At 59.9% G+C, this 56,787-nt stretch carries 51 protein-coding genes and 2 pseudogenes (2 of these 53 only partly in view); 14 read left to right on the top strand and 39 right to left on the bottom strand.

Annotation, left to right across the window (positions count from 1 at the left end; translation table 11 throughout):
* The 4 genes from FHL16_RS00830 to FHL16_RS00815 all read right to left on the bottom strand — a co-directional run.
* Positions 1–98: the 5' portion of an SdiA-regulated domain-containing protein gene (locus FHL16_RS00830; protein WP_010466724.1), read on the bottom strand. The gene continues 820 nt to the left of window position 1, outside the view; 98 of the gene's 918 nt are visible here — the first part of the coding sequence; its start codon is at positions 96–98; the stop codon falls past the left edge of the window.
* Positions 99–203: 105 nt separating this feature from the next.
* The gene (locus FHL16_RS00825) at positions 204–1,133 is read right to left on the bottom strand and encodes an SdiA-regulated domain-containing protein (protein WP_077747194.1); all 930 of its coding nucleotides are present in this window, start codon (positions 1,131–1,133) and stop codon (positions 204–206) included.
* Between the two features lie 254 nt (positions 1,134–1,387).
* Positions 1,388–2,053, bottom strand: coding sequence for a fumarylacetoacetate hydrolase family protein (locus tag FHL16_RS00820; protein WP_010466720.1), 666 nt, complete (start codon positions 2,051–2,053; stop codon positions 1,388–1,390).
* A 22-nt stretch (positions 2,054–2,075) separates the two neighbouring features.
* Positions 2,076–3,470: an FAD-binding oxidoreductase gene (locus tag FHL16_RS00815; RefSeq protein WP_010466719.1), complete on the bottom strand. Its 1,395-nt coding sequence runs from the start codon at positions 3,468–3,470 to the stop codon at positions 2,076–2,078.
* 363 nt (positions 3,471–3,833) lie between these two features.
* Here FHL16_RS00815 and serA point away from each other — a divergent pair, with 363 nt between their 5' ends.
* Complete coding sequence (serA, locus tag FHL16_RS00805) at positions 3,834–5,063, top strand: phosphoglycerate dehydrogenase (protein WP_010466716.1); 1,230 nt, start codon at positions 3,834–3,836, stop codon at positions 5,061–5,063.
* A 62-nt stretch (positions 5,064–5,125) separates the two neighbouring features.
* On the opposite strand, the gene FHL16_RS00800 is transcribed toward serA, so the two are convergent.
* Entirely contained in the window at positions 5,126–5,551 is a 426-nt protein-coding gene (locus FHL16_RS00800) for a DUF4399 domain-containing protein (protein WP_077747193.1), read from the bottom strand.
* A gap of 136 nt (positions 5,552–5,687) precedes the next feature.
* Here FHL16_RS00800 and FHL16_RS00795 point away from each other — a divergent pair, with 136 nt between their 5' ends.
* On the top strand, positions 5,688–6,272 hold the full coding sequence (locus FHL16_RS00795; RefSeq protein WP_010466713.1) for a transporter substrate-binding domain-containing protein: 585 nt from the start codon (positions 5,688–5,690) through the stop codon (positions 6,270–6,272).
* 53 nt (positions 6,273–6,325) lie between these two features.
* On the opposite strand, the gene FHL16_RS00790 is transcribed toward FHL16_RS00795, so the two are convergent.
* Together FHL16_RS00790 and FHL16_RS00785 are read right to left on the bottom strand one after the other, a co-directional pair.
* Positions 6,326–6,811: a DUF523 domain-containing protein gene (locus tag FHL16_RS00790; protein ID WP_077747192.1), complete on the bottom strand. Its 486-nt coding sequence runs from the start codon at positions 6,809–6,811 to the stop codon at positions 6,326–6,328.
* A gap of 2 nt (positions 6,812–6,813) precedes the next feature.
* Positions 6,814–7,446: a 2OG-Fe(II) oxygenase gene (locus FHL16_RS00785; protein WP_077747191.1), complete on the bottom strand. Its 633-nt coding sequence runs from the start codon at positions 7,444–7,446 to the stop codon at positions 6,814–6,816.
* A gap of 123 nt (positions 7,447–7,569) precedes the next feature.
* Here FHL16_RS00785 and FHL16_RS00780 point away from each other — a divergent pair, with 123 nt between their 5' ends.
* Positions 7,570–8,322: a DUF2059 domain-containing protein gene (locus tag FHL16_RS00780; protein WP_010466707.1), complete on the top strand. Its 753-nt coding sequence runs from the start codon at positions 7,570–7,572 to the stop codon at positions 8,320–8,322.
* Positions 8,323–8,372: 50 nt separating this feature from the next.
* On the opposite strand, the gene FHL16_RS00775 is transcribed toward FHL16_RS00780, so the two are convergent.
* A complete protein-coding gene (locus FHL16_RS00775) occupies positions 8,373–9,320 on the bottom strand; it encodes an alpha/beta hydrolase (protein WP_077747190.1) in 948 nt (315 codons plus the stop codon).
* A gap of 98 nt (positions 9,321–9,418) precedes the next feature.
* Here FHL16_RS00775 and FHL16_RS00770 point away from each other — a divergent pair, with 98 nt between their 5' ends.
* Complete coding sequence (locus FHL16_RS00770; protein ID WP_077747189.1) at positions 9,419–9,997, top strand: DUF6436 domain-containing protein; 579 nt, start codon at positions 9,419–9,421, stop codon at positions 9,995–9,997.
* 102 nt (positions 9,998–10,099) lie between these two features.
* Positions 10,100–12,511, top strand: a complete 2,412-nt coding sequence (locus FHL16_RS00765) for a penicillin acylase family protein (RefSeq protein ID WP_077747188.1) — start codon at positions 10,100–10,102, stop codon at positions 12,509–12,511.
* Between the two features lie 127 nt (positions 12,512–12,638).
* Here FHL16_RS00765 and FHL16_RS00760 read toward each other — a convergent pair whose 3' ends face one another.
* Positions 12,639–13,604: a GlxA family transcriptional regulator gene (locus FHL16_RS00760; RefSeq protein ID WP_010466698.1), complete on the bottom strand. Its 966-nt coding sequence runs from the start codon at positions 13,602–13,604 to the stop codon at positions 12,639–12,641.
* A 335-nt stretch (positions 13,605–13,939) separates the two neighbouring features.
* Between FHL16_RS00760 and FHL16_RS00750 the strand changes: the two genes are divergently transcribed.
* Positions 13,940–14,581, top strand: coding sequence for an HD domain-containing protein (locus tag FHL16_RS00750; RefSeq protein WP_077747187.1), 642 nt, complete (start codon positions 13,940–13,942; stop codon positions 14,579–14,581).
* Positions 14,582–14,713: 132 nt separating this feature from the next.
* On the opposite strand, the gene FHL16_RS00745 is transcribed toward FHL16_RS00750, so the two are convergent.
* The 8 genes from FHL16_RS00745 to FHL16_RS00710 form a co-directional block, all read right to left on the bottom strand.
* Positions 14,714–15,607 carry an ABC transporter permease subunit gene (locus FHL16_RS00745; protein ID WP_010466694.1) on the bottom strand — a complete coding sequence of 298 codons (894 nt, stop codon included), beginning with the start codon at positions 15,605–15,607 and terminating at the stop codon, positions 14,714–14,716.
* The gene (locus FHL16_RS00740) at positions 15,604–16,485 is read right to left on the bottom strand and encodes an ABC transporter permease subunit (protein ID WP_169857238.1); all 882 of its coding nucleotides are present in this window, start codon (positions 16,483–16,485) and stop codon (positions 15,604–15,606) included. Before FHL16_RS00740 ends, FHL16_RS00745 begins: the two co-directional genes overlap by 4 nt.
* A gap of 35 nt (positions 16,486–16,520) precedes the next feature.
* A complete protein-coding gene (locus FHL16_RS00735; protein ID WP_010466690.1) occupies positions 16,521–17,663 on the bottom strand; it encodes an ABC transporter ATP-binding protein in 1,143 nt (380 codons plus the stop codon).
* Between the two features lie 73 nt (positions 17,664–17,736).
* Complete coding sequence (locus FHL16_RS00730; RefSeq protein ID WP_077747186.1) at positions 17,737–18,834, bottom strand: polyamine ABC transporter substrate-binding protein; 1,098 nt, start codon at positions 18,832–18,834, stop codon at positions 17,737–17,739.
* 188 nt (positions 18,835–19,022) lie between these two features.
* Entirely contained in the window at positions 19,023–20,135 is a 1,113-nt protein-coding gene (locus FHL16_RS00725) for a polyamine ABC transporter substrate-binding protein (protein WP_010466686.1), read from the bottom strand.
* Positions 20,136–20,304: 169 nt separating this feature from the next.
* Entirely contained in the window at positions 20,305–21,669 is a 1,365-nt protein-coding gene (locus FHL16_RS00720) for an aspartate aminotransferase family protein (RefSeq protein WP_010466685.1), read from the bottom strand.
* 59 nt (positions 21,670–21,728) lie between these two features.
* Positions 21,729–23,087: a glutamine synthetase family protein gene (locus FHL16_RS00715; RefSeq protein WP_010466683.1), complete on the bottom strand. Its 1,359-nt coding sequence runs from the start codon at positions 23,085–23,087 to the stop codon at positions 21,729–21,731.
* Between the two features lie 37 nt (positions 23,088–23,124).
* A complete protein-coding gene (locus tag FHL16_RS00710; RefSeq protein ID WP_077747185.1) occupies positions 23,125–23,505 on the bottom strand; it encodes a glutamine amidotransferase in 381 nt (126 codons plus the stop codon).
* A 278-nt stretch (positions 23,506–23,783) separates the two neighbouring features.
* Here FHL16_RS00710 and FHL16_RS00705 point away from each other — a divergent pair, with 278 nt between their 5' ends.
* Positions 23,784–25,160, top strand: coding sequence for a glutamine synthetase family protein (locus FHL16_RS00705; RefSeq protein ID WP_010466681.1), 1,377 nt, complete (start codon positions 23,784–23,786; stop codon positions 25,158–25,160).
* Positions 25,161–25,423: 263 nt separating this feature from the next.
* Complete coding sequence (locus FHL16_RS00700; RefSeq protein ID WP_077747184.1) at positions 25,424–26,062, top strand: TetR/AcrR family transcriptional regulator; 639 nt, start codon at positions 25,424–25,426, stop codon at positions 26,060–26,062.
* Between the two features lie 202 nt (positions 26,063–26,264).
* On the opposite strand, the gene FHL16_RS00695 is transcribed toward FHL16_RS00700, so the two are convergent.
* The 9 genes from FHL16_RS00695 to FHL16_RS00655 form a co-directional block, all read right to left on the bottom strand.
* On the bottom strand, positions 26,265–26,480 hold the full coding sequence (locus FHL16_RS00695) for a TOBE domain-containing protein (RefSeq protein ID WP_003229256.1): 216 nt from the start codon (positions 26,478–26,480) through the stop codon (positions 26,265–26,267).
* A 107-nt stretch (positions 26,481–26,587) separates the two neighbouring features.
* On the bottom strand, positions 26,588–27,394 hold the full coding sequence (gene ssuB / locus FHL16_RS00690) for an aliphatic sulfonates ABC transporter ATP-binding protein (protein WP_077747183.1): 807 nt from the start codon (positions 27,392–27,394) through the stop codon (positions 26,588–26,590).
* A complete protein-coding gene (gene ssuC / locus FHL16_RS00685; protein ID WP_077747182.1) occupies positions 27,391–28,173 on the bottom strand; it encodes an aliphatic sulfonate ABC transporter permease SsuC in 783 nt (260 codons plus the stop codon). The genes ssuB and ssuC overlap by 4 nt, the downstream gene beginning before the upstream one ends.
* Positions 28,174–28,180: 7 nt before the next feature.
* A complete protein-coding gene (gene ssuD, locus FHL16_RS00680; protein WP_077747181.1) occupies positions 28,181–29,329 on the bottom strand; it encodes an FMNH2-dependent alkanesulfonate monooxygenase in 1,149 nt (382 codons plus the stop codon).
* Positions 29,330–29,354: 25 nt separating this feature from the next.
* The gene (locus tag FHL16_RS00675; protein ID WP_010466667.1) at positions 29,355–30,320 is read right to left on the bottom strand and encodes a sulfonate ABC transporter substrate-binding protein; all 966 of its coding nucleotides are present in this window, start codon (positions 30,318–30,320) and stop codon (positions 29,355–29,357) included.
* A 101-nt stretch (positions 30,321–30,421) separates the two neighbouring features.
* Positions 30,422–31,015: an NADPH-dependent FMN reductase gene (gene ssuE, locus FHL16_RS00670; RefSeq protein ID WP_077747180.1), complete on the bottom strand. Its 594-nt coding sequence runs from the start codon at positions 31,013–31,015 to the stop codon at positions 30,422–30,424.
* A gap of 316 nt (positions 31,016–31,331) precedes the next feature.
* Entirely contained in the window at positions 31,332–31,970 is a 639-nt protein-coding gene (locus FHL16_RS00665; protein ID WP_077747179.1) for a peroxiredoxin, read from the bottom strand.
* Positions 31,971–32,263: 293 nt separating this feature from the next.
* Positions 32,264–33,607 (bottom strand): OprD family porin, encoded by a 1,344-nt coding sequence (locus FHL16_RS00660; RefSeq protein ID WP_010466661.1) that lies wholly within the window; start codon positions 33,605–33,607, stop codon positions 32,264–32,266.
* Between the two features lie 373 nt (positions 33,608–33,980).
* Positions 33,981–35,309 carry an OprD family porin gene (locus FHL16_RS00655; RefSeq protein ID WP_010466659.1) on the bottom strand — a complete coding sequence of 443 codons (1,329 nt, stop codon included), beginning with the start codon at positions 35,307–35,309 and terminating at the stop codon, positions 33,981–33,983.
* A 363-nt stretch (positions 35,310–35,672) separates the two neighbouring features.
* On the opposite strand from FHL16_RS00655, the pseudogene tauA (FHL16_RS34865) reads away from it, so the two are divergent.
* Both tauA (FHL16_RS34865) and tauA (FHL16_RS34860) read left to right on the top strand, forming a co-directional pair.
* Positions 35,673–35,864: pseudogene (gene tauA, locus FHL16_RS34865) on the top strand (taurine ABC transporter substrate-binding protein); the annotation flags it as partial.
* A 65-nt stretch (positions 35,865–35,929) separates the two neighbouring features.
* A pseudogene (gene tauA / locus FHL16_RS34860) lies at positions 35,930–36,059 on the top strand (taurine ABC transporter substrate-binding protein); the annotation flags it as partial.
* 152 nt (positions 36,060–36,211) lie between these two features.
* On the opposite strand, the gene argA reads toward tauA (FHL16_RS34860), so the two are convergent.
* Positions 36,212–37,510 carry an amino-acid N-acetyltransferase gene (gene argA / locus FHL16_RS00645; RefSeq protein ID WP_010466657.1) on the bottom strand — a complete coding sequence of 433 codons (1,299 nt, stop codon included), beginning with the start codon at positions 37,508–37,510 and terminating at the stop codon, positions 36,212–36,214.
* A gap of 233 nt (positions 37,511–37,743) precedes the next feature.
* Positions 37,744–38,913 carry an acetylornithine deacetylase gene (gene argE / locus FHL16_RS00640; protein ID WP_077747178.1) on the bottom strand — a complete coding sequence of 390 codons (1,170 nt, stop codon included), beginning with the start codon at positions 38,911–38,913 and terminating at the stop codon, positions 37,744–37,746.
* Between the two features lie 157 nt (positions 38,914–39,070).
* On the opposite strand from argE, the gene FHL16_RS00635 reads away from it, so the two are divergent.
* Complete coding sequence (locus tag FHL16_RS00635) at positions 39,071–40,438, top strand: CYTH domain-containing protein (protein ID WP_077747177.1); 1,368 nt, start codon at positions 39,071–39,073, stop codon at positions 40,436–40,438.
* A gap of 122 nt (positions 40,439–40,560) precedes the next feature.
* Here the strand turns inward: FHL16_RS00635 and FHL16_RS00630 are convergent, their stop codons facing one another.
* On the bottom strand, positions 40,561–41,025 hold the full coding sequence (locus FHL16_RS00630; RefSeq protein ID WP_046045137.1) for an Lrp/AsnC family transcriptional regulator: 465 nt from the start codon (positions 41,023–41,025) through the stop codon (positions 40,561–40,563).
* A 125-nt stretch (positions 41,026–41,150) separates the two neighbouring features.
* Between FHL16_RS00630 and FHL16_RS00625 the strand changes: the two genes are divergently transcribed.
* On the top strand, positions 41,151–41,489 hold the full coding sequence (locus FHL16_RS00625) for a hypothetical protein (protein WP_010466649.1): 339 nt from the start codon (positions 41,151–41,153) through the stop codon (positions 41,487–41,489).
* 90 nt (positions 41,490–41,579) lie between these two features.
* Positions 41,580–43,364: a GspE/PulE family protein gene (locus FHL16_RS00620; protein ID WP_077747176.1), complete on the top strand. Its 1,785-nt coding sequence runs from the start codon at positions 41,580–41,582 to the stop codon at positions 43,362–43,364.
* A 5-nt stretch (positions 43,365–43,369) separates the two neighbouring features.
* Here the strand turns inward: FHL16_RS00620 and FHL16_RS00615 are convergent, their stop codons facing one another.
* A complete protein-coding gene (locus FHL16_RS00615; protein ID WP_077747175.1) occupies positions 43,370–44,350 on the bottom strand; it encodes a hypothetical protein in 981 nt (326 codons plus the stop codon).
* Between the two features lie 166 nt (positions 44,351–44,516).
* On the opposite strand from FHL16_RS00615, the gene FHL16_RS00610 reads away from it, so the two are divergent.
* The gene (locus FHL16_RS00610; RefSeq protein WP_177346219.1) at positions 44,517–44,837 is read left to right on the top strand and encodes a DUF2388 domain-containing protein; all 321 of its coding nucleotides are present in this window, start codon (positions 44,517–44,519) and stop codon (positions 44,835–44,837) included.
* A gap of 114 nt (positions 44,838–44,951) precedes the next feature.
* Here FHL16_RS00610 and gcvP read toward each other — a convergent pair whose 3' ends face one another.
* The 9 genes from gcvP to pepP form a co-directional block, all read right to left on the bottom strand.
* Complete coding sequence (gene gcvP / locus FHL16_RS00605; protein ID WP_010464977.1) at positions 44,952–47,825, bottom strand: aminomethyl-transferring glycine dehydrogenase; 2,874 nt, start codon at positions 47,823–47,825, stop codon at positions 44,952–44,954.
* A 173-nt stretch (positions 47,826–47,998) separates the two neighbouring features.
* Positions 47,999–48,382 carry a glycine cleavage system protein GcvH gene (gene gcvH, locus FHL16_RS00600; protein WP_010464979.1) on the bottom strand — a complete coding sequence of 128 codons (384 nt, stop codon included), beginning with the start codon at positions 48,380–48,382 and terminating at the stop codon, positions 47,999–48,001.
* Positions 48,383–48,431: 49 nt separating this feature from the next.
* Positions 48,432–49,514 carry a glycine cleavage system aminomethyltransferase GcvT gene (gene gcvT / locus FHL16_RS00595; RefSeq protein WP_077747173.1) on the bottom strand — a complete coding sequence of 361 codons (1,083 nt, stop codon included), beginning with the start codon at positions 49,512–49,514 and terminating at the stop codon, positions 48,432–48,434.
* A gap of 155 nt (positions 49,515–49,669) precedes the next feature.
* Positions 49,670–51,286 (bottom strand): ABC transporter permease, encoded by a 1,617-nt coding sequence (locus FHL16_RS00590; RefSeq protein ID WP_010464983.1) that lies wholly within the window; start codon positions 51,284–51,286, stop codon positions 49,670–49,672.
* A 211-nt stretch (positions 51,287–51,497) separates the two neighbouring features.
* Positions 51,498–52,502 (bottom strand): extracellular solute-binding protein, encoded by a 1,005-nt coding sequence (locus tag FHL16_RS00585; RefSeq protein WP_077747172.1) that lies wholly within the window; start codon positions 52,500–52,502, stop codon positions 51,498–51,500.
* A gap of 220 nt (positions 52,503–52,722) precedes the next feature.
* Complete coding sequence (locus FHL16_RS00580) at positions 52,723–53,940, bottom strand: 2-octaprenyl-3-methyl-6-methoxy-1,4-benzoquinol hydroxylase (protein WP_177346218.1); 1,218 nt, start codon at positions 53,938–53,940, stop codon at positions 52,723–52,725.
* Between the two features lie 9 nt (positions 53,941–53,949).
* Positions 53,950–54,435 (bottom strand): DUF4442 domain-containing protein, encoded by a 486-nt coding sequence (locus tag FHL16_RS00575; RefSeq protein ID WP_010464988.1) that lies wholly within the window; start codon positions 54,433–54,435, stop codon positions 53,950–53,952.
* Entirely contained in the window at positions 54,428–55,615 is a 1,188-nt protein-coding gene (gene ubiH / locus FHL16_RS00570) for a 2-octaprenyl-6-methoxyphenyl hydroxylase (protein ID WP_010464989.1), read from the bottom strand. Before ubiH ends, FHL16_RS00575 begins: the two co-directional genes overlap by 8 nt.
* Positions 55,612–56,787, bottom strand: partial view of a Xaa-Pro aminopeptidase gene (pepP, locus tag FHL16_RS00565; protein WP_077747170.1) — the 3' portion only. It continues 159 nt past the right edge of the window; the window shows 1,176 of its 1,335 coding nt (coding positions 160–1,335); the start codon falls outside the window, past its right edge; its stop codon occupies positions 55,612–55,614. Before pepP ends, ubiH begins: the two co-directional genes overlap by 4 nt.

The raw sequence follows: 56,787 nt of genomic DNA, 5'->3' as shown, positions 1-56,787 counted from the left end.
TCGAACAGACGCATGTATTGGCCAACCGCAATCAGCGCGACCAGTGCAATGACTGTCAGGATCAAAATAAGGGGTTTGGGACGGGCAAGTCGACGCATTCAGGCGGGCTCGGAAACAGAAACAGGCGGATGAAATATCACGCCTGTATGAATTCAAGCTTAATGGCCAGTTGCCTTTGACCACAACGCCTGGATTCTGAGCGCCTATTTCTGCTTTTCGAAACGGTAGAACAGGTTCGGCTCACTCACCATGTACAGCGTGCCCGCCTCGTCCATGGTCACTCCTTCGGCACGGGGAATGGTCTTCTTCAAGCCGTTGAAGCCGCCCAGCAAGGTCATGAAGCTGACCTGCTCGCCCTTCTCGTCCAGTTCCAGCAACAAGTGGGAATCGGCGGACAGCACCAGGGTGTGGCCTGTGCGCGGGTCGATGGCCAGTCCCGAGAGGTTGCGGATGTCCAGTTCGTCATTGGCGAGTTTCTGCTTGTCGCCCTTGAGGGTCTGGCTGCCGTCGCTTTTCCAGTTGAACAGCGCCGGCGGGCGTTCCTCACCCAGGAGGATTTGCTGATTGCGCGTGTCATAGACGATGGCTTCGAAGGCCTTGTTCTGGTCTTTCGAAGGGCCGAGGTCGTATTTAGGGAAGTTGGCGATGTTCAGTTCACGCGTGTCGGCATCGACCTTGACGATGGAGAGCATTTGCTCACGCTCATCGACGATGGCCAGCAGACCATTGCCCATCATGGTCAGGCCTTCAGGGTTGCTCCAGCCCACCAGCGGCATCTTGCGCAGGACATCGCCTTGCAGGGTCAGCTCAACGAGGAACGGGTTTTTGCCCATGACCGAAAACAGGGTTTTGGTGTGCGGGTTGTAGGCCAGGTCCGACGCTTCGTCCTTCTCCATGCCCGGCAGCAGCTTGGCGTCGATCACTGCGCGGTAATCCGGTAGCCAGATACTTTCCTGACGCTCGGCCGGGCTTTCAAAACGCTCATGCAGCCAGAGCACACCGCGATCGTCCCAATGCATCGCAAAGGCGAGGCCATAAACGGCGACGGCCACCAGCAAAAGCCAGGAATACCAACGCATGACAAAGCGCGAGCGGCGGGCAGTTTTGACAGTGGGCAGCGGTCGGGTGGCCATTCAGGATGCGTTCCAGAAATTCAGGCTACGGGTAATAGCACAATTGGGACCGGCTCAGACGCCGGAATCCGCGGAATTATCCAGACAAGATGTGAAAAAAACGGGAAATGGCGGGATTGCCCTTCTGCGGGCCACCACAAACCGATGTCGGAGCGAGCCTGCTCGCGATGAGGGCGTGTCAGTCAACAGAGATGTCGAATGACAGGCCGGTATCGCGAGCAGGCTCACGCCTACAGGGTTTTGCGGTGTTTGGGTTAACGGACGCTGCTGGTGAAACTGCTCGCGCCGGACAGTTCGATCACCAGTTCATCACCGACATTCAGCGGGCCAACGCCCACTGGCGTGCCGGTCAGGATCACGTCCCCGGCCTGCAGCGAGAAGCAACCGGCCATGTGCTGGATCATCGGCACGATCGGGTTGAGCATGGCGCTGCTGTTGCCATCCTGGCGCACTTCGCCATTGATGGTCAGGCGAATGCCGATGTCAGTCAGGTCGGCAAAGGTGCTGCCGGACACGAACGGCGCAATCACCGCCGCGCCGTCGAAGGACTTGGCGATTTCCCACGGCAGGCCCTTGGATTTCAGCTCGGCCTGCTTGTCGCGCAACGTCAGGTCCAGGGCCGGGGCGAAACCGGAAATCGCATCCAGCACTTCTTCACGGCTTGGCTTGGTCGACAACGGCTTGCCGATCAACACCGCGATTTCCGCTTCGTAATGCACCGAACCGCGCTCGGTCGGAATGCTGAAACCGCCTTCCAGCGGCACCACGCAACTGCCTGGCTTGATGAACAGCAGCGGCTCGGTAGGCACCGGATTGTCCAGTTCCTTGGCGTGTTCGGCGTAGTTACGGCCGATGCACACCACTTTCCCCAGCGGGAAGTGAATACGCGTACCGTCGACATACTGGTGCTGATAGCTCATTACCGACTCCTGTTCCGTTGATTCAAACAGCGAAGATTTTGCCCGGGTTCATGATGCCGTTCGGGTCGAACACCGCCTTGACGGCTTTCATGTACTCGATCTCGACCGGCGAGCGGCTGTAGGTCAAGTAATCACGCTTGGTCATGCCCACGCCGTGTTCGGCGGAAATCGAGCCGTTGTACTTCTCGACCGTTTCGAACACCCACTTGTTGACGGTGGCACACTTGGCGAAGAACTCGTCCTTGCTCAGGTTTTCCGGCTTGAGGATGTTCAAGTGCAGGTTGCCGTCGCCGATGTGGCCGAACCAGACGATTTCGAAATCCGGGTAGTGTTCGCCGACAATCGCGTCGATTTCCTTCAGGAATGCCGGGACTTTCGACACGGTGACCGAAATGTCGTTCTTGTATGGCGTCCAGTGGGAAATGGTTTCGGAAATGTATTCGCGTAGTTTCCACAGGTTCTGCAGCTGGGTTTCGCTCTGGCTCATGACGCCGTCCAGCACCCAGCCCTGCTCGACGCAGTGCTCAAAGGTTTCCAGGGCGTGGTTGGCCACTTCTTCGGTGGTCGCTTCGAATTCCAGCAGCGCGTAGAACGGGCAATCGGTTTCAAACGCCGCCGGCACGTCGCCGCGGGCCATGACCTTGGCCAGGGCCTTGTCGGAGAAGAACTCGAAGGCGGTCAGGTCGAGTTTGCTCTGGAACGCGTGCAGCACCGGCATGATCGAGTCGAAATCGGCGGTGCCGAGGACCATCGCGGTGAGGTTTTTCGGCGCGCGGTCCAGGCGCATGGTCGCTTCGACGACAAAACCGAGGGTGCCTTCGGCGCCGATGAACAGCTGACGCAGGTCGTAGCCGGTGGCGTTCTTGATCAGGTCGCGGTTCAGTTCCAGCAGATCGCCCTTGCCGGTGACGACTTTCATGCCGGCTACCCAGTTGCGGGTCATGCCGTAGCGAATCACCTTGATTCCGCCGGCATTGGTGCCGATATTGCCGCCAATCTGGCTCGAACCCGCCGACGCAAAATCCACCGGGTAATACAGGCCTTTTTCTTCAGCCACGTTCTGCAGATGCTCGGTGACCACGCCTGGCTGGCACACCGCCGTGCGGTCGGTCAGGTTCACGTCGAGAATCTGGTTCATGTAGTCGAACGACACGACCACTTCACCATTGGCCGCCACCGCAGCGGCGGAAAGACCGGTACGACCGCCGGACGGCACCAGCGCCACCTTGTGCGTGTTGGCCCAACGGACAATGGCCTGGACCTGCTCGGTGGTCTTGGGGAACACGATGGCGGTCGGGGCCGGGGCGAAATGCTTGGTCCAATCCTTGCCATAAGTATTCAGGGAGTCGGCGTCGGTCAACACCTTGCCAGGCTCAACCAGGGTCTTCAGCTCATCAATCAGGGCAGGATTGGTCATCGACAGAACTCTCGAACAATTCATGGTCATCCTGAGAACGCTTCACGTCGCAGGAATGAGTGTTTAGCGGGGTGCGTATGCTAGCATACCGACCCCGCAGGGTAGTGCCCAACGGCTATTCTGCGGTGACGGCTTTCCTGCCGTCCGGGTCAGCGTTATGTGCCCTGTTTTATACGTACGATCCTCTTTTGACGAGTGGCTGTTGTCGTCAGGTAAGGCGCCGCGACGAGTCATAGCCCGCTATGGCGAGGAGCGGCAACGCAGCATGACGGCAACAGACGCCGTCAAAAAGGATCAGTACGTATAAGACAGGGCACCCTGACTATTTCCTGCCATTTTTCTCCGGGATACAGGTTTACGCAGATGAGCAAGACTTCTCTCGATAAGAGCAAGATCAAGTTCCTTCTTCTCGAAGGCGTCCACCAATCGGCTGTCGACGTCCTCAAGTCGGCGGGCTACACCAGCATCGAGTACCTCACTGGTTCTCTGCCGGAAGCCCAGCTGAAGGAAAAGATCGCTGATGCGCACTTCATCGGCATTCGCTCTCGCACTCAACTGACCGAAGAGATCTTCGATCACGCGAAGAAGCTCGTGGCTGTGGGGTGTTTCTGCATCGGCACCAACCAGGTCGACCTGAACGCGGCGCGCGAACGCGGCATCGCGGTGTTCAACGCCCCGTACTCCAACACTCGCTCCGTTGCCGAGCTGGTGCTGGCCGAAGCGATCCTGTTGCTGCGCGGCATTCCTGAGAAAAACGCATCCTGCCACCGTGGCGGCTGGATCAAGAGCGCGGCCAACTCCTTCGAGATCCGCGGCAAGAAGCTGGGCATCGTCGGTTACGGCTCGATCGGCACGCAATTGTCGGTCCTGGCGGAAGGCCTGGGCATGCAGGTGTACTTCTACGACACCGTGACCAAGCTGCCATTGGGCAATGCAACCCAGGTCGGTAACCTGACCGAGCTGCTGGGCATGTCCGACATCGTTACCCTGCACGTTCCGGAAACCGCGGCGACCCAGTGGATGATCGGCGAGAAGGAAATCCGCGCCATCAAGAAGGGCGGCATTCTGATCAACGCCGCACGCGGCACCGTGGTCGAACTGGACGCCCTGGCGGACGCGATCAAGGACAAGCACCTGATCGGCGCGGCCATCGACGTGTTCCCGGTGGAGCCACGCTCCAACGACGAAGAGTTCGAAAGCCCGCTGCGTGGCCTGGACAACGTGATCCTGACCCCGCACATCGGTGGTTCCACCGCCGAGGCGCAGGCCAACATCGGTCTGGAAGTGGCAGAAAAACTGGTCAAGTACAGCGACAACGGCACCTCGGTGTCGTCCGTGAACTTCCCGGAAGTGGCCCTGCCGGCTCACCCTGGCAAGCACCGCCTGCTGCACATCCACCAGAACATTCCGGGTGTGATGAGCGAGATCAACAAGGTCTTCGCCGAAAACGGCATCAACATCTCCGGTCAGTTCCTGCAGACCAACGAGAAAGTCGGCTACGTGGTCATCGACGTAGACGCCGATTACTCGGAAATCGCCCAGGAGAAACTGCAGCACATCAACGGCACTATTCGTTGCCGCGTGTTGTTCTGATAGCGACTTGAGTGACAAAAAAAGGAGCCCTTCGGGGCTCCTTTTTCATGCGCGCTACTGTGTCATTTGACGTTGACGGTGATCTTCTTCGACACGATGGGCGGATCGAACGGCATGTGTCCGCTGTCGCCCAGCTCAAGCTGCAAGGTGTGTTTGCCCGGGGCCAGTTTGATTTCGGCCTGGGTCTGCGCCTTGCCGAAGTGCATGTGGTTGGCATCCAGCGGAATCGGTGCGCCGGCGGCCGGCAGTTTGTCGACATCGATCAGCAAGTGGTGGTGACCGGTGTTCTTGGTGACATCCCCGGCCGGTGCCAGGGCGATGTCCTTGACGCCGAATTTGACGGTGAAGGTTTCCGGGACAGTGGCGCCGTCTGCGGGAGATACGATAAACACTTCTGCACCCTTGGGCGCCGGAGTCGCAGCCGTTGCCAGCATCGAAGCACTCAGCAGCAGCCCAGCCAATGCTGCTCGTGACATAAACGTTTTCATTCTCTTCTCCAGTTTTTCCGTAAAATCCGCGTGGCCGAGACAACTTCACGGCCATTTGTTGTCGAAGGACCTCGACAACCATAGCAAAGCGAGCCTGAATCAGAGCATCGCGATAAATGTATTCAAAGGAGTGACCATGCGCTTTTTGCCTGGCCTGATCTGCCTGCTACCCCTTTTGAGCCCTTTGGCCCATGCCGAACTGATTGACGATGTAAACGATCGGGGCGAACTGCGTATTGCCCTTGAGGCTAATACACCCCCCTTCAATTTCAAGGACGAGGGCAAACTCACCGGCTTCGAAGTGGAATTGGGCCAACAGCTGGCCAACGAACTGGACGTGCGGGCCGACTTCGTCGTGACCGATTCCAGCGACCTGTTGTCCGGCGTTGAAACCGGCAAGTACGACATCGCCATCAACCACATAGCAATGACCCCGGATCTCAAGGATCGTTTCGACTTCACCGAGCCTTACATTCAAACCAATGCGCAATTGATCGCGCAGAAAGAAGAGCCGCGTTCGATCCTGTTGGTGCAGTCGCTGACGGAAGAAAAGCCGAAAACCGCCCCGGCTGTGGATTTGGCGATTCCGTTTCAGAAGGGTAACCCGGCGTTTCACGCCAGCCTGGAAGCTGCGTTGAAGCGGATCAAGGCGGATGGTCGACTGGAGGCGCTGGAGCAGAAGTGGTTTGGGGCGGATGCGAGTGTGGCGCCCAAACCCTGATCCCGGACTGACGACCAACCCTGTAGGAGTGAGCCTGCAGGGTGTGAAGGTGGTTAGTCTTGCGCGGTCAATGCAGCGGACGCTTCGGCCAGCTCCAACTCACTGAAGACTTGCACACCATGGCGCTTGAGCAACGCCGCCGTCACCCCCTCGCCGCTGACCTTCACACCGCTGAAGCTCCCGTCATACGTCAGCAAGTTCCCGCACGACGGGCTGTTGGCCTTGAGCACGGCGATGCGGATGCCGTGCTTTCGCACCAACTCCAGCGCCTGATAAGCCCCCGAGAGAAACTCGGCGCTGACGTCCTCACCCTCGGTAGTGATGACGGAGGCGTGGCCATCCAGCACTTCACCGCCCTGCCCGCCCGGAATTTCCGCTGCGGCCCTGGGTATTGGCAAACCACCGGCAACCTCCGGGCACAACGGCACCACGCGACCTTCATCGAGCCACTGTTGAAGCTGATCGAACGGCCCGCTCGCCCCGCCGTCGTAACGCACGCGATGGCCCAGCAGGCAGCGGCTTACCAGAATCTTCTGCATGATCAGAACGGCTCGTTACCGCGGCGCCGGAACCAGCCTGTCAATGACAGGCGATCCCGGGTCGCGGGCAGGACTTCGTGAGGCACCTCGCCTGACAGAAACACCACCAGGCATCCGCCAGTGGGCACCACGTCGTGTTCGACGCCGTCCTCCAGGTACATGCGCAACTGGCCTCCGTGCTCGGGCAGCCAGCCGTCATTGAGGTAGATCACCGCCGAAACCATGCGCCGGTCGTCATCCCGAAAACGATCGACATGCTTGAGGTAAAACGCATCGGGCGGGTACAGGGCGAAATGGCTTTCGAAATCTTCCAGGCCCAGGTACAACCCGCGATTCATCGCCTCGCGCAGGCTGTCCATCAAGCTCAGGTAACTGTCGCACGCCAACGCCTGGCCGGGCTCGATCCACTGGATGTGGTCGCCGCGGATCCCCTCGCGAATCTCCGACGTCGGCCCTCGCCCCACGGCCGCCGGGGCCAATTCGCCCTCGGCTGCACGTTTACGGCACTCAGCCGCCAGTTCCCGGGTCAGACCCAGAGGCAGGAAAATATTCTGCTGCGACCAGCCGCGCTCGGCCAGGTCGTCGACGATACGTAACAGCAGCGGGTGATCAGAGGATATTTGCATGGCGCGCATAGTATTCCTGTGCCTGCAAATCCGACAGAGCCGCGCGGCGGAGGATTTGTCGGATTACTGATACGAATTCTCGACAAGTACGAAAGCCGCACGGAGAATAGTCGCCTGCTGACAGGAGTCCCTATGCGCCGTTTGTTTTTTTCATTGCTGATGCTCTGTGTGTTGCCCGCTTGGGCAGACGGCCACGACCAGTTGTACAAGGTCGCCGGTTGGCCAGATCAGCGCGCGCATTTTAACGACGCCCTCTCTGCCGCTCAGCAGCGCTACCAGAACAGCCTGCCACCGGCGGTGTTTCAAGCCTTGGTGAACAACAGCAATCAACGTTTCGCCTCCCAGGCCGTGGACCAGCGCGCCGAAGCTCAATTGCGCAAAAGCCTCGCCGATCCGCAACCGGCGCTGACCTTCTTTCAATCGCCCCTGGGCAAGAAAATCGTCGCCGCCGAATTGCTGGCGACCCGTCGCGATCAACTGGCGAAAAACGCCAAGGGTTTGCCGAAGATTCAGGCCAGTGACAGCCGTCTGCTGATCATCGGCCACCTGGCCCAGGCCCTGCCCGCTCGCGAGGCTGGTGCGGAAGTCAGCCTGGCGATCGCCGGTGTCGCGGCTGACAGCCTGAGTTCGATGATCCCGGGGTTGCTCGGTGGCGGTCAGGCGCAAGGGGTGTTGAACGGACAGCGCCAGCGTTTGATGGAACAGATTGGTGCTGATCTGAACAACACGCTGTTGTATGTGTATCGCGATCTGTCGGATGAAGAACTGGAAGAGTTCGCCACGTTTGCCGAGTCCACCGAGGGCAAGGCGTATTACCAGGCAGCGCTGGCAGCCATTCGGGCGGGGTTGGCGGTGGGGCAGGATCCGGCGAATCTCAGTCAGTAATCTTTAGCGCCTGATACACCGACTTGCCCGCGATGAGGCCCTCACTTGCGCTAAAGATTCCGACCCTTGATCCGCTTGGTCAAAAACCCGAAATACTCCCGCCGCAACCCAACCGTCTCATTCGCCAGATGATGCCGCGCCTCCGGCAGCATCAATACCTGCGGCCGATCAAACTTGGCCTTCAACACCTCAAGGTTATGCTCCCAATCCACCGTCATGTCCGACTGCCCCTGCACAATCAGCGGTCGCCGTGCACTGTTCGGTGCCGCCTCGATTCGCTTGATCCACCGCGCCAACGCACCGACCCACGCCGTTGGCAGTCGCAGCGCTTGCAACGGATCGGCTTGCAGGAACGACAGGAACTCAGGGTCGTTGGAATTCTCGCTGAAGCGCCGGGCAATGCCGTTCACGAAAGGCTTGAGCAGGTAATAACTGAGCTGCGACCAGCCCCAGGCGCGCGGCCGAACCAGCGGTGACAGCAGTATCACCTGACCCTGGGCCGGACTGTCTGCACCGTGGTTAAGTACATGATCAATCACGATCGCCCCGCCAGTACTTTGCCCGCACAGGTGCCATGGCTGTGGGAGGTCGAGCGACTGCGCCTCGGCAAGCAACCCTTCCAGGGTGTGCTGATACTCGGCGAAATCCTTGATGCTCGCCCGCTCGCCACTGGACAGGCCATGCCCCGGCAAGTCGCAGGCAATCACTGCGAAGCCCTGATCCAGCGCCCACTCGATCACATGCCGGTAGAGCCCGGTGTGGTCGTAGAAGCCATGGAACATAAACAGCGTCGCCTTCGCCTGGTCAGGCCACCAGACCTGGCTGACCACTTCATAGCCATCGACCTCGAAACGCCCCAATCCGCGGCGCAGCATTCGCCCCGGAAAATCCAGCCCGTAAAACCGCTGATAGGCCAGCGCCTCCACCGAAAGCGGCTGCCATTCGGCCAATGGCCGCAGGCTGGCGCGCAAATGATCGGGGTCGAAAGTGGCAGACATGAGCTATTTCCAGAGCGTTAAACAGACTTTATGGGCCTGCGATATTCATCTGTCGCGGCAAGCATGGCAAGCTAGCCGACCTTCGAGGATTGAAACCCATGCGCCCGGCCTACCGCACCACACTGCTTGCCAGCCTGCTCGCCCTCGTGTGTGCCGGCGTCTTGTGGGCGGCCTATGACTGGTTTCAGGGGCGCTACCTGCGCGCCTTCAGTTCACACACCGCGTTATTTTCCGGTGATCCGCTGCGCCTGCCCGCCGACCTCGCCGGCCCCGGCGCCATACGCCTGGTGCACTTCTGGGACCCGGCCTGCCCGTGCAATGTCGGCAACCAGCAACACCTGACTGAACTGGTCGATCAATACGTACCGCAGGGCGTGGAGTTTTACGCGGTCCAAAAACCCGGCAGCCACGGTCAGTTGCCCAGCACCTTGAGCCGCCTGAAAACCATCGCCGTTCTCCCGGGTTCCGAACAGATCCCCGCCAGCCCGGCGGTGGCGATCTGGGACCGCAGCGGCAAACTGGCCTACTTCGGCCCTTATAGCGAAGGCCTGACCTGCAATTCGAACAACAGCTTTATCGAGCCCATCCTGCAAGCACTCAGCGAAGGTCGTCCGGTGGGTGCCACCCATACGCTGGCGGTCGGTTGCTACTGCCCTTGGCCGGAGGAAGCGAAGTAAGGCAATCCTGACTTTTCCAGGACCGCGATGCCCGGCACAGAAGGTCTGTGCTACATGTTTGCAGCCCGCACGGGCGGCAATCCCGAAGAACAAGGAGTCACCATGAAACGCGTCCTGACCGTACTTGTATTGCTGATCGTCACGCTCGTCATCGGGGTCGGCGGGTACGTGTACATCAAGCAGCCGACGCGCCAGGGCCAGGTGGAGTTGCAGCATCTTCAGGGCTCGGTGACCGTGCGTTACGACGAGCGCGGCGTGCCGCATATCCGCACCGAAAACGAAACCGACCTCTACCGCACCCTCGGCTACGTGCAGGCTCAGGATCGGTTGTTCCAGATGGAAGCCATGCGCCGCCTCGCCCGGGGTGAGCTGGCCGAAATCCTCGGACCGAAACTGATCGACACCGACAAACTGTTCCGCAGCTTGCGTATCCGGGAGCGCGCCGAGAGTTATGTGGCCGCACTGGATCGTCAGTCACCGGCATGGAAGGCGCTGGAAGCCTATCTGGATGGCATCAACCAGTATCAGGACACTCACGCGGCGCCCGTGGAGTTCGACGTGCTGGGCATCCACAAGCGCCCGTTCACCGCCGAAGACAGCATCAGCGTCGCCGGTTACATGGCGTACAGTTTTGCCGCCGCGTTTCGCACCGAACCTTTACTGACGTTTGTGCGCGACCAACTGGGCGTCGAGTACCTGAGTGTTTTCGAACTCGACTGGCAGCCCAAAGGCGTATTGGCCAAGACGCGCTCAACACTCGGCCCCGCCCTCGCTGCCGGTGACTGGAAAGACCTGAACGCCCTCGCCCGCCTGAGCGAACAGGCCTTGGCCGACAACGGCCTGCCGCAGTTCGAAGGCAGCAACGCCTGGGTGATTGCCGGCAACCGCAGCAAAAGCGGCAAGCCGCTGCTGGCCGGTGACCCGCACATTCGCTTCTCGGTGCCGTCGGTATGGTACGAGGCGCAATTGTCGGCGCCGGGCTTCGAGCTCTACGGTCATCATCAGGCGCTGGTGCCGTTTGCCTTTCTCGGCCACAACCTGGACTTCGGCTGGAGCCTGACGATGTTCCAGAACGACGACCTCGACCTGATCGCCGAGAAGATCAACCCGGACAACCCGAACCAGGTCTGGTATCGCGGCAAATGGGTCGACATGGTCAACACCGAGCAACAGATCGCGGTGAAAGGCCAGGCGCCGGTCACCCTGAAGCTGCGCCAGTCGCCCCACGGCCCGATCATCAACGATGTGCTGGGCAGCGCCGCCGGCAAGACACCGGTGTCCATGTGGTGGGCGTTCCTTGAAACGCCGAACCCGATCCTCGAAGGTTTCTACCAGCTCAGCCGCGCCGACACCCTGGCCAAGGCCCGCGCCGCAGCGGCCAAGGTTCAGGCACCGGGATTGAACATCGTCTACGCCAACGCCAAGGGCGACATCGGTTGGTGGGCCTCGGCGCTGCTGCCCAAGCGTGCGGCCGGGGTGAAGCCCGGTTTCATCCTCGACGGCAGCACCAATCAGGCGGACAAGGAGGGTTTCTACCCGTTCAGCGCCAACCCGCAGGAAGAGAATCCGGCGCGCGGCTACATCGTCTCGGCCAACTTTCAGCCCGTTTCGCCGACTGGCATGGAGATTCCCGGTTACTACAACCTCGCCGATCGCGGCCAGCAACTCAATCATCAGCTCAGCGACAAGAGCGTGAAATGGGACAACGAGGCCAACCAGAAGCTGCAACTGGGCACCACCACCGCCTACGGCCCGCGTCTGTTGGCGCCGCTGTTGCCGGTACTGCGTGAAGGGGTGAGCGATCCCGCCGAACTGAAACTGGTCGAGCAACTGGCGCAATGGAAAGGCGATTACCCGCTGGATTCCACCAGCGCCACGCTGTTCAACCAGTTCCTGTTCAACCTGGCCGACGCGACGATGCACGATGAGCTGGGGAATGATTTTTTCGAGACCCTGCTCTCGACTCGCGTGATCGACGCTGCGCTACCCCGCCTGGCCGCGACGGCCGATTCGCCGTGGTGGGACAACCGCAACACCCTCGGCAAGGAAACCCGCGCCGATACAGTGAAAGTGGCCTGGCAAGCGAGCATCGCCCACCTAAAGACCACCCTTGGCCCTGACGTCGCGCACTGGCAGTGGGGCAAGGCGCACACCCTGACCCACGATCACCCCTTGGGCGTGCAGAAGCCGCTGGACCGAATCTTCAACGTCGGCCCGTTCGCGGCGCCCGGCACCCATGAAGTGCCGAACAACCTCTCGGCCAAGATCGGCCCGGCGCCGTGGCCGGTGACGTATGGCCCGTCGACGCGGCGCCTGGTCGACTTTGCCGACCCGGCCCACAGCCTGACCATCAACCCGGTCGGCCAGAGCGGCGTGCCGTTCGACAGCCACTACGAAGACCAGGCCGAAGCGTATGTCGAAGGGATTTACTACGAGGCGCACTTCAATAACGAAGAAGTCACGGCCAATACGCGCAGTACGTTGAAGCTGTTGCCGGCGCGAAGTGCTCAATAGTTTTGTATTGGCTGGACTGGCCTCATCGCCAGCAAGCTGGCTCCCACAGTGATCCTGTACACGCAGATCCATTGTGGGAGCCAGCCCGCTGGCGATGAGGCCCGCAAGAACAACGCCTGTTCATGGCTCAAACCATCGCCGCAAAATTCAACCTGAACTGCTGCGGCGTCACTCCCAATCGGCGACTGAACACCGTGCGCATGTGCTGGGCATCGCGAAACCCGCATTGATACGCCACCGTTTTGAGCGGTGAATGGGTGCTTTCAAGCAGCACCCGCGCCGCGTCCACCCTCGCCCGCTCGACGAATTCCGCCGGGGTGATTTTCGCCTCCTTGGCGAACACCCGGGAAAAGTTGCGGGCGCTCATGTTGGCCGCGTTCGCCAGATCGGCAATGGTCAGGTCGCCGGTCAGGTTGGCCAGGACGTAGAGTTGCACCAGTGCCACCGCCGACGTCGGTTCGGCGTGGGGTGTGAGGAACGGGCTGAACTGCGATTGCCCGCCCGAGCGTTGGGTGAACACCACCAGCCGCTTGGCCACGCTCAACGCCACTTCAGGTCCGTGGTCCCGAGCCAAGAGGTACAACGATAAATCAATCCCCGCCGTGACGCCGGCCGAGGTGAAGAGCTCACCGTCCTGAACGTAGAGGCGATCGGCATCGACCTGAGTCGATGGGCACGCTGTCGCCAACGCCGCGGCATCATCCCAATGGGTGGTGACGGTCCGTCCTTCGAGCAATCCGGCCCGGGCCAGCATGAACGCGCCGTTGCAGATCGAACCAAATCGTTGCGCCCGCGCACAGGCATCGCGCAACCAGCCATCGAAGGCCGCGCCAAAATCCAGGAACGGCAATTGCGGCCCGCCGGCCACCAGCAGCAAGTCATAAGCCTCCAGCGCTTCGCTGAAATGCCGATGGGCATTGAGCGACAAACCGTTGGAGCACGCCATCATCCCGTGCTCGACGCCGATAACCTCTAGCCGGTAATGGTCATGCGGTTCGAGGAAGCGATTGGCTTCGCAAAACACATCCATGGGACCGGTGACGTCCAACGACTGGACGCCAGCGAACACTACGATGGCAACGGTTTTACTCATGGTTGGATTGCCTCTACGGGTCACACTTACCTGTGGCGAGGGAGCTTACTCGCGCTGGAGTGCGCAGCACTCCCATTCCTGTCACTACTGTTTGCCTGGTGTAATTGAGTTGCAGGTTTTGGAGCCGCTTCGCAGCCCAGCGGGAGCAAGCTCCCTCGCCACAAAGCGTATTCGCCGGTACCAAACTTAGCCAACCCGGGCGCAACAAGCGAGGTTGGCGCGATTTGCATGCTCATTGGCCGGGATCGCAGCCATGGATCGATTGTCCGGTTTTGGAGGCCGGAACAGACTTGTTCCATCAGCGCCGCCACGGCGTTCCCCACGAGGAAAGCACCATGAGCAGCATCATTGCCGGTATCAAAATCCCCGACAGCGCGTTGGCCAAGGCCACCACCGAATACATTCGCGACGCCGAGTCCGATTTGCTTTACCACCATTCGCGCCGGGTGTTTCTGTTCGGCGCCTTGAGCGGTGAGCGCAAGCAGTTGGCCTACGATCCAGAGATGCTCTACGTCGGCGCCATGTTCCATGACCTGGGCCTGGTGGAAGGTCATCGCACGGACAACGAGCGCTTCGAAGTCGATAGCGCCAACGCCGCCAAAGCGTTCCTCAAGCCGTATGGGTTGTCGGATGGCGATATCGAGCAGGTGTGGCTTTCGATTGCCCTGCACACCACGCCGGGCGTACCGCAACACTTGCGGCCTAACGTGGCATTGGTCACGGCCGGTGTGGAAATGGATGTGCTGGGTATCGATTACGCCGCGTTTCCCACCGTGCAGCGTGAGGAAGTGGTGCATGCGCACCCACGGGGCGAGGGGTTCAAGGAATGCATCCTGTGCGCGTTCGCTAATGGCTTCAAACACAAGCCGGACACTACGTTCGGCACGGTGAACGCAGATGTGCTGGTGGACAGCGAGCCGGGGTTCAAGCCGATGAACTTCGTCGAGATCATCCGCAAGTCTCCCTGGATGTCCTAAAACAACTGTGGGAGCGAGCCTGCTCGCGAATGCGGTGTGTCAGTCGACATCTCTATCAACTGACACGACCTCATCGCGAGCAGGCTCGCTCCCACACTGGATCGGGGTTGGCCACATAATCGTGGCCAACCATCAAGCCGCTTCCGGCGCCTGCTGGGCGCGACGCACGTCCGGTTGTTTCCAGGAGTCGGCCGCGCTTTCTTCGATCGCCTGCTGGATCGCACGCTTGCGCGCTTCTTCGGCACGGCGGCTGAAGAACCAGACCAGGAAGGTCATCAGCGAAACCGCCAGCAGAATCAGGCTGGCCACGGCGTTGATCTCGGGTTTAACCCCAAGGCGCACCGCCGAGAACACTTCCATCGGCAGGGTCGTGGAGCCCGGGCCCGACACGAAGCTCGCCAACACCAGGTCATCCAGGGACAGGGCGAACGACATCATGCCGCCGGCACCCAGGGATGGCGCGATCATCGGGATGGTGATCAAGAAAAACACCTTCCATGGCCGCGCACCGAGGTCCATGGCCGCCTCTTCGATGGACAGGTCCAGCTCACGCAAGCGCGCCGACACCACCACCGCCACATACGCCGCACAGAACGTGGTGTGAGCGATCCAGATGGTGACGATGCCGCGTTCTTGTGGCCAACCGATCATCTGCGCCATGGCCACGAACAGCAGCAACAGCGACAGACCGGTGATCACTTCGGGCATCACCAGCGGCGCGGTGACCAGGCCGCCGAACAGCGTGCGACCCTTGAAGTGGGTGATACGGGTCAGCACAAATGCCGCCAACGTACCCAGTGCCACCGCCGCCACCGCCGTGTAGCAGGCGATTTCCAGCGAGCGCACCACCGAACCCATCAATTGAGTGTTGTCCATCAAACCGACGTACCACTTGATCGACCAGCCGCCCCACACCGTCACCAGTTTCGAGGCGTTGAACGAGTAGATCACCAGGATCAGCATCGGCGCGTAGATGAACAGCAAGCCCGCGATCAGCATGAAACTCGAGAAACGGAAGCGCTTCATTCTTTACCCTCCATTTCCTTGGCCTGACTGCGGTTGAACAGAATAATCGGCACAATCAGGATCGCCAGCATCACCACCGCCAGGGCAGACGCCACCGGCCAGTCGCGGTTGTTGAAGAATTCTTGCCAGAGCACTTTACCGATCATCAGGGTTTCCGGACCGCCCAGCAGTTCCGGGATCACGAACTCGCCCACCACCGGAATGAACACCAGCATGCAGCCGGCGACGATGCCGTTCTTCGACAGCGGAATAGTGATCTTCCAGAAGCTGTTGAACGTGCTCGAACCCAGGTCCGACGCAGCTTCCAGCAGACTGTTGTCGTGCTTCACCAGGTTGGCGTAAAGCGGCAGGATCATGAACGGCAGGTACGAATAGACCACGCCGATGTACACGGCGAGGTTGGTGTTGAGGATCTGCAGCGGTTCGTCGATCCAGCCCATGGTCATCAGGAAACCGTTGAGCAGGCCGTTGTTGCTGAGGATGCCCATCCACGCATACACGCGGATCAGGATCGCCGTCCAGGTCGGCATCATGATCAGCAGCACCAGCACCGTTTGCAGCTCTTTACGGGCACTGGCGATGGCGTAGGCCATCGGGTAGCCAATCAGCAGGCAGAGGACGGTGCTGATCAGCGCCATCTTCAGCGAGCCGAGGTAGGCGGCGATGTACAACTCGTCGCCGGCCAGCATCGCGTAGTTGCTCAGGTTAAGCAGCAACTGCACCTTCTGGTCGATGTAGCTGTAGATTTCGGTGTACGGAGGAATGGCTACGTCGGCTTCAGCGAAGCTGATCTTCAGGACGATGAAGAACGGCAGCATGAAGAACAGGAACAGCCAAATGAACGGAACCCCGATGACCAGCTGGCGGCCACCGGGAATTATTCGATTGAGGCGGCGTTTGAATTTGCGCATGTTCATGAGCGAAGTACCACGCCGCTATCGTCTTCCCAGTACACGTAGACCTGGTCACCCCAGGTTGGGCGCTGGCCACGGCGCTCGGCGTTGGCGACGAACGACTGGACGATCTTGCCGCTCGGCAGCTCGACGTAGAACACCGAGTGACCGCCGAGGTAGGCGATGTCGTGCACCTTGCCGCTGGACCAGTTGTATTCGCAGGTCGGCATGGTCGGGGTCACCAGCAGTTTTTCCGGACGGATCGCGTAGGTCACGGATTTGTCCTGCACCGAGGTGCTGATGCCGTGACCCACGTAGATCTTCCGGTCGAGGTCCTTGCAGGTGATGATCGCATGACCCTCGGCGTCATCGATCACTTCGCCGTCGAAGATGTTGACGTTGCCGATGAACTCGCAGACTAGGCGGCTGGTCGGGGTTTCGTAGATGTCGATCGGGCTGCCGATCTGGGCGATCCAGCCCAGGTGCATGATCGCAATGCGCTCGGCCATGGTCATGGCCTCTTCCTGATCGTGGGTCACCATGACGCAGGTCACGCCGACGCGCTCGATGATCTCGACCAGTTCCAGCTGCATTTGCGAACGTAGCTTCTTGTCCAGCGCCCCCATCGGCTCGTCGAGCAGCAACAGCTTCGGCCGCTTGGCCAACGAGCGCGCCAGGGCCACACGCTGACGCTGACCACCGGACAACTGATGCGGCTTGCGTTTGGCGTACTGGGTCATCTGAACCAGTTTGAGCATGTCTGCGACACGGGCATCGACTTCAGAGGCGGGCAGCTTGTCCTGCTTGAGGCCGAAGGCGATGTTCTGCGCCACGGTCATGTGCGGGAACAACGCGTAGGACTGGAACATCATGTTGATCGGCCGCTCGTATGGCGGCATGTCAGTGATGTCTACGCCATCGAGGTAAATGCGCCCCTCCGTGGGCCGTTCGAAGCCTGCGAGCATGCGCAGCAACGTGGATTTGCCCGATCCAGAACCGCCGAGCAAGGCGAAAATCTCGCCTTTCTTGATTTCCAGGGACACATCGTCCACGGCAATCGTCTCGTCGAACTTCTTCGTGACCCGGTCGATTTTGACCAGCACCTGTTTAGGTGTCTGGTCGCCCTCGAGGGCTTTCTTATAGGCGCCGGAGGCAACTGCCATTTACGAAACTCCCAGAAAAAAAGAGTGCAGTTCGCTCAAGGTGAGCCAACCTTGGATAGTTTGAGCCTTGTCGCTATTTACCCGACTTGACCTTGGTCCAGCTGCGGGTCATCAAACGTTGAATGTTTGGTGGTAACTCGACGGACACATAGGTCTTGTCGAGAACGGCTTGCGGTGGATAGACCGACTCGTCGGTGCGGATGGACTGTTCCATCAACTTGTCCGAGCCAGGGTTGGGGTTCGCATAGCCAACAGAATCACTGACCTGTGCGATCACCTCGGGTTTCAACAAATAGTTGATGAAGGCGTGGGCCTCTTTGACGTTGCTCGAATCCTTCGGAATCGCAAGCATGTCGAACCACAGCGCACCGCCCTCCTTGGGAATGGTATAGGCCACATTCACGCCTTTGCCGGCCTCGGATGCCCGGGCCTTGGCCTGGAACATGTCACCGGAGAAACCGATGGCGATGCAGATGTCGCCGTTGGCGAGGTCCGCGATGTATTTGGAGGAGTGGAAGTACGTCACGTAAGGGCGCACCGCCAGCAACTTGGCTTCGGCCTTTTTGTAGTCTTCGGGGTTGGTGCTGTTAGCGTTGAGGCCCATGTAGTTGAGGACGGTGGGCATCATTTCATCGGCGGAATCGAGGAACGCGACACCGCAAGCGTGCAGCTTCTTGATGTTCTGCGGTTCGAATACCGCGCTCCAGGAGTCGATCTTGTCGACGCCCAGTACCGCCTTGATCTTGTCGACGTTGTAACCGATGCCGTTGGTGCCCCACAGGTAAGGCACGGCGTACAAGTTGCCCGGATCGTTTTGCTCAAGACGCTTGAGCAGTACCGGATCGAGGTTGGCATAGTTAGGCAGCTTCGACTTGTCGAGCTTCTGGAAGGCGCCCGCCTTGATCTGTTTGCCCAGGAAGTGGTTGGACGGTACGACCACGTCGTAACCGGTGCGCCCGGCCAGCAACTTGCCTTCCAGGGTTTCGTTGGAATCGAAGACGTCATAAACCGGTTTGATGCCGGTCTCTTTCTGGAAGTCGGCCAGCGTCGTCGGGCCGATGTAGTCCGACCAGTTATAAATATGCACAGTGCCGGCGGCCTGGACACTGACAGCGAGTGTCAGCCCGGCGCCGACCAGCATGGCATTGCGCAACAAAGAAAAAATAGGCAAGTGGAGGTCCTCTAAAATTAGTTGGGCCCAAGTTGCCCCGCGTTACATGACAGGCATGGCTGCCCAGCAACAAAACCGGCGCGCAACTTACCCTCGAAAAACCGTTCCAGCAAAACTTTCTGTCATTTAATTACACCTGTTGCCGTCACCGCGCAGGCGACGGCAACAGGTTGTTGCCTCAAAACGGCTTATTTACCCGATTTGATCTTGGTCCAGCTGCGCGTCATGATCCGCTGGGTCGCGGCCGGCAAGTCGGCAATCGCGTACAACTTGGCCAGCACTTCTGCCGGCGGGTAGATGCCCGGGTCGGCGGTGATTTCTTTATCAACCAAGGCGGTGGCGGCCGCGTTACCGTTCGGGAAGCGCACGGCGTTGGTGATTTCAGCCATGATTTCCGGCTTCTGCAGGAAGGTCATGAACTTGTAGGCGCCTTCGACGTTTTCGGCATCTTTAGGGATGGCGACCATGTCGTAGAAGCTACCGGCACCTTCTTTCGGAATGTTGTAGCTGACTTTCACCTTGTCACCGGCTTCAGCCGCGCGGGACTTGGCCTGGTAGATGTCACCCGAGTAACCCACGGCCACGCAGATGTTGCCGTTGGCCAGGTCGGAGATGTACTTGGACGAGTGGAAGTAGCCCACCGAAGGACGAATCTTCAGGAACAGCGCTTCGGCTTCGGCCAGTTGTTTTTTGTCCTGGCTGTCGGTTGGATAGCCCAGGTAGTGCAACGCCACCGGAATCATCTCGGTTGGCGAATCGAGGAAACTGATACCGCACGACTTCAACTTCGCGGCGTTTTCAGGTTTGAACAGCAGGTCCCAGGAATTGGTTGGTGCATCCGCACCCAGTGCAGCCTTGACCTTCTCGGCGTTGAAGCCAATGCCGATCGAACCCCACATGTACGGGAAAGCGTGTTCGTTGCCCGGGTCGCTCACCGACACAGCCTTGAGCAGGTCAGTGTTCAGGTTTTTCCAGTTAGGCAGCTTGGACTTGTCCAGCTTCTGGTAAACGCCGGCCTTGATCTGCTTGGCCAGGAAGTTGTTCGACGGTACGACAATGTCGTAACCGGACTTGCCTGCCAGCAACTTGGCTTCCAGGGTTTCGTTACTGTCGAATACGTCGTAGACAACCTTGATGCCGGACTCGGTTTCGAACTTCTTGATGGTGTCCGGCGCGATGTAGTCGGACCAGTTATAGACGTGCAACACCTTGTCGTCCGCCTGAACCGCACCCGCCATTATGCCCATCAGGGACATGGCGAGAAGTGTCTTGCCAGCAAGCTTTTTTCCTAATGCCTTCATGCGTAATGCTCCAAATTTTTTCTTTTTTGAACCACTTTGTTCAGCGGCCGAACCCGGACAACTGGAACCGCGGCTAGTCTGGCAAGATCCGAGGCGGTCTTTCAAGGAAAGGCCTCCCTTAGAACTGCTCTGAGCGAAAGTTTCATGACTCCCGCCCAGAGCCTAGCACTTAGCCCTGCAACGCACTCAGGGTCAGGTCCAGGCACTTGCGTGCCTTGGTTACCAGCTCATCGATTTCAGCCTTGGTAATCACCAGCGGCGGAGCAATGATCATGGTGTCCCCCACGGCGCGCATGATCAGGCCGTTGTCGAAGCAGAACTGGCGGCAGATCATGCCGACGCCCTTGCCTTCGTAACGCTTGCGAGTGGCCTTGTCCTGCACCAGCTCGATTGCCCCCAGCAGACCGACCCCACGCACTTCCCCCACCAACGGGTGATCGTTCAGTTCCCGTAGACGCTTTTGCAAATAGGGTGCCGTTTCGGCATGAACACGCTCGATAATTTTTTCTTCGCGCAGGATGCGGATGTTTTCCAGTGCCACCGCCGCGGCCACCGGGTGTCCGGAATAAGTGAAACCGTGGTTGAAATCACCACCTTCGTTGAGCACGGCGACCACTTCGTCACGCACGATCAGGCCACCCATCGGAATGTAGCCGGAGGTCAGGCCCTTGGCGATGGTCATCATGTCGGGCTTGAGGTCGTAGAAATCGGTACCGAACCACTCACCGGTGCGGCCGAAACCACAGATCACTTCGTCTGCCACGAACAGGATGTCGTACTTGGCGAGGATTTCCTTGATGCGCGGCCAGTAGGTGTCTGGCGGAATGATCACGCCGCCAGCGCCCTGGATCGGCTCGGCAATAAAGGCGCCGACGTTGTCCACGCCGAGTTCCAGAATCTTTTCTTCCAGCTGATTGGCCGCCCACACACCGAACTCTTCCGGTGTCATGTCGCCGCCTTCGCCGAACCAGTACGGCTGGGCGATGTGGACGATGCCCGGGATCGGCAAGTCGCCTTGTTCGTGCATGTAGGTCATGCCGCCCAGGCTCGCGCCGGCCACGGTGGAACCGTGATAGCCATTCTTGCGGCTGATGATGACTTTCTTCTTCGGCTGGCCCTTGATCGCCCAATAGTGGCGGACCATCCGCAGCATGGTGTCGTTGCCTTCGGACCCGGAACCGGTGAAGAACACGTGGTTCATGCCTTCCGGTGCGATGTCGGCGATGGCCTTGGCCAGTTCCAGCACCGGCGGGTGGGCCGTCTGGAAGAACAGGTTGTAGTAAGGCAGTTCGCGCATCTGTTTGCTGGCGGCATCGGCCAGTTCATCGCGACCGTAGCCAATCGCAACGCACCACAGGCCGGCCATGCCGTCGAGGATCTTGTTGCCTTCGCTGTCCCAGAGGTAAACGCCTTTGGCGCTGGTGATGATCCGCGGGCCTTTCTCTTTCAGCTGCTTGAAGTCGCTGAACGGGGCCAGGTGGTGATCGTTGCTCAGGGTTTGCCATTCACGGGTTTGCGGATTGTTGCTAGTCATACCAATCTCCAAAAAAAAACAGGTGAAAGCGCCGCCCGACAACGACGACGCCCGGCGTATCAGACGGCGAAGAGCAGGAATTCCCGCTCCCATGAGCTGATGACGCGCTTGAAGTTTTCATGCTCGGCCCGCTTGACCGCGACGTAGCCAGTGATGAATTTCTTGCCCAGGTATTTCTCGATAGTCGCGCTGTTTTCCATGCGTTCCAGCGCGTCTTCGATGGTCAGTGGCAGGCGCAGGTTGCGGCGTTCATAGCCACGACCCACCACCGGCGCACTCGGGTTCAAGCCTTCGACCATGCCGATGTAACCGCAGAGCAGGCTCGCGGCAATCGCCAGGTACGGGTTGGCGTCGGCGCCCGGCAGGCGGTTTTCCACCCGACGGTTTTGCGGCCCGGCATCCGGAACCCGCAGGCCCACGGTGCGGTTCTCTTCGCCCCACTCCACGTTCACCGGTGCCGAGGTGTCCGGCAGGAAGCGGCGGAACGAGTTGACGTTGGGTGCGAACAGCGGCAACAGCTCGGGGATCAGTTTCTGCAAGCCACCGATGTGGTGCAGGAACAGCTGACTCATGGTCCCGTCTTCATTAGAGAAGACGTTCTTGCCGGTTTCGAGGTCGATGATGCTTTGGTGCAAGTGCATGGCACTGCCGGGCTCGCCAGTCATGGGTTTGGCCATGAAGGTGGCCGCCACGTCGTGCTTGAGCGCGGCTTCGCGCATGGTGCGTTTGAACACCAGGATCTGGTCAGCCAGGGACAGGGCATCGCCGTGACGGAAATTGATTTCCATCTGCGCCGTGCCGTCCTCGTGGATCAGCGTGTCGAGGTCCAGCTCCTGCAATTCGCACCAGTCGTAGACGTCCTCGAACAGCGGATCGAATTCGTTCGCGGCTTCAATGGAGAACGACTGACGACCGATTTCCGGGCGCCCGGAACGGCCGATAGGCGGTTGCAACGGGTAGTCCGGATCGTCACTGCGCTTGGTCAGGTAAAACTCCATTTCTGGCGCAACGATCGGCTGCCAGCCCTTCTCGGAATAGAGTTTGAGCACTTTCTTGAGTACGTTGCGAGGCGACAGCTCAATCGGGTTGCCCTGCTTGTCATAGGTGTCATGGATCACCTGCGCGGTGGGCTCGACGGCCCAAGGCACCAGGAACACCGCGTTCTGATCGGGGCGGCAGATCATGTCGATGTCGGCCGGGTCGAGCAGTTCGTAATAGATGTCGTCTTCGACATAGTCGCCCGTCACGGTCTGCAGCAGAACGCTCTCGGGCAGGCGCATGCCTTTTTCAGCAATGAACTTGTTGGTCGGCGAAATCTTGCCCCGGGTGATCCCGGTCAAGTCGGCGATCATGCATTCGACTTCTGTGATCTTGTGGTCTTTCAACCAATCGGTGAGCTGGTCGAGGTTGTTACTCATAAATGCCTCTTAGGCTGAGTTTCCTGACTCTTATAAGTCAGGCGTTGTTTGACGCACGGGCGTCGCGTGATACAGATTGCCACTGCAATAGCCGCGCACAAGTACCCACACGGGTAATGGCGTGGGTCAGTGAGAGCGTAGTGGAGCGTGCAGAATCATGAGCAGAAGCCGACGCGTTGGTCGGGCTGCCAGGGCGAAACGGAACTATATTGGATAAAGAGGCAGTCAAGAGAATGTCGTGCAGACCGTCCAGAATATCGGACGGTGCCAGCAGGTTCGCCGGGGAAGTAAGAGTCGACGGCACGCCTTGGGCAACGCTTGCCTTGGCGTGGACGCTACGATCGCCACTGATGTGATAAGCATACAGACCGATCTGCCTTGAGCAGATGGCGACGCCGATTAACGGCAGGCGAGACATGAAGCACCCCGGTATTATTGCTGTTATGGGTTTGAATCGAGCTTAGCCTTGTTCATTTTTTTACACAACACCCCCGTAAAAAATACAACACGGCCCGCTCAAGCTCGCGGGCGCTAAAGCGCTCAAAGGCATAAAAACGCCCCAAACTGCCTCAAAAAAGCCCTACGAGCGCTTTTTTAGGGCAAAAAAGGCCTCGCTTGACTTCGGCATGCCGTTCGGGTTGACTGAAACCCGAAGAGATCAATGATTGATATTTTTAACAACAAAGGTGTTGCATCATGTCGGTACCCCCGCGTGCCGTTCAGCTTAACGAAGCGAACGCGTTCCTTAAGGAACATCCTGAGGTTCTGTACGTTGACCTTCTGATTGCGGATATGAATGGTGTGGTGCGCGGCAAGCGCATTGAACGCACCAGTCTCCACAAGGTTTACGAGAAAGGCATCAACCTGCCGGCCTCTCTATTTGCTCTGGATATCAATGGCTCGACGGTGGAAAGCACCGGCCTGGGCCTGGACATCGGTGATGCTGACCGAATCTGCTATCCAATCCCCGACACCCTGTGCAATGAACCCTGGCAGAAGCGCCCGACTGCGCAACTGTTAATGACCATGCACGAACTCGAAGGTGAACCTTTCTTCGCGGATCCCCGTGAAGTCTTGCGTCAAGTTGTTACCAAGTTTGACGAGATGGGTTTGACCATCTGCGCCGCGTTCGAACTTGAGTTCTACCTGATCGACCAGGAGAACGTGAACGGTCGCCCACAACCTCCGCGCTCGCCGATTTCCGGCAAACGCCCGCATTCGACCCAGGTTTACCTGATCGACGACCTCGACGAATACGTCGACTGCCTCCAGGACATTCTGGAAGGTGCGAAAGAGCAAGGCATCCCTGCCGACGCGATCGTCAAGGAAAGTGCTCCGGCGCAGTTCGAAGTGAACCTGCACCACGTGGCTGACCCGATCAAGGCCTGCGACTATGCGGTCCTGCTCAAGCGTCTGATCAAGAACATCGCCTACGACCATGAGATGGACACCACCTTCATGGCCAAGCCTTATCCAGGCCAGGCGGGTAACGGTCTGCACGTCCACATCTCGATTCTTGATAAAGATGGCAAGAATATTTTTGCCAGCGAGGATCCCGAGCAGAACGCCGCACTGCGTCACGCGATCGGCGGTGTGCTCGAGACCCTACCGGCGCAGATGGCTTTCCTCTGCCCGAACGTCAACTCCTACCGTCGTTTCGGCGCACAGTTCTACGTGCCGAACTCGCCGTGCTGGGGCCTGGACAACCGTACTGTGGCGATCCGCGTACCGACCGGTTCCTCCGATGCCGTGCGCATCGAACACCGTGTGGCCGGTGCCGACGCCAACCCGTATCTGTTGATGGCTTCGGTCCTGGCAGGCGTGCATCACGGCCTGACCAACAAGATCGAGCCGGGCGCCCCCGTGGAAGGCAACTCCTACGAGCAGAACGAGCAGAGCCTGCCGAACAACCTGCGCGATGCATTGCGCGAGCTGGACGACAGCGAAGTCATGGCCAAGTACATCGATCCGAAATACATCGATATCTTCGTCGCGTGCAAAGAGAGCGAGCTGGAGGAGTTTGAACACTCCATCTCCGACCTTGAGTACAACTGGTACCTGCATACCGTGTAAGCGGTTGCCGTAAAAACAACGCCGCCGGCTATTGAAGCCTGCGGCGTTTTTTTATGGCCAACATCAAACCTGTGGCGAGGGAGCTTGCTCCCGCTGGGTTGCGAAGCGGCCCCAAAACAGTCAATGAGGTGTGTCTGACAGAACCGTATCGCTGTTACAGGGAGTCCTTCGGCCTCCAACGGGAGCAAGCTCCCTCGCCACAGGGGATATGGAACATGTGCCCGCTCTGCGTACAATGCCCGCTGCCCCGCAGGAGGACTCCAATGACGCGCACCGCCACCGTTCGCAAACCCCGCGCCCGCAGCCAGGCCCGGATCGATTCGATACTCGATGCCGCCCGCACGCTGCTGGCGGCCGAAGGCGTGGCCAGTCTGTCGATCTACAGCGTCGCCGAACGCGCGGAGATCCCGCCCTCCTCCGTCTACCATTTCTTCGCCAGCGTCCCGGCGCTGCTTGAAGCCTTGACGGCCGACGTCCACGCCGCGTTCCGCGCCTGTCTGCAAGCGCCCATCGACCACGAAGGCCTCAACGGTTGGCGCGACCTGTCGCGAATCGTCGAGCAGCGCATGCTCGACATCTACGACGAAGACGCTGCCGCCCGGCAACTGATCCTCGCCCAGCACGGACTCACCGAAGTCACCCAGGCCGACCGTCAGCACGACATCGAACTCGGCGACCTGATGCACAAGTTGTTCGATCATCACTTCGAGTTGCCTAGATTGCCGAGCGATGTCGATGTGTTTGCCCTGGCGATGGAGCTCGGCGACCGCGTCTACGCCCGTTCAGTGCAGCAGCATGGGCAGATCACGCCGCGCATGGCAGAGGAAGGGATGCGGGTGTTTGATGCATACCTGGGGCTTTATCTGCCGCCGTACCTGCCGAAGCGCCCCATTTACGCCTGATTTCTGCGGTGCCTGCGATGGCTTCTTCGCGAGCAGGCTCGCTCCCACATTGGATCTTCAGCGGGCATAGCGTCTGTGTACGGTACAACTCCCTGTGGGAGCGAGCCTGCTCGCGAAGGCCGCACCGCTAAACTCACTGATTCAAACACATAAAAAACCCCGAAGGGTTCACACCCTCCGGGGTTGTCTGCACGGCATGCCCTTACAACTTGGCGATCGACACCTCGGTGGATTTCACAAACGCGATCACTTCACTGCCGACCACCAGTTCCAGCTCTTTCACTGAACGCGTGGTGATCACCGAAGTGACGATGCCGGAAGCGGTCTGTACGTCGATTTCCGACAGCACGTCGCCCAATACGATTTCCTTGATCGAGCCTTTGAACTGGTTGCGGACGTTGATGGCTTTGATAGTCATACGATTTCTCCTGAGGTCGAAATGAGCTGCAGGTGGCAAGCTACAAGTGGCAAGTAAAAGCGCCCTGCTTCTTCTTGCAGCTTGAAGCTTGCAACTCGCCGCTGCGTCTATTGCGCCCAGCGCAATTGCGTGGGCAAGGGTGAAACAGGTTCCGGTTCCGGCGGTTGGCCGGGCAGCGCCAGCACGCGATTGAGCACTTCGGTTTCCAGCGCCGCCAGCCGATGGGAGCCGCGCACGCGTGGGCGGGGCAATTCAACGGGCAGGTCGAGGCCGACTTCGCCCTCTTCGATCAGGATCACCCGGTCGGCAATCGCCACGGCTTCGCTGACGTCGTGGGTTACCAGCAACACGGTGAAGCCGTGCGTCTGCCAGAGCCGTTCGATCAACTGCTGCATTTCAATTCGGGTCAGGGCGTCCAGCGCGCCCAGGGGTTCGTCGAGCAACAGCAAGCGCGGTTGATGGATCAGCGCGCGGGCCAGGGCCACACGTTGTTTCTGGCCACCGGACAATGCGGCGGGCCATTCATTGGCGCGATCCGCCAGGCCGACCGATTCCAAGGCTTCCAGCGCTTGTGGCCGCCAGTTGCCCTTGAGCCCGAGGCCGACGTTGTCGATGACCTTTTTCCACGGCAGCAGACGCGCTTCCTGGAACATCAATCGGGTGTCTTCCCGGGCATCGTTCAGCGGCGCGGAGCCGGCGAGCAATTCACCCCCGGTGGGTTTGTCGAGACCGGCGAGCAACCGTAGCAAGGTACTTTTGCCGCAACCGCTACGACCCACCACGGCAACGAACTGACCCGCTGGAATGTGCAGGTCAATCTCACGCAACACCTGCCGAGAGCCGTAGGTTTTTTGCAGCTTACGCACCACCAGCGGGATCCCGCGCTGCAACCGTGGAGGTTGTTGAGCCGTCATGCCGCACCTCCTTTAACAACTTGATAGGCTGGGTGCCAGCGCAACCACACGCGCTCAAGCCCGCGGGCCGCGAGGTCGGCGAGTTTGCCGAGCACGGCGTACAGAAGAATCGCCAGCACCACCACATCGGTCTGCAAAAACTCCCGGGCATTCATCGCCAGGTAGCCAATGCCGGCGCTCGCGGAAATGGTTTCCGCGACGATCAGCGTCAACCACATGAAGCCCAGCGCGAAGCGCACACCCACCAGAATCGAAGGCAGCGCCCCCGGCAGAATCACCTGGCGAAACAGGCTGAAACCGGACAAGCCATAACTACGCGACATTTCCACCAACGCCGGATCGACGTTGCGGATACCGTGATAAGTGTTGAGGTAAATCGGGAACAACGTGCCCAACGCCACCAGGAAAATCTTCGCCGACTCGTCGATGCCGAACCACAGGATCACCAACGGAATCAGCGCCAAGTGCGGCACGTTGCGGATCATCTGCACCGAACTGTCGAGCAGGCGTTCGCCCCACTTCGACAGACCGGTGATGAAACCCAAGGTCAGGCCGATGCCGCCGCCAATGGCGAAGCCCAGCGCAGCACGCCAGCCGCTGATTGCCAGGTGCGTCCAGATTTCGCCGCTGCGCACCAGGCTCACGCCGGCCTCGATGACCGCGACCGGCGCCGGGAGAATCCGTGTCGACAACCAGCCCGCCGACACTGACAACTGCCACACCGCGAACAGCAACACCGGCAACGCCCAGGGCGCGAGGTTGTGGATAAGTCTCTTCATGCGCGCCTCAGCTCTGGGACGCGGCTTTGGGAAGAATGTCGTTGGCGACCATCTCACCGAACGGGCTGACGTAATTGGCGCCTTGGGGCAGTTCCGGACGTTCGACGTCGAGGTGCGGGAACAGCAATTCCGCAACCCGGTACGACTCTTCCAGGTGTGGATAACCGGAGAAGATGAAGGTATCGATGCCCAGGTCCGCGTATTCCTTCACGCGGGCAGCCACGGTCGGACCATCGCCCACCAACGCCGTACCGGCGCCGCCACGTACCAGGCCGACACCGGCCCACAGGTTGGGGCTGACTTCCAGGTTGTCGCGGCTGCCGCCATGCAGCGCGGCCATGCGTTGCTGGCCGACCGAATCGAACCGGGCCAGAGAAGCCTGGGCTCGGGCGATGATTCCATCGTCGAGATGGGAGATCAGCCGATCCGCCGCTTGCCAGGCTTCGGCATTGGTTTCTCGAACGATCACGTGCAAGCGAATGCCGAAACGCACGGTGCGACCCAGCTTCGCGGCTTTGGCTCGCACTTGTTCAATCTTCTCGGCGACGGCGGCCGGTGGCTCGCCCCAGGTCAGGACCATTTCCACCTGCTCGGCCGCGAGGTCTTGCGCCGCTTCCGACGAACCGCCGAAGTACAGCGGCGGACGCGGTTGCTGGATCGGTGGATAGAGCAACTTGGCGCCTTTCACGCTGATGTGCTGACCGTCGTAATCAACGGTTTCGCCTTCCAGTACGCGACGCCAGATGCGGGTGAATTCCACCGAGGCTTGATAGCGCTCTTCGTGAGTCAGGAACAAACCGTCGCCGGCCAATTCTTCCGGATCACCGCCGGTGACCAGGTTGAACAACGCACGGCCGCCGGACAGGCGATCCAGGGTCGCCGCCTGACGCGCGGCCACCGTCGGGGAAATGATCCCGGGGCGCAGCGCGACAAGGAATTTCAAACGCTGAGTCACTGGAATCAGCGACGCCGCCACCAGCCACGAGTCTTCGCAGGAGCGACCGGTGGGAATCAACACCCCACCGAAGCCCAGGCGATCCGCCGCCTGGGCGATTTGTTGCAGGTAACCGTGGTCGACGGCGCGGGCGCCTTCGGCGGTGCCAAGGTAATGGCCATCGCCGTGGGTAGGCAGGAACCAGAAAATATTGAGGCTCATGGAGTGGTAGCCTTGGGGAATCGAATTACTGCGTTTTGGCAACGGCTGCCGGTGGCGTCCAGATCACGTCTTTGATGCTCAACGGTTTCGGGATCAGCTTGAGCTGGTAGAAGCTGTCGGCGATTTTCTGTTGGGCGGCGACCACTTCAGGCGTGAGGAACAACGCGCCGTAACCCTGACGTTTCATCGAGGTCAGGGTGATGTCCGCTGGCAAGCCGAGCAGTGGCGAAACCTGTTGGGTCACCTCGACTGGATTGGCCTTGGACCACTCGCCGACGGCGCGCACTTCTTCCACGAGGGTCTTGATCACCTCAGGGTTTTTCTGTGCGTAAGGCTTGGTCGCCAGATAGAACTGGTGGTTGTCGACGATGCCCTGGCCATCGCGCAGGGTCCGCGCTTGCAGTTGCTGTTCGGCGGCAGCCTGGTACGGATCCCAGATCACCCACGCATCGACGCTGCCACGCTCGAACGCAGCGCGGGCATCGGCCGGCGGCAGGAATACGGTCTGGATGTCGGTGTATTTGAGGCCGGCGTCTTCCAGTGCGCGGACCAGCAAGTAGTGGACGTTGGAGCCTTTGTTCAGGACGACTTTCTTGCCCTTGAGGTCCTGCACCGATTTGATCGGTGAATCCTTCGGCACCAGGATCGCTTCGCTGTGTGGCGCTGGCGGTTCGTAGGCGACGTAGAGCAGATCGGCGCCGGCGGCTTGAGCAAAGACTGGTGGGGTTTCGCCGGTGACGCCGAAGTCGATCGAGCCGACGTTCAGGCCTTCAAGCAACTGCGGGCCGCCGGGGAATTCAGTCCATTGCACGTCCACGCCTTGGGCGGCGAGGCGTTTTTCCAACGTGCCTTTGGCTTTGAGCAGCACCAGGGTGCCGTACTTTTGATAACCGATTCGCAACGTCTCGGCTTGAGCTTGAGTAATGGCGCCGAAGGTGACAGCCGCTGCAAACAGAGCGACCAGACCACGACGCAAAATGACAGTGCGCATGGCGCTCTCCTTTTTGCAGTTGGGTTTTGGCTGCACCTGCTTGCCCGTTAGCGGGCGAGTAAGGCCAGTACATCAATTTCAGGTGTGGCTTTAGTGCTGACTTAAATGCTCCAGCGAGCACTCAACAAACGTTCATTCAACAGCTTCGGATCGATCGGCTTGGGCCGTCGGGCCATGGCGCTGAAAAACAGCTCCAGCGATTCCCTCAGTCGTTGTTCCAGCTCTGGCGCCAACTGCGCCTGGGCGCTGCCTTCGCCGTAAGCGATCTGGCTGTCTACCGCGAATACCCCATGGAGCATTTCCTGGGCTTTCAACGCCGACAGCACCGGCTTGAGCGCGTAATCCACCGCCAGCATGTGGGCGATACTGCCGCCGGTCGCCATGGGCAAAACCACTTTGTGGTCCAACGCGCGCTCGGGCAGCAAATCCAGCACGGTTTTCAGTGCACCGGAGAACGACGCCTTGTAGACCGGAGTGGCGATCAACAGGCCATCGGCATTTTCAATCTGTTGCAGCAGGTCGATCACCTTAGGGCTGTCGAAGCGTGCATGAAGCAAGTCTTCGGCCGGGAAGTCCCGCACCTGGTAACTCACCACTTCCACACCCTGCTCCTGCAACCAGCGTTGGGAGCGCTCCAGCAGCACCCCGGAGCGGGAGCGTTGGCTGGGACTGCCACCGAGTGAGACGACCAGCATTCAAATGATTCCTTGCACGGTGTTGGCGATTCGCGGTTTGCGATCTCGCTGTAATGGAGGTGACCTTAACAGGTGATTGTTATATCTATAAATCATATTTATTCATTTGGTTATGCGTATTGGATATATAAGAAGACACTTCCTGCGGGCGAAAAAAAGGCCGTCGAAACGGCCTGAAATCCCCTGCTTTATGGATACGGTTCAATCTTTCTGCGGTGCCTGCAATTCCGTCATCGCGAGCAGGCTCGCTCCCACAGTGGATAGCGTTCTACCTGCTCATGATGGCGATACCAGCCACACCGAAAATGTTGATGGCTTACCTGTTGGGCTGCGGCGTCAGACGCAGGTACGGTTTCACCGCGCGGTAACCCTTGGGAAAGCGCTGCTTGATTTCGTCTTCGTCCTTGAGCGACGGCACGATCACCACTTCATCACCGTCCTGCCAGTTGGCCGGGGTGGCCACCTTGTAGTTGTCGGTAAGTTGCAGCGAGTCGATCACCCGCAGGATCTCGTGAAAATTGCGCCCGGTACTCGCCGGGTAGGTGATGGTCAGCCGAATCTTTTTGTTCGGGTCGATCACGAATAGCGAGCGCACGGTCAGGGTGTCATTGGCGTTCGGGTGGATCAGGTCATAGAGGTCGGAGACCTTGCGGTCCGCGTCGGCCAGGATCGGGAAATTGACGACCGTGTTCTGGGTTTCATTGATGTCCTCGATCCACTTGTGATGCGAGTCCACCGGGTCCACGGACAGGGCGATGGCTTTGACGCCGCGATTGGAAAACTCATCCTTGAGCTTGGCAGTGAAGCCCAGTTCGGTGGTGCACACCGGCGTGAAGTCCGCCGGATGGGAAAACAGCACGCCCCAGCTATCGCCCAGCCATTCGTGGAAACGGAGGGTGCCGGCGCTGGAATCCTGTTCGAAGTCGGGGGCGATATCGCCCAGTCTGAGGCTCATGGTGCTGCTCCTGATGAGTGCTTGTCGGGCTTAACTTTGCCTGTGTTCCTTATGATTTAAAAAGAATAAATATCGATTTGTTTAGATCATCAATGAATATTAAATATCTATTCACTGGACCTCCACGAACATCAGGACGAACATCGCCGACAAGGTTCGAGAAGGCCTTGAGTTGCTGCAAAGAGGGAGTTTTCACGGCGGGATTACGGGGGTGACCCCGCCTTGCAAACGCAAAAGCCCCGCCCGGCGAGATGCCGGGCGGGGCTTTTTTTTCAGCGGTTACGCGAGCGCTGTTACAACAGCGGGATCGAGTAGCTGACGATCAGACGGTTTTCGTCCTGGGAGCGAACGCCCGGGATGTTTGTGCGCCAGGTGGCGTTTTTCCACATCAAGCCAACGTTCTTCAACGGGCCTTCCGGTACGACGTAACCGACAGTCAGGTCGCGTTCCCACTCGGTGCTGTTATTACCGGCTGCAGCAGTAGAGGTGCGATTGGTGTCGATATCGTCGCCACGCAGATAAACCATACCAGCGGTCAAGCCAGGCACGCCGACTTTGGCGAAGTCAAACGAGTAGCGAGCTTGCCAGGTGCGCTCGCCGGCACGGCCGAACTTCTGGATTTGCATGTCGGTGATGGTGTAGTTCGACGAACCGTCGCCCTGGTTCAGCCAAGGGAAGTCGCTGCTGCCGTTGCTGACCTGATAGCCACCACCGAAGGTGTGACCGGCAACGGTGTACAGGAACAAGCCGCTGTACAGATTGTTATCGACCTTGCCTTTGCCATTGGAGGTGCTGCTGTAGTTGCCGGAGCTGTAGTACAGCGGGTCGTGACCGTTTGCGCCGTCATCCGAGCTGTTGAAGTAGCGCAAGTCAGACTTCAACACGCCAGGGCCGATAGCCCAGTTGTGTACCAGACCCAGGAAGTGCTGCTTGTAGAAGTCTTCCAGATTGCCGTAGTAGTACTGGGCAGTCAGGTCTTTGGTGATTTTGTAATCACCACCGGCATAGATGAACTTGTTGCTGTCGCGGCCGCTGGCGGTACGAGCGTTGGCGCCGCCGATGCTCAGCTGCTCATTGTTGCTGGAGTTACGTCCCTTCACGGCTTCGATCTGACCGCCAACCAGCGTCAGGTCCTTGATCTCGCCGGAAGTGATCTGACCACCCTGCCAGGTTTGTGGCAGCAGACGACCGTCGTTGGTCACGATAACCGGGTTCTTTGGCTGCAACGTGCCCAGCTTCAGTTCGGTCTGGGAGATCTTGGCTTTTGCCGTCAGGCCCAGGCTGGAGAAGTTATCAACTGCTTCGCCGTTGGACTCGCTCGGGAATACTGTGCCGCCGTACGAGTTATTGCTGGCACCGTTGGTACCACCGCCCGAATCCAGACGCACGCCCAACAGGCCGATCGCATCGATACCGAAGCCGACAGTGCCTTGGGTGTAACCGGAGATGAAACGCAGGTCGAAGCCTTGGCCCCACTCTTCGTTTTTGTTCGCGCCCGAACCATCACGGTTATCGGTGTTGATGTAGAAGTTACGCAGACCCAGAGTGGCCTTGCTGTCTTCGATGAAACCGGCGGCGCTTGCCTGCTGCGCCAAAACCCCTACGGCCACGGCCAGGGCCAAGGTGGACTTGTTCATTTGTTTCGCTCCTATCGTTTCTAATTTTTTATGCTTCTGGTCCTGGGTCGGATGCCCTGGATCCTGAAAAGCGCGGTTAGCGCCAGACCGCATGTCATCGTGACAACGCGCATCTACGGTCGCGGCCTACCCGCTGTGATTTTTTGGGGGGCGCATGGTAAAACCGAAAAACATTTATTTCATTATTTTTAATGCCATTTCGGAATATAGCTATTCGCGCCGAACACAGGGTATCGGCTCCTTGGCTTGCCACTTTAGGCGCCCGGATAAAAATCCAAAAAGAATAATAAATTACTATTTAAGGTCTATTTGGAATATCAAATAAAACGCGAAAAAAAGCCCCGCCCTGAGGCGAGGCTATTTCTGGTGGGTGTTACAGGAAGCTGTAGGTGTAGTTGAAGATCAGACGGGTCTGGTCTTGCGCAGAGATGTTGGTATCGCCGCGGTAGGTACCGTGACGCAACGTCGTGCCGAAGCCTTTAAGCGCGCCTGTCTGGATCACGTAATCCACACGCAGGTCGCGTTCCCACTCGGTCTGGTCTTTACCCACGCCGTTGGTAGCCTTGATGTTATCGCCACGCAGGTAGGCGGCCGAGGCTTTCAGGCCAGGAACACCCAGAGAAGCGAAGTCGTAGGTGTACTGACCGAAAGTGGTGTTCTCACCAGCACGGACGAAGCCGTTAACCATGGCGTCGGTGAACAGGTAGAAGCTCGTTCCTCCCGCGCCTTCGTTGCGACCGTTGCTGTCGACCACGTTGCCCTGGTTCAGGTAAACGAAGCCACCGTCATCGCTGACACGCTGATGGCCGAGCAGGAAGGCGTTGGCACCCAGGGTGTAGGTGAACATGGCGCTCCAGGTCTTGTTATCGACCTCGCCCGGGTTCTTGGCGAAACCACCGTTGTTATTGAACCGATAGCCCGCATCGCCGTTCTTGCCGTCGGAGCTGCTGTCGAAATAGCGCAGGTCTGTCTTGAACGACTGGTTGGGTGCGATCGTGTAGACGTGCACCAGACCGAGGAAGTTCTGCTTGTAGTAGTCTTCCAGGTTCGCGTAGTAGTACTGCAGGGTGAGGTCTTTGGTGACCTTCCAGTCCGCACCGGCATACCGGAACTTGTTGCTTTCCTCGGTACCGCCTGCCACGGCCAGGCCGGTGGTGTTCGACGAGGCGCGACCCGCTGCGTGCTCAAACTGGCCGACGTTAAAGGTGAAGTTGTCGATTTCCTTCGAGGTGATGGTGCCACCTTCAAAGCTCTGTGGCAGCAGACGACTGTCGTTCGCGACCAGAATCGGCATGTTCGGTTGCAGAGCGCCGCCCAGGTGAGCCTCGGTCTTCGAGAAACGCGCCTTGACGTTGGCGGCTGCGCGACTCCATGGGTCCGACGCCGAACCGTCGGAATCGCTTGGGAAGAAGGAGTTGTTATCCGGGTGGTGACCACGGCCACCGTCCAGATGAATGCCAACGACCGCCTGGGCATCGATACCGAATCCAACAACACCCTGAGTGAAACCAGACTGGTAATCGAACTTGAGACCTTCAGCGGTCTCTCTTTGATCGTTCGCAGTCCCTTCGCGGGTGTCCGCGTTGTAATACATGGTGCGGGAACTGACGGATGCCTTGCTGTCTTCGATAAAACCCGCGGCGCCTGCTTGCTGCGCCAAAACCCCTACGGCCACGGCCAAGGCCAAGGTGGACTTGTTCATTGTTTTAGCTCCTCTCGTTTCTAATTCTTGTATTCCTGGCCCTGAGTCGAATGCCCGGGATCCTAAGATGCGCGATTAGCGCCAGACCGTGACTCACAAGTCAATCGTAACTATGTGTGTCTACGACCATGGTCTAATCCCCGTTTTTTTTGGTCCTTGCAGGGTCGTGCGTTCGTCACAAACCCAAAAAGAATTGGTCTGTTCTTTTTAATACCTTTTAGGAATGAAGCTCCGCTCCATTCCTCGTCCCGGGCCAGAGCGGCCGGCTCGAAAATTAATTCCTAAAAGGTATTTTTTAGCGGTTTTTTAGATCGATCAGCTTTGACGCCATTCGGAAACAATCCCCTCCCGAAAGGCCACGCCATGACGACCAAACGCGCACTATCCAGACCAATTGTTACAGTTTGTGTATCGCTATTATTTTTCACTCAGCGTTCAAACGGCGAACCTCACGGTCGGTTATCAAACCGGTATCGACCCCAGCAAAGCCCCCCAAGCGGACGGTGTTTACGAAAAGACCATGGGTGGAAAATCGACTGGCGCCGTTTCAGGGCCTGGATGCCTCGAAGGTCAAAGTGGTGAACGGCAACCGGCGGAAATCGCTGCCGCCTGCAAGCGTGGCGCTGCTGGACGGCGGCACGGCCAAGGCCATTGGCGAGACGGCGAAGTTCTTGAAGGAGCAAGGGAAGGGTCGAGACGGTGCTGCCGGATTATTCGGCGTATGTCAGCGCGAAGTTCGTGCAGGAGTAACACAAACCCTGTGGCGAGGGAGCTTGCTCCCGCTGGGCTGCGGAGCGCCCCCAAACCCGGTAAACGCGTTATGTCTGATAGACCGAGTTGCCGGGTTTGGGAGTCCTTCGGCCTCCAGCGGGAGCAAGCTCCCTCGCCACAAAAGCCCGCAGTTACAGGGCTTTTTCGAAGATCTTCGAATTACGCTGATAGTTGTACAGCGACGCTCGCGCCGACGGCAGGCGTTCGACGCTGCTCGGCACGAACCCGCGTTCGCGGAACCAGTGAGCGGTCCGGGTCGTCAGCACGAACAGGGTTTTCAAGCCCTGGGCCCGGGCGCGGGTTTCGATGCGCTCCAGCAACTCATCACCGCGACCGCCGTGGCGGTATTCCGGGTTGACCGCCAGACACGCCAACTCGCCAGCGTCCGAATCGGCAATCTGATACAACGCCGCACAAGCGATGATCATGCCTTCGCGCTCAACCACGCTGAACTGCTCAATCTCGCGCTCCAGCACCTCGCGGGAACGACGCACCAGAATCCCTTGCTCTTCCAGCGGGCTGATCAGGTCCAGCAAACCACCGACATCTTCGATGGCCGCTTCGCGCACGATCTCGAATTGCTCCTGGGCTACCAGCGTGCCGCCACCGTCGCGGGTGAACAGCTCGGTCAGCAGCGCACCGTTTTCGGCATAGCTGACGATATGGCTGCGGGCAACGCCGCCCCGGCACGCTTCAGCCGCGGCATCCAGCAGTTCCGCCTGATAGTTGCTGCCCAGACGCTGCAAATGCGCCGGGACTTGTTGCGGACGCAGCTCACGCACCAGCCGACCGTTTTCATCGATCAAGCCAAGGTCAGCACCAAACAGCAGCAGTTTGTCCGCACCCAGGTCGATGGCCGCGCGCGTGGCAACGTCTTCGCAGGCGAGGTTGAAAATCTCCCCGGTCGGCGAGTAGCCCAATGGCGACAGCAGCACGATGGAGCGCTCGTCCAGCAGGCGATTGATGCCCTTGCGGTCAACCCGGCGCACTTCGCCGGTGTGGTGATAGTCGACGCCTTCCAGCACGCCGATCGGCCGTGCCGTCACCAGGTTGCCGCTGGCCACCCGCAGGCGCGAGCCCTGCATCGGCGACGAGGCCATGTCCATCGACAGCCGCGCTTCGATGGCGATGCGCAACTGGCCGACCGCATCGATCACACACTCCAGGGTCGCGGCATCGGTGATGCGCATCCCGTGGTGGTAATGCGGGGTCAGGCCGCGTGCGGCGAGACGGGTTTCGATTTGCGGACGGGAACCGTGAACCAGCACCAGGCGCACGCCGAGGCTATGCAGCAGCACCAGGTCGTGGACGATGTTGCCGAAATTCGGATGCTCAACGCCGTCGCCGGGCAGCATGACGACGAAGGTGCAATCGCGGTGAGCGTTGATGTAAGGCGAAGCGTGACGAAGCCAATTAACGTATTCGGGCATGAACCTGGGCCTGTAATAAATAGCAGCCAAAAAATGGGCGAAACTGAAAACGCACAGCGGGCTGATGGTTATCGTCGGAACAGGCTTGGCGACACGCGCGCTCTCCTCATGAATACGGGTTGGGACACTGGCAATTTACACCTGTAAGAGCCGGCTTGCTGGCGATGCAGGCGCCGCGGCTCATCAGGTGAACCGCGTCATCGTTCATCGCCAGCAAGCCGGCTCCTACAGGTTCAACCAGCTGACATTGGCGTTTGGGCCGGCGTCAGGCAGTAATGTTCAATCAATTGACGTAATAGATGCACGGTAGGCTGCAAACGTGACATTTCGAGGTATTCACCCGGTTGGTGCGCACAGGCGATATCGCCCGGGCCGAGTACCAGTGTTTCGCAGCCAAGACGCTGAAGATAAGGCGCTTCGGTGCCGAACGCCACTGCTTCGGCGCGATGGCCGGTGAGCTTTTCGGCGACCCGGACCAATTCGGCGTCCTCGGCCTGCTCGAACGGCGGCACTTCGGGGAACAGCGGCGCGTAATTGATCTTCACCTGATGGCGTTCGGCAATCGGGTTGAGCCGCTGCAGAATGGCCGCGCGCAGGGCTTTGGGGTCCATGCCCGGCAACGGCCGCAAGTCGAATTCCAGTGAACACTGGCCGCAGATGCGGTTGGGATTGTCGCCGCCATGGATACAGCCGAAGTTCATGGTCGGTGTCGGCACGCCGAATTGCGGATTGCGGAATTCACGCTGCCACAACAGGCGCAGGCCACGCAGCTCGCCGATGGCATCGTGCATGGCCTCAAGGGCGCTATGTCCCAGGCGCGGGTCCGAGGAATGGCCGCTCTGCCCGAGGATGTCGATGCGTTCCATCATGATGCCTTTGTGCATGCGGATCGGCTTCAGCCCGGTCGGCTCGCCAATCACTGCCGCACGCCCCAGCGGACGGCCGGCTTCGGCCAGGGCACGAGCGCCGGACATCGAGCTTTCTTCATCGCACGTGGCGAGGATCAGCAGCGGTTGCTTGAAAGGCTGATCGAGCAGCGGAATCACCGCCTCGATGGCCAGGGCAATAAAGCCTTTCATGTCGCAACTGCCAAGGCCCACCCAGCGGCCATCGACTTCGGTCAGTTTCAGCGGATCGGTCTGCCACAGTGCGCCATCGAACGGCACCGTATCGCTATGCCCGGCCAGCACCAGGCCACCGGGGCCGGAGCCGAAACTGGCCAGCAAGTTGAACTTGCCGGGGCTGACCTGCTGGATGTCGCAGGCGAAACCAAGGTCACCGAGCCACGTCGCCAGCAAGTCGATGACCGGACGGTTGGATTGATCAAGGCTGGGCTGGGTACAGCTGACCGTCGGCGCAGCAATCAGCGCAGCGAACTGATCTTTCATGGACGGCAAAGGCATCGCTGACTCCAACTCGCGAATTGAAGACCATCATAGAACCATCTGGCGACAGGAATAAACCGCCGCGGCACGTAGGACTGAGGAGTCCTGTACACTGCACGGCCTTGGCAGCCACACATTTCCCCCGGCTGCGCTCCCGATCCTGGATTTTCCGGCCATGCAGAAAGAAACCGAAATCAAACTCCGCGTCAGCCGCGAAACCCTCGCAGCCCTGCGCGAGCACCCGCTCCTGAAAAAACGCAACAAAAGTGGCTGGGAACGCCGTGAGTTGATGAACCAATACTTCGACACGCCTGAGCGCGACCTGGCCCGCGCCAAGGTTGCCCTGCGCCTGCGCAAGGACGGCGAAGAAGTGATTCAAACGCTCAAGACCCGAGGCCAGAGCGTCGCCGGTCTGTCCGAGCGTAACGAATACGACTGGAACCTGCCCAAAGCCAAGCTCGACGTGAAAAAACTCGACGGCGAATGCTGGCCAGAAGAATTGGCCGAGCTGGACAAGAAAACCCTGAAACCGATCTTCACCACCGATTTCGTTCGCGAACGCGCTGAAATCGCCTGGGGCCGCGGCAAGACCAAAGTGGTCATCGAAGCCGCACTGGACCTGGGCCACGTGGTGGTCGGCAAGCAGAAAGAAGAAATCTGCGAGCTGGAACTGGAACTGCGCGAAGGCGAGCCGGCTGCCCTGCTGGAACTGGCCGCCGAACTGGCCGCGACCCTGGCCCTGATGCCGTGTGACATCAGCAAGGCCGAGCGCGGTTATCGCTTGTACGACGCCAACAGCTATTCGTTGAGCCTGCCGGCACCGCAAATCACCGCTGAAACGCCGCTGGACGATGCATTCGCCGCGCTGAGCTGGCATTTGCTGAGCAGCAGCCAGCGTTTGGCCGAGCAGTATCGCTTCAATGGCCACTGGCGCTTGTTGCAGGACTGGGTCGAGAACCTGGCCGAATTGCGTGCCTTGCTGAGCAGCCTGGGCCAGGCCGCACCGCGTCAGTCGACTCACGATCTGCGCGTTGCTCTGGATGCCTTGCTCGAAGACTGGCGCCCGCTGGTGCAAGCCGGTATCGACGACGAAGACGTGCGCAAAGCCGCGCCGGAGCAATTCCTCGAAGAACTGGAAGACCCGCGCTGGGGCTTGTTCTCGCTGAACACGTCGCGTTGGTTGCTGGCCCGCACCTGGGCAGCTGATCGCAACGTCCGTGGCAATCGCCAGGGTGCTGCGCAATTGGGTAGCTGGTTGCCGCGTTTGCTGGGTGAAGAAGCGACCTCCCTGCAATTGCAGCGTTATCAGCAACAGCCGGAAGACCTGGCCGAGCAACTGCCGCGCATCGAGCGCATCCAGGCCTGGCTGCACCATGCCCGTGGCGTGCTGGACATCCCGGAAATGGACCGCCTGTACGGCGAGCTGAAGCAGCTTGCCCAATTGGCGAACGAGCCGATCACCGATGAATCGCTGGATGCGCGCAAGCAGCAGGCCATTGCGGTTTATCAGAATCGTGCCTGGAAAATGCTGCTGCGCATGTAACACCGCCTTCGCGGGCAAGCCTCGCTCCTACAGTATTTTCGTTGACCCCAATTCGGCGGCCGACTCAAACACTGTAGGAGCGAGGCTTGCCCGCGAAGAGGCCAGCACATTCACCGCATACCCTAGACAGGCAAACTCGTCGTCGACTTGATCTCCGACAACGCCACAATCGAGTTCACTTCCTGAATCCCCGGCACCATCGACAGCTTTTCAAAGAAAAACCGCTCATACGCCTCGATGTCCGCCGTGACGATCCGCAGCAAGAAATCCACCGATCCCATCAGCACATAACACTCCAGCACCTCGGGAAAGCCGCGAATCGCCTCGGTAAACTCAGTGAAGTTCGAACGCCCGTGCGCGTTGAGTTTGATCTCGGCAAAGATCTGCGTGTTAAGCCCGATCTTCTTCCGGTCGAGCAAGGTCACCTGCCCGCGAATGATCCCCTCCTCCTTCATCCGCTGAATCCGCCGCCAGCACGGCGACTGAGAAAGTCCCACCTGCTCGGCAATCTGCGCGCTGGAGAGCGAAGCGTCTTCTTGCAGCAACGCGAGAATCTTGCGGTCGTAGCCATCCAGCTCGCTGTGCATAAATAAACCCGTAATTGATAGCTGACCGAATCAAACAATTCGAAAAATAGCCAATAAGCTCCATCATAGATAAGAAATGCCCGGCACCGAATGTAAAAATTCCTCCATTGATTTGGAGACCGACCATGCCGCACCTGGAAGCTGTGAACACCTCGCCTATCCGCGCCGATGTCTGGCACGCCGGCAACGCGCACTGCCGCGTTCATTACCAACTGCTGGCCGAAGCCGAGCCGGACCTGCTGTGCCGGGCGCTCAACCTGTTCGCTTTGCAGTTTCTGACGCCGCAACAGGTCAGCGCGCAGCGGATGGACGATCTGATGTCGATCGACATCGTCATGGACGGGTTGAGCTGGCATCGCGCCGAAGTGATTGCGGAAAAATTACGTAACCTGATCAACGTGTGTTCGGTGGAGCTGCAAGCGGCTGATTCCCTGCGGGAAGCGCCCGTTCAGGCGGCGGGCTGACAAACCTCGACACGGCTTCGTCGGGTAGTGGCCCAACGGTCGGCGGGTCCGCGACTATCCTTTGCGAACTGTTGTTCATGAGGAGCCCGCATGTCCGTTCAACTTGCCATTCAGGACCGCTGGCTGGATCTCAATGATTTGCTGCGTGAACTGGTCGCCCAGGGCTTTATCAGCCAGGACTCGGCCGAACACGCGCTCAATGCCCGCCGCCGCCACGCCACCCATGGCCAGATGCATCCCCTGGAATTCATCGCCAGCCAGCACCTGGACGACCTCAGCCGTCCCGGTAAACACCTCGATCTGGAAAGCCTGACCCTGTGGCTGTCGCAGCAGGCGGGCCAGCCTTACTTGCGCATCGATCCGCTGAAAATCAACGTGGCGGCGATTACGCCGCTGATGTCCTACGCCTTCGCCCAGCGTCACAAGATTCTGGCGGTGTCCATCGACCGCGACGCGGTGACCGTGGCCAGCGCCCAGCCTTACGTCAACGGCTGGGAAGCTGACCTGACTCATGTGCTGAAACTGCCGATCAAACGCGTAGTGGCCAACCCGGTGGACATCCAGCGCTTCAGCGTCGAGTTTTTCCGGCTGGCCAAATCGGTCAGCGGTGCGACCAACAACGATCAGCAGGCCAGCAACCTGGGCAATTTCGAACAATTGCTCAACCTCGGCGCCAGCGACCAGGAACCGGACGCCAACGACGCGCACATCGTCAACATCGTCGACTGGCTGTTCCAGTACGCCTTCCAGCAGCGCGCCAGTGATATCCACATCGAACCTCGACGCGAGCAAGGCACAGTGCGCTTTCGCATCGACGGCGTGCTGCACAACGTCTATCAATTCCCCCCGCAAGTGACCATGGCCATCGTCAGCCGCCTGAAAAGCCTCGGGCGGATGAACGTGGCGGAAAAACGCAAACCCCAGGACGGCCGGGTGAAGACCAAAACCCCGGACGGCGGTGAGGTCGAGCTGCGGCTGTCGACCTTGCCGACGGCATTTGGCGAAAAAATGGTCATGCGGATCTTCGACCCGGAGGTGCTGCTCAAGGACTTCGATCAGTTGGGCTTCTCCGCCGAAGACCTGCGCCGCTGGCAGGACATGACCCGCCAGCCCAACGGCATCATTCTGGTGACCGGGCCGACGGGTTCGGGCAAAACCACCACGCTTTACACCACGCTGAAGAAACTGGCGACGCCGGAGGTCAACCTCTGCACCATCGAAGACCCGATCGAAATGGTCGAGCCGGCCTTCAATCAGATGCAGGTCCAGCACAACATCGACCTGACCTTCGCCGCCGGTGTTCGCGCACTGATGCGGCAGGATCCGGACATCATCATGATCGGCGAGATTCGCGACCTCGAAACCGCAGAAATGGCGATCCAGGCTGCGCTCACGGGTCACCTGGTGCTCTCGACCTTGCACACCAATGACGCGCCCAGCGCGATCAGCCGCTTGCTGGAACTCGGCGTGCCGCATTACCTGATCAAAGCCACGGTGCTCGGCGTCATGGCCCAGCGCCTGGTGCGAACCTTGTGCTCGCACTGCAAGGCACCACTGACGTTGGGTGAAGAAGACTGGCAAACCCTGACCAAACCCTGGCAAGCGCCACTGCCCACCAATGCCCAGCGCGCCATCGGCTGCCTGGAATGCCGCGACACCGGCTATCGCGGCCGCGCCGGGGTCTACGAAATCATGCAACTGACGGATGGCGTCAAGGCGCTGATCAATCCCGACACCGATTTGCTGGCGGTGCGGCGCCAGGCGTTCAAGGAAGGCATGCGCAGTTTGCGGCTGTCGGGAGCGCAGAAAGTGGCCGCAGGGTTGACGACGATCGAGGAAGTATTGCGCGTGACGCCGCAGAGTGAGCAGAAATAGCTGCGCTACCAGTCGGCCAGGCCCAATCCGGTATTGGGCTTGATCCATAGCACTGCACCGTCCGAGCTCCGCTGCAGGATCGAGTGACCCGCCTTCAGCATTTCGCCTGTGCGCAGGTTGTGTGCGGGGTTTGATTTGTTCGGGCTGAACAGCAGCGTGTGCGGCGAGTCCTCGCGTACCCTCGTCAGACGCGGGTATTGCCAATCGCCAAAGGTGATCCTGTCATTCAGTTGCCCCTCCCAACCCACGGCTTTTTGCTGTTTATCCAGTTTCAGGGTCAGGGTCGGGCCGGACAACGCAACACGTTGAAGGACAACCCGCTCGCGTTTCCCCCCCGGCGTCAGTTCATATTCCTCACCGTAACGGTGAACGTAACTGCCGGACGGCCAGGTCAACCCGCCCATCTCGGTGTTCGCCACCAGTGTGCAGGACTCGAAGCGCCAGCGATCCGGTTGCAGGCGAGTCTCTTCGTCGATCTCGAAAGTCACCCAGGTATCATTCGCACAAGGCCAGCCATCAACGGCTTGATCGCTGGCCAGCCGCAGTTTCACATACGGCGGGCCAAACATTTCCAGCGCCGTGACGTTGATACCCTTGATCCGGTGCGGTGCGACAAATTCGGCAGCAATGAGGCTGGGCAGGCCATGGACTTGTGGTTGATCGTATTGATCCAGCGGGTCGACCGTACTCAGATGCAGTCTGGTGCCGGCAGGCAGCGGCAGACCTTCGACTTGTACGTCATGCTCAAGTGTAGGCTTTCGCGCCCGATCGTTGGCAGCATCCAGCCAGTAGTTGCCTGACATGGCGCCGACCACGCTCAAACAGACCAAACCAAGCGCACCGAACCTGCGGGGTTGGCGCAACATCTGTCGGCGCCAGGCGGGAACGCACAGCGCAATCAACAGTGCGGGTAGGCCGACAAACGCCAGCAGTACCACATTCAACACAGTGACGTACAGCATTGCGCCAATAGCCAAGGGAAGCATCCATGCATCGAGAATAATCGGCCATGGTGCCAAACAACCTCTGAGCCTGCACCCCATGTGGGTCAAATGGGCAACATCTAGCGAGTCGAACCATCTGAATGAGCCGTCATGGAACTGGATTGGGGAAATGGCGATCCAACCCCGTAGTTAACCAGTGGAGTCACCCATCATGCGTCTCAAACTTGCTATCGCTACCATCGCTTTGTTGTCCCTTCCAGTCGGTTCGGCGATGGCCGATAGCTTTTGGCGTAACGTCATTTCGTCCGGTGCCACCACCGGTTCGACCTACCTGACCTTCAAGGATCACAAGCTGATCGTTGCCGCGCAGGACGATGCCGGCAGCTTCGTTGCCAGCGACGGCGGCATCCGCGGTCCTTATCTGGAAGCCGCAATGCAGAAAGTACGCTCCGACAATCCGGGCCTGCAGGCGACGGATATGGAACTGGCGAACGCGATCCTGGCAAAGAATGCCGTGGCTTCGGAATAAGCTGTTCAGCTGAATAAAAATGCCGCTCCCGTGAGCGGCATTTTTTTGCCCGACACAAAACCCTGTAGGAGCGAGCAGGCTCGCTCCTACATTGGATTTGCGTAGTCCGGGCGATCAGCGGTAATCATCGACGGGCACGCAGGCACAGAACAGATTCCTGTCGCCATAGACGTTGTCCACCCGATTCACCACCGGCCAATACTTGTGCGCCTTGGTGTGCGCATCCGGCGTCACCGCTTGCTCGATGCTGTAAGGCCGCTCCCAGACCCCGGTGATATCGGCCAGGGTGTGCGGCGCTCGCTTCAGCGGATTGTCTTCGGCGGGCCAGTTACCGTTCTGCACCTCGGTGATTTCCGCGCGAATGCTCAGCATCGCCCCGATAAATCGATCCAGTTCGGCCTTTGATTCGCTCTCGGTCGGCTCGACCATCAGTGTCCCTGGCACCGGAAACGACATGGTCGGCGCATGGAAGCCGTAATCCATCAGACGCTTGGCCACGTCCTCTTCACTGATCCCGGTCAGCGCCTTCAATGGCCGCAAATCGAGGATGCATTCGTGCGCCACCCGTTCGTTGCGCCCGGTGAAGAGCACTGGAAACGCCCCGGACAAATGTTGCGCCAGGTAATTCGCAGCGAGGATCGCCACCTCGCTGGCATCCGCCAATTGCGGGCCCATCATGGCGATGTACATCCAGCTGATCGGCAAAATGCTTGCGCTGCCCCAGGGCGCTGCGCTGACCGCACCGTTCTGCGCCAGCGGTCCCTCAATCGGCACCACCGGGTGATTGGCGACGAACGGCGCCAAATGCGCGCGCACGCCTATCGGCCCCATGCCCGGCCCGCCGCCGCCATGGGGAATGCAGAACGTCTTGTGCAAGTTCATGTGGGAGACATCGGCGCCAATGTCCGCCGGCCGCGCCAATCCCACCTGTGCGTTGAGGTTGGCGCCGTCCATGTACACCTGGCCGCCGTGGCTGTGGATAACTTCACAGATTTCGCTGATGCCTTCCTCGTACACGCCATGGGTCGACGGATACGTCGCCATCAGGCAGGCGAGTTTGTCGCCTGCGTCCGCGGCCTTGCCCTTCAGGTCATCCAGATCGACGTTGCCGGCCTCGTCGCACTCGACGATCACCACGCGCATCCCGGCCATCTGCGCCGAGGCGGGGTTGGTGCCGTGGGCCGAGGACGGAATCAGGCAAATCTCTCGCGCCCCCTGATGACGGCTCTCGTGATATTTGCGGATCGCCAGCAGCCCGGCGTACTCGCCTTGAGCGCCGGAGTTGGGTTGCATGCAAATCGCGTCGAAACCGGTGATTGCGCAGAGCCAGCGTTCCAGTTCCTCGATCATCAGCGAATAACCCACCGCCTGCTCTTTCGGTACAAACGGATGCAGGTTGGCGAATTGCGGCCAGGTGATGGGGATCATCTCGCTGGTGGCATTGAGTTTCATGGTGCAGGAGCCCAGCGGGATCATTGATTGGTTGAGCGCCAGGTCTTTGTTTTCCAGTTGCTTGAGGTAACGCAGCATCTCGGTTTCGCTGTGATGGGCGCTGAATACCGGATGACGCAGATAAGGCGAGGTGCGCAGCAGACCTGCCGGAATACCGGAAGCAAGGGTTTGAGCGTCCAGTTCGTCGACGTTCAGCCCATGATCGGAACCGAGGAACACATCAAACAGTTTCGCTACCGTGGATTCGTCAGAGGTTTCGTCGAGGCTCAGCCCCAACTGCCCGCGCCCGAGAATGCGCAAGTTGATCTGTGCTGCCTGGGCGCTTTCGATAATTGCGGTCTGAGTACCACCAACCTCCAGCGTCAGCGTGTCGAAAAAGTGGGTGTTGAGGCGAGTGATGCCGTGACGCTCCAGGCCAGCGGCGAGGATGCAGGTCAACCGATGGACGCGCTGGGCAATGCGTTTGAGTCCTTCCGGACCATGGTAGACCGCATAGAAACTGGCGATGTTGGCCAGCAGCACCTGAGCGGTGCAGATGTTCGAGTTGGCCTTCTCCCGGCGGATATGTTGCTCACGGGTTTGCAGGGCCATGCGCAGCGCGACATTGCCGCGAGCATCTTTCGACACGCCGATGATCCGCCCGGGAATCGCCCGTTTGTACTCATCGCGGCTGGCAAAAAACGCAGCGTGCGGCCCGCCGTACCCCATCGGCACACCGAAGCGCTGGGACGAGCCGAACACCACGTCGGCGCCCAACTCCCCAGGCGGGGTCAGCAACAGCAGGCTCAGCAGATCCGTCGCGACACAGGCCAGCGCCTGCTGGGCATGCAGATGATCGATCAACGGACGCAGGTCGCGGATCTCGCCGTGGGTGTCGGGATATTGCAGCAACGCACCAAACACCTCGTGCTGTTTCAAGTTATCCACAGCGTCGATGATCAGCTCGAAACCGAACCCTTCGGCCCGGGTCTGCACCACGGAAATGGTTTGCGGATGGCAGTTCTCATCGACGAAGAACAGATTGCTCCGGGACTTGGCGACCCGCTTGGCCAACGCCATGGCTTCCGCCGCCGCCGTGGCTTCATCGAGCAGCGAAGCGTTGGCCAGTTCGAGGCCCGTGAGGTCGATGGTCAATTGCTGGAAATTCAGCAGCGCTTCGAGCCGCCCCTGGGCAATCTCCGGCTGATAAGGGGTGTAGGCGGTGTACCAACCGGGATTTTCCAACACGTTGCGCAGAATGACGGCCGGCGTGAGGGTGCCGTGGTAACCCATACCGATCAGGCTGGTCCAGACCTGGTTTTGCTCGGCGTACCCGCGCAGCTTGGCCAGCGCAGCCTCTTCGTCGAGGGCCGGCGGCAAATCGAGCTCGCGGTTCAGGCGGATTCCCGGCGGTACCGTCTGTTCGATCAGTTCGACCCGGCTGCCGAGGCCGAGGCTGTCGAGCATCGCCTGTTGCTCGGCAGCATCGGGGCCAAGGTGGCGGCGAAGGAAGGCATTGGGATCGCGTAACTGGCTCAAGGACGGCAACTGGGACATGACGGGCTCTCTCTAGGCTGGCGCTCAACGTCGATGCAACACGGTCAAACCAGCATAGCAGCCGCTGCCAACAGCGAACCCGTGCAGGAGCGAGGCTTGCCCGCTCCCACAGGGAAATCCGTCAGGCGAAAAAAAGCCCCGACACGTCGGGGCTTTGGGATGACGCTGAAGGCTTAGTCGCCGATGGCGGCCTTGTAGCCGGCTGCATCGAGCAGCTTGTCCAGCTCAGCCTTGTCGCTAGGCTTGAGTTTGAAGATCCACGCGCCGTATGGATCGGTGTTCAGCAGTTCAGGCGAACCGTTCAGCTCTTCGTTGATCGCAATCACTTCGCCAGCAATCGGCGCATAGATGTCGGACGCAGCTTTAACCGACTCAACGACACCGGATTGATCGCCGGCAGCGAAAACTTTTCCAACTTCAGTCAGCTCAACGAACACCACATCGCCCAAGGCTTCCTGAGCGTGATCGCTGATGCCCACGGTAACGGTGCCATCGGTTTCCAGACGGGCCCATTCGTGACTTTCGGCAAAACGCAGGTCGGCAGGGATATCGCTCATGTTCTGTGTCCTCAAGAGAATTGTCAGCGGTCGTTGCCCGCCAAAAAGGTTAGATCAAGGTTTTGCCATGGCGGACGAAGGTCGGTTTGACCACCCGGACCGGGTACCACTTGCCACGGATTTCCACTTCTGCGCGGTCGGCAGTTGCCATCGGCACGCGCGCCAGTGCTATCGACTTGCTAAGCGTAGGAGAGAAACTACCACTGGTGATCTCTCCTTCGCCAACATTGGCGATACGGACCACTTGATGAGCGCGCAAAACCCCACGCTCCTCAAGGACCAGACCGACCAGCTTATGCTGCACACCACCGGCCCGCTCGGTTTCCAGAGCACTGCGACCAATGAACTGGCGAGTGGCCGGTTCCCAGGCAATGCTCCAGGCCATGTTCGAGGCCAGCGGTGAAACGTCTTGATGAATGTCCTGGCCGTACAGGTTCATGCCGGCTTCGACACGCAAGGTATCCCGGGCACCCAGGCCGATAGGAGAAATGCCCGCGCCCACCAGGTCGTTGAAAAACCCTGGCGCCTGATTGGCGGGTAGAACGATTTCCAGGCCATCTTCACCGGTATATCCGGTGCGCGCGATGAACCAGTCGCCGTCAGGCTGGCCTTCAAAAGGCTTGAGCATCTGGATCAGGTTGCCGCGGGACTGGGTCACCAGTTCGGAAATCTTGTGCCGGGCATGGGGGCCTTGAATCGCCAGCATCGCCAGTTCGGAGCGCTCGTTGAGCTGCACATCGAAACCATCGAGGTGGGCCTGCATCCAGGCGAGGTCCTGATTGCGGGTGGAGGCGTTGACCACCAGCCGATAACCGTCCTCGAGACGGTAGACGATCATGTCGTCGACGATGCCGCCGCGCTCGTTGAGCATGGTGCTGTACAAGGCACGGCCAGGGCTGTGCAGGCGCTCGACGTCATTGGCCAGCAAATGCTGGAGCCAGGCCTTGGCCTGGGGGCCGGTGACATCAATCACGGTCATGTGGGATACATCGAAAACCCCGCAATCGCGGCGCACCTGATGGTGTTCCTCGACCTGCGATCCGTAATGCAGAGGCATATCCCAACCGCCAAAATCGACCATCTTCGCGCCAAGGGCGAGATGAAGGTCATACAGAGGCGTGCGCTGTCCCATGGGTTTCTCCTTCCGGGCGTGGCGAAGGTGCGGGCCGGTGCTTCACGGGCGAAAGCCTTGAAATAGAAGGCTTTGAGCCGATGTCAGCTACCAGGTCCGTAGGACGGACCGCACCGAATGCCGCGCATTGTAGCCTCAAGGTGTAGGACTGACACCTAGGCGTTTCGATGCGCCGAACGTCGAATCAATCCGATGACCGGTAACAGCCCGACCAAAACCAGAGTCAAGGCCGGCAACGAAGCTCTCGCCCACTCCCCTTCGCTGGTCATTTCAAAGATCCGAACCGCCAGCGTGTCCCAGCCAAACGGGCGCATCAGCAGGGTCGCGGGCATTTCCTTGAGCACATCGACGAACACCAGCAACGCGGCGCTCAAGGTGCCGGGCAGCAATAACGGCAGATACACTTTGAAAAACAGTCGTGGCCCACTGACCCCAAGGCTACGTGCCGCTTCGGGCAAAGATGGCCGTATTCGCGCCAGGCTGCTTTCCAGCGGTCCGTAGGCCACGGCGATGAAACGCACCAGATAGGCCAGCAACAACGCCGACAGACTGCCCAGCAGCAATGGCTTGCCCGCGCCACCGAGCCAGCCCGACAGCGGGATGACCAGCTCGCGATCCAGATAACTGAACGCCAGCATGATCGACACCGCCAGCACCGAACCCGGCAGGGCGTAGCCGAGGTTGGCCAGGCTGATACCGGAGCGGATCGCCCGGGTCGGTGCCAGGCGCCGGGCAAATGCCAGCACCAGGGCAACGCTGACGGTGATCAGCGCGGCCATGCCGCCCAGGTACAAGGTGTGGACGATCAGACCGGCGTAACGCTCATCCAGGTCGAAGCGTCCACGCTGCCAGAACCACACCACCAGTTGCAGCATCGGAATGACGAAGGCACAGGCGAACACCAGGCCACACCAAGTCATGGCCGCCAACGCCTTGAAACCCCGCAGGTGGTACAGCGCCTTGATGCGAGGTCGTTCATTGCTGGTGCGGTTGGCCCCGCGAGCACGCCGTTCGCCGTACAACACGACCATCACCACCAGCAGTAACAGGCTGGCCAGTTGCGCGGCGGTGGAGAGGCTGAAAAATCCGTACCAGGTTTTGTAGATGGCCGTGGTGAACGTGTCGAAGTTGAACACCGACACCGCACCGAAGTCCGCCAGGGTTTCCATCAGCGCCAAGGCCACACCGGCACCAATCGCCGGCCGCGCCATGGGCAAGGCCACTCGCCAGAACGCCTGCCACGGCGATTGCCCCAGCACCCGCGCCGCTTCCATCAGGCCTTTGCCTTGGGCAAGGAACGCAGTGCGCGCCAGCAGATAAACGTAGGGATAAAACACCAGCACCAGAACAAGGATGACGCCGCCGGTGGAACGCACTCTCGGCAATCGCAGCTCGGTGCCGAACCATTCGCGCAGCAAGGTTTGCACGGGGCCGGCGAAATCCAGCAGGCCGACGAAGACGAAGGCCAGCACGTAAGCAGGAATGGCAAATGGCAGCATCAGCGCCCAGTCCAGCCAACGCCGGCCGGGAAATTCGCAGAGGCTGGTGAGCCAGGCGAGGCTCACACCCAGGAGCGTGACGCCGATACCGACGCCGAGCACCAGGGTCAGGGTATTGCCCAGCAGGCGCGGCATCTGGGTGTCCCAGAGGTGGGACCAGATTTGCTGATCGATGGTTTGCCAGGAGAAGAACAGGACGCTCAGGGGCAGCAGGACCAGCGCGGCGATGGCGAAGACCAGGGGATACCAGCGGCGTTGGGCGGGGTGGGCCAAGGGGATTCTCTAGAAAATATGGGCCGACTCTAACCTGAAGTCGGCTCCATTTTGTGGCGAGGGAGCTTGCTCCCGCTCGGGTGCGAAGCAGCCGCAGGAGGTTATCAGATCATCTCGATCCTGACCTGTCGACGCCAACGGGGCCGTTTCGCAGCTCAGCGGGAGCAAGCTCCCTCGCCACAGGTAGCCGCTCGCCACAATAACGGTGAAGTCAGTTCCAGCCAGCCCGATCCATCATGCGAATCGCTTCAGCCTGACGCTTGCCGGCAATTTCCACCGGTAGCGTATCCGCCACAAACTTGCCCCAGCTCGCCACTTCCGCAGACGGTTGAACCGCAGGGTTAGCCGGGAATTCCTGGTTCACGTCAGCGAAGATCTTCTGCGCTTCAGGGGTGGTCATCCATTCAACCAGGGCTTTGGCGGCTTCTGGATGCGGTGCATGCTTGGTCAGGCCGATGCCCGACAGGTTCACGTGTACGCCGCGATCGCCCTGGTTCGGCCAGAACAGCTTCACGGCCAGGTCAGGCTTCTGTTTGTGCAGGCGGCCATAGTAGTAAGTGTTGACGATGCCGACGTCGCATTGGCCAGCGTTGATCGCTTCCAGCACCGCGATGTCATCGGAGAACACATCGGTGGACAGGTTGTTGACCCAACCTTTGAGGATCTTCTCGGTTTTTTCGGCGCCGTGCACTTCGATCATGGTGGCGGTCAAGGACTGGTTGTAGACCTTCTTCGCCGTGCGCAGGCACAGGCGACCTTCCCAGTTTTTGTCGGCCAGCCCTTCGTAAGTGCTCAGCTCGCCCGGTTTCACCCGCGCGGTGGAGTAGGCGATGGTCCGGGCCCGCAGGCTCAAGCCAGTCCAGGCGTGAGCCGAGGAGCGGTATTGCAGCGGGATGTTGGCGTCGATCACCTTGGAGGTGAACGGTTGCAGGATGCCCATCTGCTCCGCCTGCCAGAGGTTGCCGGCATCGACGGTCAGCAGCAGGTCGGCGGTGGCGTTCTCGCCCTCGGCCTTGATCCGCTGCATCAACGGCGCTTCCTTGTCGGTGATGAACTTCACCTGCACACCGGTTTTCGCGGTGTAGGCATCGAAGACCGGCTTGATCAGCTCGTCGATACGCGAGGAGTAAACCACCACCTCGTCGGCGGCCTGGGCAGTGGTGCTACCGATCAGGGTCAGGGCGAGTGCAGTCAGTAGACGCTTCGGTGCCAACATGGGAGCGATCTCTCGATTGGAAAATTGAGGGCAAATGATAAGGACTCACATTTAGCTTCTCAATCGAACAGTTCGCGGAGGCGTTACCAAATGTTGCATGGTCGACATGGGTGGTGAATGTACCAACGCCATCGCGAGCAGGCTCGCTCCCACAGGGGAATGCATTTCAACTGTGGGAGCGAGCCTGCTCGCGATGAGGCCGTCTGCCGCAATGAAGATGTCAGGCCTTGGCCAGCGCCGGCAAATCCCCGATCAACCCCAGCGCTTCGCGCACGAACAACGCCTTGGCTTCCGGCATCTGGTCAACCATCTTCAACCCGGCATTACGCAACCAGCGAACCGGCAACGGATCCGCCTGGAACAAGCGTTCAAAGCCTTCCATCGCCGCCATCAACGCCAGGTTGTGCGGCATGCGCCGACGCTCGTAACGACTCAGCACCTTCACATCCGCCAATCGCTCGCCGCGCCCTGCCGCTTGCAGCAGCACTTCGGCCAGCACAGCGGCGTCGAGGAAACCGAGGTTGACGCCCTGCCCGGCCAGCGGGTGAATGGTATGCGCCGCATCACCGATCAACGCCAAACCTTCAGCCACATATCGCTTGGCATGCCGCTGACGCAGCGGCACGCACAAACGCGGGTCGGCGCTGAGCACCGTGCCGAGCCGGCCTTCAAAGGCGCGTTCCAATTCGAGACAGAAAGCGCCGTCGTCCAGCGCCATCAGGCGTTCGGCTTCGCTCGGCGTGGTCGACCAGACGATCGAACACCAATCCTGCTGACCGTCCCGCTCCAACGGCAGAAACGCCAATGGACCGTTGTCGGTGAAGCGCTGCCACGCGGTCATTTGATGAGGTTTGGAGCTGCGCACGCTGGTGACGATCGCATGGTGCAGATAGTCCCACTCGCGCGTGGCCACGCCGGTCAGGCGCCGCACCGCCGAATTGGCGCCATCCGCCGCTATCACCAGGGGCGCGCGCAAGGTGCGACCATCGGCCAGGGTCAGCAGCCAGTCATCGCCGGAGCGGCGCATCTGCTCCAGACGCGCATTGGCCAGCATCCCGAGGTCGCAGTCGTGCAGACGATCCAGCAAGGCATCCTGAACCACGCGGTTCTCGACGATATGGCCCAGCACGTCGGCATGCACACTGGCGGCCGAGAAATGAATCTGCCCGGTGCCGCTGCCATCCCAGACCTGCATGTCGGTGTAAGGGCTGCTGCGGCGATTGGCGATGCCGTCCCACACGCCCAGGCGCTCGAGAATGCGCTGGCTGGCCGCCGACAAGGCACTCACCCTCGGTTCGAACGGCGCCTGGGCATCAAAGGGTTTGACGCTCATCGGGCTGCCGTCCAGCAACAGGACTTCCAGCCCGCTGTCCTGCAACGCCAGCGCCAGGGCGCTGCCGACCATTCCGGCCCCGACAATCAGCAGATCTGCGCGCATTTCCATGCTTTAAGCCTGTCTCGCTTGCGGTTTGAGCCGCACGTAAAGGGTTTTCTGCACCCGCGCCACCAGGGCGCCGGCACCGTCATGAATATCGACCTGCAACTGCGGCAGGTACTTTTCGCCGTTCGCTGTCTGTCGACGGATCTCGTCGAGCAAGGTCTCGTCGATGCTGAAGCGGGCGAACACCGGGCCTTTGCCCGGCGCGATGAAATCGATGTCGGCAGCCTTGTCCCAGACAATGAACTGACGACCGAGGTTTTCCATCAGCATCAGCATGTAGAACGGGTCGACCATCGAATACAGGCTGCCGCCAAACTGGGTACCGACGTAATTGCGGTTGTACCAACTCAGTCCCATGGACACTTGAATGTCCCGGAAGTCATCGCTGATGTGCTGCACCCGCACCCCGGCACCGAGGTACGGCGGGTAGAAGGTCATGAACCACCGCATCAACCGCGCTTTACCGAACGTATCAGTCAGCCACTTAAGCATCGGGACGCGTACCCAGGCCCATGGCTTGCCGGGCGAACCAGCGCTTGGCCGGCGGCAGCAGATCGAGACCGAGCAGGCCTATGTTGCGGCCCAGCGAAACCAGTGGCTGGGTGCTGCCGAACAAACGGGTCACCTGATCGGAGAACCCCACAGTCAGGTTCTGATCCATGCGCTGACGCTCGCGATAAGCCTGCAAGGTCGCGAAGTCGCCGGGCGACGTGTCGCTCGCCAGCAGCGCATCGGCCAGGGCTTGAGCATCACGCAAGGACAGGTTGAAGCCCTGGCCGGCAATCGGGTGCAGGCTGTGGGCGGCGTTGCCGAGGATGGCCAGATGCGGACGCACTTGCTCTTCGGCTTCGATCAGCGTCAATGGGTACAGATGCCGCGCGCCCACCTGCTTCAGGGTGCCAAGGCGATAACCGAACACGCCCTGCAACTCGCTGAGGAAACTGCGCTCATCCAGCGCCGCCAGTCGTTGCGCGTCCATCCCCAAGCGGGTCCAGACCAGGGCGCAGCGGTTGTCCGGCAGCGGCAACAACGCCATCGGGCCGTCATCGGTGAAGCGCTCGAAGGCCACGCCGTTATGCGCTTCGCTCGGGGTGACGTTGGCAATCAGTGCGCTCTGGTTGTACGGACGCTTTTTGATGCCGATGCCCAATTGCTCGCGCAGGCCCGAACGGCCGCCATCAGCGAGCACCGCAAGGTCGCATTCCAGGGTGGTTTCATCGTTGAGGGTCAGGCGATAGCCATCGGTCAGCGGTTCCATGCGCGTGACTTCCGCCGGGCAACGCCAAGTGACCACATCCTTGTCCAGGCCCTGCCAGAGGCATTGGCCTAGCCAGGCGTTTTCCACCACATAACCCAGCGCCGGCACGCCCTCTTCCATCGCCGACAAACGGGCGGTGGAAAAACGTCCACGGTCGGAGACATGAATCTGCTTGATCGGCTCGGCGCGGCGGGAGATTTCCTGCCACACGCCCAACCGTTGATAAATCTGTTTGGCCCCGTAGGACAGCGCCGAAGAACGGGCGTCATAGCTCGGTTGATAGGTGTCGCCCGGGGCGAATGGCTCGATCAGCACGATCTTCCAGCCACGGGCCTTGGCCCCGGCCTGCAACGCCAATGCAAGGCTGGCGCCCACCAGGCCGCCACCGATAATTGCCAGATTGACTCGACTCATGCCGCTTGTGTCCGCGCAGCAGCCATCAAGGCCTCGATCTCGGCGACCGTTTTCGGCACGCCTTGGGTCAGGATTTCACAACCGTTTTTGGTGACCACCACGTCGTCCTCGATGCGCACGCCAATGCCGCGCCATTTCTTCGCTACGTTCTGGTTGTCCGGGGCAATGTAAATACCCGGTTCCACAGTGAGCGCCATGCCGACTTCCAGCACCCGCCATTCGCCGCCGACCTTGTATTCGCCGACGTCATGCACATCCATGCCCAACCAATGGCCGGCACGATGCATGTAAAACGCTTTATAGGCTTCGCTGGCGATCAACTCGTCGACGTCGCCCTGCAACAGGCCCAACTTCACCAGACCGGAGGTAATCACCCGGACCGTGGCTTCGTGCGCCTGATTCCAGTGTTTGTTCGGGGCGATTTCGGCGAATGCGGCTTCTTGCGACGCCAGCACCAACTCGTAAATCGCTTTCTGCTCCGCTGAATATTTGCCGTTGACCGGCCAGGTGCGGGTGATGTCGCTGGCGTAGCAGTCGATCTCGCAACCGGCGTCGATCAACACCAGGTCGCCATCCTTGAGCACGGCATCATTCTGCTGGTAATGCAGGATGCAGCTGTTGCGCCCGGCGGCAACGATCGAACCGTAGGCCGGCATCTTCGCCCCGCCCTTGCGGAACTCGTAATCGAGTTCGGCTTCGAGGCTGAACTCGTGCAGCCCGGCCCGGCTGGCCTGCATCGCCCGGATATGCGCCTGGGCGGAAATCCGTGCGGCTTCGCGCATCACCTTCACTTCTGCCGCCGATTTATACAGGCGCATGTCGTGCAGCAGATGATCCAGGGCAACGTATTCGTTCGGCGGCTGGGCGCCGAGGTGCGCTTTAGAGCGGATCACGTTGATCCACTCCATCAGGTGCCGGTCGAATTCCGGGTTGCTGCCCATGGCCGAATACACCCGGTCGCGCCCTTCGATCAGGCCCGGCAGGATGTCGTCGATGTCGGTGATTGGAAACGCATCGTCGGCGCCGAAGTCGCGGATCGCGCCTTCCTGGCCGGCGCGCAGGCCGTCCCACAGTTCTCGCTCGGCGTTGCGTTCACGGCAGAACAGAATGTACTCGCCATGTTCGCGACCGGGCATCAGTACGATGACGGCCTGAGGCTCGGGGAAGCCGCT

It is taken from the genome of Pseudomonas sp. FSL W5-0299, assembly GCF_005930655.1.
In the GTDB taxonomy this organism is placed as follows: domain Bacteria; phylum Pseudomonadota; class Gammaproteobacteria; order Pseudomonadales; family Pseudomonadaceae; genus Aquipseudomonas; species Aquipseudomonas mandelii.
Note: the sequence above shows the minus strand (reverse complement) of the source record. Positions and strands in the feature narration are given on the sequence as shown.

What these genes read in the sequence shown, in the direction of transcription:
- FHL16_RS00720 (WP_010466685.1), bottom strand. Translation starts at nt 21,669, where the DNA reads ATGACTAGCAACAATCCGCAAACCCGTGAATGGCAAACCCTGAGCAAC.
- ssuE (WP_077747180.1), bottom strand. Translation starts at nt 31,015, where the DNA reads ATGCTGGTCGTCTCACTCGGTGGCAGTCCCAGCCAACGCTCCCGCTCC.
- FHL16_RS00785 (WP_077747191.1), bottom strand. Translation starts at nt 7,446, where the DNA reads ATGCGCGCCATGCAAATATCCTCTGATCACCCGCTGCTGTTACGTATC.
- ssuB (WP_077747183.1), bottom strand. Translation starts at nt 27,394, where the DNA reads ATGACGGCTCAACAACCTCCACGGTTGCAGCGCGGGATCCCGCTGGTG.
- FHL16_RS00735 (WP_010466690.1), bottom strand. Translation starts at nt 17,663, where the DNA reads ATGGCAGTTGCCTCCGGCGCCTATAAGAAAGCCCTCGAGGGCGACCAG.
- FHL16_RS00780 (WP_010466707.1), top strand. Translation starts at nt 7,570, where the DNA reads ATGCGCCGTTTGTTTTTTTCATTGCTGATGCTCTGTGTGTTGCCCGCT.
- FHL16_RS00695 (WP_003229256.1), bottom strand. Translation starts at nt 26,480, where the DNA reads ATGACTATCAAAGCCATCAACGTCCGCAACCAGTTCAAAGGCTCGATC.
- FHL16_RS00825 (WP_077747194.1), bottom strand. Translation starts at nt 1,133, where the DNA reads ATGGCCACCCGACCGCTGCCCACTGTCAAAACTGCCCGCCGCTCGCGC.
- FHL16_RS00775 (WP_077747190.1), bottom strand. Translation starts at nt 9,320, where the DNA reads ATGTCTGCCACTTTCGACCCCGATCATTTGCGCGCCAGCCTGCGGCCA.
- FHL16_RS00660 (WP_010466661.1), bottom strand. Translation starts at nt 33,607, where the DNA reads ATGAACAAGTCCACCTTGGCCCTGGCCGTGGCCGTAGGGGTTTTGGCG.
- FHL16_RS00675 (WP_010466667.1), bottom strand. Translation starts at nt 30,320, where the DNA reads ATGCGCACTGTCATTTTGCGTCGTGGTCTGGTCGCTCTGTTTGCAGCG.
- FHL16_RS00765 (WP_077747188.1), top strand. Translation starts at nt 10,100, where the DNA reads ATGAAACGCGTCCTGACCGTACTTGTATTGCTGATCGTCACGCTCGTC.
- FHL16_RS00655 (WP_010466659.1), bottom strand. Translation starts at nt 35,309, where the DNA reads ATGAACAAGTCCACCTTGGCCTTGGCCGTGGCCGTAGGGGTTTTGGCG.
- FHL16_RS00620 (WP_077747176.1), top strand. Translation starts at nt 41,580, where the DNA reads ATGTCCGTTCAACTTGCCATTCAGGACCGCTGGCTGGATCTCAATGAT.
- FHL16_RS00580 (WP_177346218.1), bottom strand. Translation starts at nt 53,940, where the DNA reads ATGCGCGCAGATCTGCTGATTGTCGGGGCCGGAATGGTCGGCAGCGCC.
- FHL16_RS00615 (WP_077747175.1), bottom strand. Translation starts at nt 44,350, where the DNA reads ATGCTTCCCTTGGCTATTGGCGCAATGCTGTACGTCACTGTGTTGAAT.
- FHL16_RS00665 (WP_077747179.1), bottom strand. Translation starts at nt 31,970, where the DNA reads ATGAGCCTCAGACTGGGCGATATCGCCCCCGACTTCGAACAGGATTCC.
- FHL16_RS00625 (WP_010466649.1), top strand. Translation starts at nt 41,151, where the DNA reads ATGCCGCACCTGGAAGCTGTGAACACCTCGCCTATCCGCGCCGATGTC.
- FHL16_RS00725 (WP_010466686.1), bottom strand. Translation starts at nt 20,135, where the DNA reads ATGAAGGCATTAGGAAAAAAGCTTGCTGGCAAGACACTTCTCGCCATG.
- FHL16_RS00815 (WP_010466719.1), bottom strand. Translation starts at nt 3,470, where the DNA reads ATGACCAATCCTGCCCTGATTGATGAGCTGAAGACCCTGGTTGAGCCT.
- FHL16_RS00790 (WP_077747192.1), bottom strand. Translation starts at nt 6,811, where the DNA reads ATGCAGAAGATTCTGGTAAGCCGCTGCCTGCTGGGCCATCGCGTGCGT.
- FHL16_RS00700 (WP_077747184.1), top strand. Translation starts at nt 25,424, where the DNA reads ATGACGCGCACCGCCACCGTTCGCAAACCCCGCGCCCGCAGCCAGGCC.
- FHL16_RS00745 (WP_010466694.1), bottom strand. Translation starts at nt 15,607, where the DNA reads ATGAAGCGCTTCCGTTTCTCGAGTTTCATGCTGATCGCGGGCTTGCTG.
- FHL16_RS00760 (WP_010466698.1), bottom strand. Translation starts at nt 13,604, where the DNA reads ATGAGTAAAACCGTTGCCATCGTAGTGTTCGCTGGCGTCCAGTCGTTG.
- FHL16_RS00800 (WP_077747193.1), bottom strand. Translation starts at nt 5,551, where the DNA reads ATGAAAACGTTTATGTCACGAGCAGCATTGGCTGGGCTGCTGCTGAGT.
- FHL16_RS00635 (WP_077747177.1), top strand. Translation starts at nt 39,071, where the DNA reads ATGCAGAAAGAAACCGAAATCAAACTCCGCGTCAGCCGCGAAACCCTC.
- FHL16_RS00630 (WP_046045137.1), bottom strand. Translation starts at nt 41,025, where the DNA reads ATGCACAGCGAGCTGGATGGCTACGACCGCAAGATTCTCGCGTTGCTG.
- gcvH (WP_010464979.1), bottom strand. Translation starts at nt 48,382, where the DNA reads ATGAGCGATATCCCTGCCGACCTGCGTTTTGCCGAAAGTCACGAATGG.
- ubiH (WP_010464989.1), bottom strand. Translation starts at nt 55,615, where the DNA reads ATGAGTCGAGTCAATCTGGCAATTATCGGTGGCGGCCTGGTGGGCGCC.
- gcvP (WP_010464977.1), bottom strand. Translation starts at nt 47,825, where the DNA reads ATGTCCCAGTTGCCGTCCTTGAGCCAGTTACGCGATCCCAATGCCTTC.
- FHL16_RS00820 (WP_010466720.1), bottom strand. Translation starts at nt 2,053, where the DNA reads ATGAGCTATCAGCACCAGTATGTCGACGGTACGCGTATTCACTTCCCG.
- FHL16_RS00710 (WP_077747185.1), bottom strand. Translation starts at nt 23,505, where the DNA reads ATGTCTCGCCTGCCGTTAATCGGCGTCGCCATCTGCTCAAGGCAGATC.
- ssuC (WP_077747182.1), bottom strand. Translation starts at nt 28,173, where the DNA reads ATGAAGAGACTTATCCACAACCTCGCGCCCTGGGCGTTGCCGGTGTTG.
- FHL16_RS00575 (WP_010464988.1), bottom strand. Translation starts at nt 54,435, where the DNA reads ATGCTTAAGTGGCTGACTGATACGTTCGGTAAAGCGCGGTTGATGCGG.
- FHL16_RS00585 (WP_077747172.1), bottom strand. Translation starts at nt 52,502, where the DNA reads ATGTTGGCACCGAAGCGTCTACTGACTGCACTCGCCCTGACCCTGATC.
- gcvT (WP_077747173.1), bottom strand. Translation starts at nt 49,514, where the DNA reads ATGGGACAGCGCACGCCTCTGTATGACCTTCATCTCGCCCTTGGCGCG.
- argA (WP_010466657.1), bottom strand. Translation starts at nt 37,510, where the DNA reads ATGCCCGAATACGTTAATTGGCTTCGTCACGCTTCGCCTTACATCAAC.
- ssuD (WP_077747181.1), bottom strand. Translation starts at nt 29,329, where the DNA reads ATGAGCCTCAATATTTTCTGGTTCCTGCCTACCCACGGCGATGGCCAT.
- FHL16_RS00715 (WP_010466683.1), bottom strand. Translation starts at nt 23,087, where the DNA reads ATGAGTAACAACCTCGACCAGCTCACCGATTGGTTGAAAGACCACAAG.
- FHL16_RS00705 (WP_010466681.1), top strand. Translation starts at nt 23,784, where the DNA reads ATGTCGGTACCCCCGCGTGCCGTTCAGCTTAACGAAGCGAACGCGTTC.
- argE (WP_077747178.1), bottom strand. Translation starts at nt 38,913, where the DNA reads ATGCCTTTGCCGTCCATGAAAGATCAGTTCGCTGCGCTGATTGCTGCG.
- FHL16_RS00770 (WP_077747189.1), top strand. Translation starts at nt 9,419, where the DNA reads ATGCGCCCGGCCTACCGCACCACACTGCTTGCCAGCCTGCTCGCCCTC.
- serA (WP_010466716.1), top strand. Translation starts at nt 3,834, where the DNA reads ATGAGCAAGACTTCTCTCGATAAGAGCAAGATCAAGTTCCTTCTTCTC.
- FHL16_RS00750 (WP_077747187.1), top strand. Translation starts at nt 13,940, where the DNA reads ATGAGCAGCATCATTGCCGGTATCAAAATCCCCGACAGCGCGTTGGCC.
- FHL16_RS00795 (WP_010466713.1), top strand. Translation starts at nt 5,688, where the DNA reads ATGCGCTTTTTGCCTGGCCTGATCTGCCTGCTACCCCTTTTGAGCCCT.